At 55.4% G+C, this 56397-nt stretch carries 60 protein-coding genes (2 of these 60 only partly in view); 51 read left to right on the top strand and 9 right to left on the bottom strand.

The features are described from left to right. The 21 genes from ACCD02_RS12395 to ACCD02_RS12295 form a co-directional block, all read left to right on the top strand. Positions 1-828 carry the 3' portion of a hypothetical protein gene (locus ACCD02_RS12395; protein WP_413301745.1) on the top strand. Its footprint begins 477 nt before the window's first position, so only the last 828 of its 1305 coding nucleotides appear in the window; the start codon falls outside the window, past its left edge; its stop codon occupies positions 826-828. Next, on the top strand, positions 794-1345 hold the full coding sequence (locus tag ACCD02_RS12390) for a hypothetical protein (RefSeq protein ID WP_413301743.1): 552 nt from the start codon (positions 794-796) through the stop codon (positions 1343-1345). Before ACCD02_RS12395 ends, ACCD02_RS12390 begins: the two co-directional genes overlap by 35 nt. 3 nt (positions 1346-1348) lie before the next feature. Beyond that, entirely contained in the window at positions 1349-3121 is a 1773-nt protein-coding gene (locus tag ACCD02_RS12385) for a GspE/PulE family protein (protein ID WP_413301741.1), read from the top strand. Beyond that, positions 3118-4257 carry a hypothetical protein gene (locus tag ACCD02_RS12380; protein ID WP_413301739.1) on the top strand — a complete coding sequence of 380 codons (1140 nt, stop codon included), beginning with the start codon at positions 3118-3120 and terminating at the stop codon, positions 4255-4257. The genes ACCD02_RS12385 and ACCD02_RS12380 overlap by 4 nt, the downstream gene beginning before the upstream one ends. 19 nt (positions 4258-4276) lie before the next feature. Then, complete coding sequence (locus ACCD02_RS12375; protein WP_413301737.1) at positions 4277-4801, top strand: type 4 pilus major pilin; 525 nt, start codon at positions 4277-4279, stop codon at positions 4799-4801. A gap of 149 nt (positions 4802-4950) precedes the next feature. Then, positions 4951-6084 carry a hypothetical protein gene (locus ACCD02_RS12370; RefSeq protein WP_413301735.1) on the top strand — a complete coding sequence of 378 codons (1134 nt, stop codon included), beginning with the start codon at positions 4951-4953 and terminating at the stop codon, positions 6082-6084. Then, positions 6081-6422, top strand: a complete 342-nt coding sequence (locus ACCD02_RS12365; protein WP_413301733.1) for a hypothetical protein — start codon at positions 6081-6083, stop codon at positions 6420-6422. The genes ACCD02_RS12370 and ACCD02_RS12365 overlap by 4 nt, the downstream gene beginning before the upstream one ends. 62 nt (positions 6423-6484) lie before the next feature. Next, complete coding sequence (locus ACCD02_RS12360; RefSeq protein ID WP_413301731.1) at positions 6485-7393, top strand: hypothetical protein; 909 nt, start codon at positions 6485-6487, stop codon at positions 7391-7393. A 48-nt stretch (positions 7394-7441) separates the two neighbouring features. After that, a complete protein-coding gene (locus tag ACCD02_RS12355; protein WP_413301729.1) occupies positions 7442-8629 on the top strand; it encodes a DUF4214 domain-containing protein in 1188 nt (395 codons plus the stop codon). Positions 8630-8837: 208 nt separating this feature from the next. After that, complete coding sequence (locus ACCD02_RS12350) at positions 8838-10844, top strand: DNA topoisomerase III (RefSeq protein ID WP_413301727.1); 2007 nt, start codon at positions 8838-8840, stop codon at positions 10842-10844. A 936-nt stretch (positions 10845-11780) separates the two neighbouring features. Next, positions 11781-12152: a hypothetical protein gene (locus ACCD02_RS12345; RefSeq protein WP_413301725.1), complete on the top strand. Its 372-nt coding sequence runs from the start codon at positions 11781-11783 to the stop codon at positions 12150-12152. Positions 12153-12235: 83 nt separating this feature from the next. Continuing rightward, positions 12236-12412 carry a hypothetical protein gene (locus ACCD02_RS12340; protein ID WP_413301723.1) on the top strand — a complete coding sequence of 59 codons (177 nt, stop codon included), beginning with the start codon at positions 12236-12238 and terminating at the stop codon, positions 12410-12412. 257 nt (positions 12413-12669) lie between these two features. Further along, on the top strand, positions 12670-12981 hold the full coding sequence (locus ACCD02_RS12335) for a hypothetical protein (RefSeq protein WP_413301721.1): 312 nt from the start codon (positions 12670-12672) through the stop codon (positions 12979-12981). 352 nt (positions 12982-13333) lie between these two features. Further along, a complete protein-coding gene (locus tag ACCD02_RS12330; RefSeq protein WP_413301719.1) occupies positions 13334-13891 on the top strand; it encodes an STY4534 family ICE replication protein in 558 nt (185 codons plus the stop codon). A 108-nt stretch (positions 13892-13999) separates the two neighbouring features. Next, positions 14000-14344 carry a hypothetical protein gene (locus ACCD02_RS12325; RefSeq protein WP_413301717.1) on the top strand — a complete coding sequence of 115 codons (345 nt, stop codon included), beginning with the start codon at positions 14000-14002 and terminating at the stop codon, positions 14342-14344. A 15-nt stretch (positions 14345-14359) separates the two neighbouring features. Further along, on the top strand, positions 14360-14545 hold the full coding sequence (locus tag ACCD02_RS12320) for a hypothetical protein (RefSeq protein ID WP_413301715.1): 186 nt from the start codon (positions 14360-14362) through the stop codon (positions 14543-14545). Positions 14546-14617: 72 nt separating this feature from the next. After that, complete coding sequence (locus tag ACCD02_RS12315) at positions 14618-15382, top strand: ABC transporter substrate-binding protein (protein WP_413301713.1); 765 nt, start codon at positions 14618-14620, stop codon at positions 15380-15382. Positions 15383-15444: 62 nt separating this feature from the next. Then, entirely contained in the window at positions 15445-16056 is a 612-nt protein-coding gene (locus ACCD02_RS12310; protein WP_413301711.1) for a DUF3275 family protein, read from the top strand. A 70-nt stretch (positions 16057-16126) separates the two neighbouring features. Beyond that, positions 16127-16717, top strand: coding sequence for a hypothetical protein (locus ACCD02_RS12305; protein WP_413301709.1), 591 nt, complete (start codon positions 16127-16129; stop codon positions 16715-16717). Positions 16718-16779: 62 nt separating this feature from the next. Continuing rightward, on the top strand, positions 16780-18237 hold the full coding sequence (locus tag ACCD02_RS12300; protein WP_413301707.1) for a DUF6094 domain-containing protein: 1458 nt from the start codon (positions 16780-16782) through the stop codon (positions 18235-18237). Positions 18238-18345: 108 nt separating this feature from the next. Continuing rightward, complete coding sequence (locus tag ACCD02_RS12295) at positions 18346-20601, top strand: SNF2-related protein (RefSeq protein ID WP_413301706.1); 2256 nt, start codon at positions 18346-18348, stop codon at positions 20599-20601. A 195-nt stretch (positions 20602-20796) separates the two neighbouring features. On the opposite strand, the gene ACCD02_RS12290 is transcribed toward ACCD02_RS12295, so the two are convergent. The 3 genes from ACCD02_RS12290 to ACCD02_RS12280 all read right to left on the bottom strand — a co-directional run bounded on the left by ACCD02_RS12290 (position 20797) and on the right by ACCD02_RS12280 (position 27553). Beyond that, entirely contained in the window at positions 20797-24645 is a 3849-nt protein-coding gene (locus tag ACCD02_RS12290; RefSeq protein WP_413301704.1) for a tetratricopeptide repeat protein, read from the bottom strand. Positions 24646-25145: 500 nt separating this feature from the next. After that, complete coding sequence (locus ACCD02_RS12285) at positions 25146-26519, bottom strand: IS1182 family transposase (RefSeq protein ID WP_413301702.1); 1374 nt, start codon at positions 26517-26519, stop codon at positions 25146-25148. Between the two features lie 257 nt (positions 26520-26776). After that, positions 26777-27553, bottom strand: coding sequence for an MBL fold metallo-hydrolase (locus tag ACCD02_RS12280; protein WP_413301875.1), 777 nt, complete (start codon positions 27551-27553; stop codon positions 26777-26779). 91 nt (positions 27554-27644) lie between these two features. Between ACCD02_RS12280 and ACCD02_RS12275 the strand changes: the two genes are divergently transcribed. Continuing rightward, positions 27645-28613, top strand: coding sequence for a GlxA family transcriptional regulator (locus tag ACCD02_RS12275; protein ID WP_413301700.1), 969 nt, complete (start codon positions 27645-27647; stop codon positions 28611-28613). A gap of 601 nt (positions 28614-29214) precedes the next feature. Here ACCD02_RS12275 and ACCD02_RS12270 read toward each other — a convergent pair. Next, complete coding sequence (locus tag ACCD02_RS12270; protein WP_413301699.1) at positions 29215-29490, bottom strand: hypothetical protein; 276 nt, start codon at positions 29488-29490, stop codon at positions 29215-29217. Between the two features lie 34 nt (positions 29491-29524). On the opposite strand from ACCD02_RS12270, the gene ACCD02_RS12265 reads away from it, so the two are divergent. From ACCD02_RS12265 to ACCD02_RS12140, 26 genes are all read left to right on the top strand, one after another. Then, entirely contained in the window at positions 29525-29836 is a 312-nt protein-coding gene (locus tag ACCD02_RS12265) for a hypothetical protein (protein WP_413301697.1), read from the top strand. Between the two features lie 245 nt (positions 29837-30081). Then, on the top strand, positions 30082-30801 hold the full coding sequence (locus tag ACCD02_RS12260) for a hypothetical protein (protein WP_413301695.1): 720 nt from the start codon (positions 30082-30084) through the stop codon (positions 30799-30801). A gap of 8 nt (positions 30802-30809) precedes the next feature. Next, positions 30810-31535, top strand: a complete 726-nt coding sequence (locus ACCD02_RS12255; RefSeq protein ID WP_413301693.1) for a TIGR03759 family integrating conjugative element protein — start codon at positions 30810-30812, stop codon at positions 31533-31535. Then, the gene (locus ACCD02_RS12250) at positions 31520-32098 is read left to right on the top strand and encodes a lytic transglycosylase domain-containing protein (protein ID WP_413301691.1); all 579 of its coding nucleotides are present in this window, start codon (positions 31520-31522) and stop codon (positions 32096-32098) included. Before ACCD02_RS12255 ends, ACCD02_RS12250 begins: the two co-directional genes overlap by 16 nt. Further along, on the top strand, positions 32095-32607 hold the full coding sequence (locus ACCD02_RS12245; protein ID WP_413301689.1) for an integrating conjugative element protein: 513 nt from the start codon (positions 32095-32097) through the stop codon (positions 32605-32607). Before ACCD02_RS12250 ends, ACCD02_RS12245 begins: the two co-directional genes overlap by 4 nt. Before the next feature lie 8 nt (positions 32608-32615). Further along, positions 32616-34775, top strand: coding sequence for a type IV conjugative transfer system coupling protein TraD (gene traD, locus ACCD02_RS12240; RefSeq protein WP_413301687.1), 2160 nt, complete (start codon positions 32616-32618; stop codon positions 34773-34775). Between the two features lie 16 nt (positions 34776-34791). Then, entirely contained in the window at positions 34792-35541 is a 750-nt protein-coding gene (locus ACCD02_RS12235; RefSeq protein WP_413301685.1) for a TIGR03747 family integrating conjugative element membrane protein, read from the top strand. A 69-nt stretch (positions 35542-35610) separates the two neighbouring features. After that, positions 35611-37074, top strand: a complete 1464-nt coding sequence (locus ACCD02_RS12230) for a UvrD-helicase domain-containing protein (protein WP_413301683.1) — start codon at positions 35611-35613, stop codon at positions 37072-37074. A gap of 118 nt (positions 37075-37192) precedes the next feature. Continuing rightward, positions 37193-37687: a hypothetical protein gene (locus ACCD02_RS12225; RefSeq protein WP_413301681.1), complete on the top strand. Its 495-nt coding sequence runs from the start codon at positions 37193-37195 to the stop codon at positions 37685-37687. A gap of 408 nt (positions 37688-38095) precedes the next feature. Next, positions 38096-38395 carry a DUF4177 domain-containing protein gene (locus ACCD02_RS12220; protein WP_413301679.1) on the top strand — a complete coding sequence of 100 codons (300 nt, stop codon included), beginning with the start codon at positions 38096-38098 and terminating at the stop codon, positions 38393-38395. A 123-nt stretch (positions 38396-38518) separates the two neighbouring features. Continuing rightward, positions 38519-38878: an RAQPRD family integrative conjugative element protein gene (locus ACCD02_RS12215; protein ID WP_413301677.1), complete on the top strand. Its 360-nt coding sequence runs from the start codon at positions 38519-38521 to the stop codon at positions 38876-38878. Beyond that, positions 38875-39114, top strand: a complete 240-nt coding sequence (locus ACCD02_RS12210) for a TIGR03758 family integrating conjugative element protein (protein ID WP_259111261.1) — start codon at positions 38875-38877, stop codon at positions 39112-39114. Before ACCD02_RS12215 ends, ACCD02_RS12210 begins: the two co-directional genes overlap by 4 nt. 16 nt (positions 39115-39130) lie before the next feature. Then, complete coding sequence (locus tag ACCD02_RS12205) at positions 39131-39505, top strand: TIGR03745 family integrating conjugative element membrane protein (RefSeq protein WP_413301675.1); 375 nt, start codon at positions 39131-39133, stop codon at positions 39503-39505. 16 nt (positions 39506-39521) lie between these two features. Next, positions 39522-39902, top strand: coding sequence for a TIGR03750 family conjugal transfer protein (locus tag ACCD02_RS12200; protein ID WP_413301673.1), 381 nt, complete (start codon positions 39522-39524; stop codon positions 39900-39902). Next, positions 39899-40555 (top strand): PFL_4703 family integrating conjugative element protein, encoded by a 657-nt coding sequence (locus ACCD02_RS12195; RefSeq protein ID WP_413301671.1) that lies wholly within the window; start codon positions 39899-39901, stop codon positions 40553-40555. Before ACCD02_RS12200 ends, ACCD02_RS12195 begins: the two co-directional genes overlap by 4 nt. Positions 40556-40602: 47 nt before the next feature. Beyond that, a complete protein-coding gene (locus tag ACCD02_RS12190) occupies positions 40603-41475 on the top strand; it encodes a TIGR03749 family integrating conjugative element protein (RefSeq protein WP_413301873.1) in 873 nt (290 codons plus the stop codon). Further along, positions 41465-42961 carry a TIGR03752 family integrating conjugative element protein gene (locus tag ACCD02_RS12185; protein WP_413301669.1) on the top strand — a complete coding sequence of 499 codons (1497 nt, stop codon included), beginning with the start codon at positions 41465-41467 and terminating at the stop codon, positions 42959-42961. The genes ACCD02_RS12190 and ACCD02_RS12185 overlap by 11 nt, the downstream gene beginning before the upstream one ends. Next, positions 42939-43394 (top strand): TIGR03751 family conjugal transfer lipoprotein, encoded by a 456-nt coding sequence (locus tag ACCD02_RS12180; protein ID WP_413301667.1) that lies wholly within the window; start codon positions 42939-42941, stop codon positions 43392-43394. Before ACCD02_RS12185 ends, ACCD02_RS12180 begins: the two co-directional genes overlap by 23 nt. A gap of 149 nt (positions 43395-43543) precedes the next feature. Beyond that, entirely contained in the window at positions 43544-46402 is a 2859-nt protein-coding gene (locus tag ACCD02_RS12175; protein WP_413301870.1) for a conjugative transfer ATPase, read from the top strand. Further along, entirely contained in the window at positions 46399-46713 is a 315-nt protein-coding gene (locus ACCD02_RS12170; protein WP_413301665.1) for a hypothetical protein, read from the top strand. Before ACCD02_RS12175 ends, ACCD02_RS12170 begins: the two co-directional genes overlap by 4 nt. Continuing rightward, on the top strand, positions 46713-47417 hold the full coding sequence (locus ACCD02_RS12165; protein ID WP_413301867.1) for a DsbA family protein: 705 nt from the start codon (positions 46713-46715) through the stop codon (positions 47415-47417). Before ACCD02_RS12170 ends, ACCD02_RS12165 begins: the two co-directional genes overlap by 1 nt. A gap of 112 nt (positions 47418-47529) precedes the next feature. Beyond that, on the top strand, positions 47530-47970 hold the full coding sequence (locus ACCD02_RS12160; protein ID WP_413301663.1) for a TIGR03757 family integrating conjugative element protein: 441 nt from the start codon (positions 47530-47532) through the stop codon (positions 47968-47970). Then, positions 47967-48908, top strand: coding sequence for a TIGR03756 family integrating conjugative element protein (locus ACCD02_RS12155; RefSeq protein WP_413301661.1), 942 nt, complete (start codon positions 47967-47969; stop codon positions 48906-48908). The genes ACCD02_RS12160 and ACCD02_RS12155 overlap by 4 nt, the downstream gene beginning before the upstream one ends. Positions 48909-48927: 19 nt before the next feature. Further along, positions 48928-50298, top strand: coding sequence for an integrating conjugative element protein (locus tag ACCD02_RS12150; RefSeq protein WP_413301659.1), 1371 nt, complete (start codon positions 48928-48930; stop codon positions 50296-50298). Between the two features lie 2 nt (positions 50299-50300). Next, positions 50301-50642 carry a hypothetical protein gene (locus tag ACCD02_RS12145; protein ID WP_413301657.1) on the top strand — a complete coding sequence of 114 codons (342 nt, stop codon included), beginning with the start codon at positions 50301-50303 and terminating at the stop codon, positions 50640-50642. Between the two features lie 11 nt (positions 50643-50653). Beyond that, entirely contained in the window at positions 50654-52192 is a 1539-nt protein-coding gene (locus ACCD02_RS12140; protein WP_413301655.1) for a conjugal transfer protein TraG N-terminal domain-containing protein, read from the top strand. Between the two features lie 56 nt (positions 52193-52248). On the opposite strand, the gene ACCD02_RS12135 is transcribed toward ACCD02_RS12140, so the two are convergent. The 4 genes from ACCD02_RS12135 to ACCD02_RS12120 all read right to left on the bottom strand — a co-directional run bounded on the left by ACCD02_RS12135 (position 52249) and on the right by ACCD02_RS12120 (position 54175). Then, positions 52249-52638 (bottom strand): DUF3742 family protein, encoded by a 390-nt coding sequence (locus tag ACCD02_RS12135; protein ID WP_413301653.1) that lies wholly within the window; start codon positions 52636-52638, stop codon positions 52249-52251. A gap of 129 nt (positions 52639-52767) precedes the next feature. Further along, on the bottom strand, positions 52768-53166 hold the full coding sequence (locus tag ACCD02_RS12130) for a type II toxin-antitoxin system VapC family toxin (protein WP_413301651.1): 399 nt from the start codon (positions 53164-53166) through the stop codon (positions 52768-52770). Further along, the gene (locus ACCD02_RS12125) at positions 53163-53426 is read right to left on the bottom strand and encodes an antitoxin (protein ID WP_413301649.1); all 264 of its coding nucleotides are present in this window, start codon (positions 53424-53426) and stop codon (positions 53163-53165) included. Before ACCD02_RS12125 ends, ACCD02_RS12130 begins: the two co-directional genes overlap by 4 nt. 473 nt (positions 53427-53899) lie before the next feature. Further along, positions 53900-54175: a hypothetical protein gene (locus ACCD02_RS12120; protein WP_413301647.1), complete on the bottom strand. Its 276-nt coding sequence runs from the start codon at positions 54173-54175 to the stop codon at positions 53900-53902. 354 nt (positions 54176-54529) lie between these two features. Between ACCD02_RS12120 and ACCD02_RS12115 the strand changes: the two genes are divergently transcribed. Then, a complete protein-coding gene (locus ACCD02_RS12115; protein ID WP_413301645.1) occupies positions 54530-54763 on the top strand; it encodes a carbon storage regulator in 234 nt (77 codons plus the stop codon). 73 nt (positions 54764-54836) lie between these two features. On the opposite strand, the gene ACCD02_RS12110 is transcribed toward ACCD02_RS12115, so the two are convergent. Further along, complete coding sequence (locus ACCD02_RS12110; RefSeq protein ID WP_413301643.1) at positions 54837-55061, bottom strand: DUF6555 family protein; 225 nt, start codon at positions 55059-55061, stop codon at positions 54837-54839. 538 nt (positions 55062-55599) lie between these two features. Between ACCD02_RS12110 and ACCD02_RS12105 the strand changes: the two genes are divergently transcribed. Next, on the top strand, positions 55600-55962 hold the full coding sequence (locus ACCD02_RS12105; RefSeq protein ID WP_413301641.1) for a hypothetical protein: 363 nt from the start codon (positions 55600-55602) through the stop codon (positions 55960-55962). A 434-nt stretch (positions 55963-56396) separates the two neighbouring features. Next, position 56397, top strand: a 1-nt sliver of a protein-coding gene (locus ACCD02_RS12100) for a hypothetical protein (protein WP_413301639.1). The gene runs 284 nt beyond the window's last position; just 1 of its 285 coding nucleotides falls inside the window; only part of the start codon is in view: it crosses the right edge, with 1 base visible at position 56397; its stop codon lies off the right edge, out of view.

Raw genomic sequence — 56397 nt, 5'->3', positions numbered from 1 at the left:
CCCACGCCTTTGAAGATGCTCGGCATCATTGCACTGGCTCTGGTCGTCGGAAATCTGGCCTGGGATCAGGGCAGCCGTTTTGTACGCGACTATGCCCGGGCTCATTCGACTGCACCTCAGGTTGATGCTGTCCAAGAATGGTCCGACGCTCTCAACAGCTGGGCTGCGCAGACGCTGGTGGACGGCACCCAAGGTTACGCAGCCTTGTTCAGAGCTGTTTTGCCGATTCCAAGTGATGTAGGCGGATGGAAGCTTTCCGGGTCAGGAAAGAACCCGGCGGTGCAGTGTGACGCTCCCTCTCAGCGCAACTGGAAGTGCAGCGTGATGTTCCGGCGAGGAATTCTGGCAACCAACGAGTCCTTTTTGACATGGACATTGCACAACCACCCGGATTGGCAAATCCAGTGGATTGATCTCGACACCGTGCTGGCCTCCTGGCAGGCCCCGGGTGCGCGACACACGATCTCATTGGGCTCGGTCCCCAAGCAGGCCACGTTCAGCATCGACTACGTCAGCCGACTCCAGAAGGTTAAAAGGGCCTTCACGCTGATTGAAGTCAAACCCTCAGCCCAGGCCTCGATCTCACAACCCACTTTGCGGGACGGAAGCGGCAACCAAACCGCCATTGAGTTGCCGGCAGGTATGGCCCTACCCAAGGTCATGGGTTTCACGATGAAGGGACCGTTGCGGTCACTGGCAGCGTTTCCCCTCAACGAACACACCCGAATCACACGCCTGAAGTTCGATGTGGACCTCAACGAGTCTCATCCGGACCTGCGTAGCAGCGCCTTCTATGGCGAAATTACTGGTGAATACTATGTGCAGTAGAGCCCTATACGTACTTATCTGCGGCCTGGCTTTAAGCCTGAATGCGACAGCACAGGACGCTGAAACGGATGGTCAGGCGCTGGCCATTTCTACCGTTGATGAACTGCTGCGCCTCGATGCTGAATCTGCGGAGAACAATGAACGTCAGCGGTATTTGCTCTCGCTGGTGAAGCCGCACGCAACGTCGACGACTAAAACAGCTCCATCCCCGCAACCGTCCATGGCGCCTATATCAGCCACGCCGGCGCCTTCGCCTACCCCTGAAAACCCGGCGCCTGAAACGCCGCCTGAGGATCAGCTCGCCCTTCTAGGGATCTTTGGGTTCGGTCAGCAGTTACGGGCAGATGTTTCCATCAATGGTCATCGCGTTCGCTTCCAGGCCGGCCTTTCGGCACCGATCAGCGGCCCAGTGGTGGATGGATACACCTTGGTGTCGCTCAAGACACCCTGCGCTGTCCTGGCTAATGCCAAGAACAGCAAGACCATCTGCATCAAGCGCATGGCCAGCGAGGGTTAATCGATGAGCATTACGTCCCTGACGCTCGGCAATCTGTTGAATATTGAGACACGAGCAAAACCCCGAGAAGCTGACATTCACGTCGGCCCCGAGGAGTTTTCCAATGCGCTGCAATTGCACACGGCATTGGGCACGAAAGTGTTGCGGCCATTCCCGCACATTGTTGGCCCTCAACATGCGGCCAACCTCTGCCCGTTTCAGCTTGAAGGGGGCCGCTGGGTCATCCTCGCCACTCGCCAGTTCGTGGAGAGTGACATCTGTGAGGCCTGTAAGGTCGAGCTGCTTAAACGAAGCTCAGCTGCAAAAGTGCAGATTTATACCGTCACGCACTCACTGCTGATGACCATCGTCGAAGAGGATGCCTCCGGCCGGGAAGCTGACAGCATTCCTGAGAAAGAGATGACCGCTTATCGCGCGGCGTTTCAGGAATTGATCGAGTGGGCTTTTTCCAACAAGGCATCAGATGTCCATCTAAACCTGAGCAACAAGGAAACCGAATCGCAGATCAGCTTCCACATCGACGGCCTGTACGTATCTCCGCCTCGCTGGAAAATGCCTACCGCTCGGATGTTCGAGCTCCTCTCTGTTGCCTGGCAATGGGGGAACGGCGGTAAGGGCGCAACCTTTTCAAAAACCGCCGCACAACAGTGCTCGTTGGAGATGGTTGTCAATAATCATCTCATCTCCGCGCGCTGGGCATCGCTGGCCTCAGATGCCGGGCCGTCAGTGACGCTTCGAATTCTCGATACGCATAAATCCATTGCGGATACGTCACTTGAGGACATGGGTTGCCTGCCCTCACACATCGAAATGTTGGACCGAGCGATGCGGGCTGAAGGAGGCGCAATTCTTCTTTCAGGCGTGATGGGATCCGGTAAGACCACACTCCTGGCCAAGCTGATGTCTCTGCTGCCCCGTACCAGGAAGATCATCACCGTCGAAGATCCGGTGGAATATCGCATTCCCAACGCACTGCAGATCACTATCCGCCGTAGCCTGACCGAAGACGACAGCAAGAACTTCACCGCAATCCTGAGAACGATCCGCCGGTCTGCACCCAACGATGTGATGCTCGGCGAGATTCGCGACACTCAAACCGGCGATGCGATGCAGGACTTGGCGAATAGCGGGACCAACCTGTACTCAACGGTCCACGCCCAGTCGCCCTGGCAGATCCCGGAACGCCTCTACTCCAAATCGATTGGGGTTCCTAACGATTTGCTGGCTTCGCCAGGTGTACTGAAGCTACTGGTATTTATGGCGCTGCTCCCCAGGCTCTGTGAACACTGTGCTCTGCCTCTGCACTCGCTGGCCGAGAACGGCGGTGTCGATGCCATTGGTAAACACCGCGACAAGGACTACTGGGTGCGCTACATCGAGCGTATCCACCGGATCTACGATGGCATCGATACCAGCCTGATCAAGGTGAGGAAACAGGCCGGATGCGCACACTGCCAGAACAAGGAAATTCCCGAACTCAACGGTTATCAAGGCCGGGAAGTCGTAATGGAAATGCTCGAGCCGAGCCTTGACCGGTACATCCTGCGCTGCGTGATGAACAAGGACATGATCGGCCTCCAAGAGCACCTGGAAGACCTGGACCGGTCCCCCATCAACGACCCTGACATGACCAACAAGACAGTCCAGGAATGCGCCATGTACAAGGCGCTTCAAGGCTTGCTCGATCCTCGCGACATTGAGGTCAAGACGAGCTCATTTGAGTCAGTTGAGCGCCTTCGGATGAACGCGAGTGCCAGACAGAGGCACAGCCGATGAGCCTTGATACCCTGGCCTTGAAAGCACGAAGCGTTTGGACACGCTTTGAAAAGCTTGATCTGCAACTGAGATGGGACGCGATTCGCTTCTCATTTTTTCGGGCCGACTACTATCGGTTCCTGGCGGACATGATAGAGGGAACCCAAGGCGCAAAATCGCTCCTGAGGATATTTCAGGACGATGCCAATCGCTTCCCCGGCACGCCCTTGGGCAGACTGTCAGAGCGCTGGGCGCACCAGTTCGCTCGAGGGGGGAATCTAGGCCGCACTTTCAACAAGACGCTTCCTGCACAGGACGTCTCGGTCATTGCAACAGCGCAGGAACAAGGTGACGAAGAGGCCCTGATTGAGTCTCTGCGCGAGCTGGCTGCGAACACTGACCTGCAGCGCAAAGCGCTGGGCATTGTGATTGCCACCATGCTGGCGTCAACGATTGGATTGGCGATCCTGATGGCCATGGTCTTGTGCACACCGGGATTCATTATTCCCAAGCTCAAAGACTCATTTTCTTTAGTGCCCTCCGAAGACTGGCCGATTACAGCAGCCAGGCTATTCAGCTTTTCGGACTTCGTGGCGGCGGGCTGGCCGTGGATCGTTCTCTGCACATTAATCCTGGTGGGTATCTGTTACTGGTCATTGGGAAACTTGACGGGGCCCATACGTCTCAAGCTGGACAAGTACGGCCTTATTTGGGGCATGTACCGCGACTTCCAGAGCATTCGGACCCTGTCGAGCCTGGCTACGGCGATCAATCAAAAAACTGCCGCCAAGGGGTTACGCGAAAGCGTCGCGATGCAGCTGCCCGGCGCATCGCGCTGGAAACGCTACCACCTTGAAAAAATGCTCGCTTATGTCGACACCGGCGCCGACAACGCTCTGCTCTTCACAACCGGCACTCTCGACAGCAAAAACGAGTGGTATCTGCAGGTCCTTATCGATTCACGGGGTCTGCAGGACGCACTGATGGTCGTTAAGACCAGGTTGGAGGAACGGATCATCAAGAAGCTGACGCTGCAGAGCCTGGCACTCAGTTGGGTACTCATCGTCGTTGTGATCGGTGCTGCAGTAGGACTGATGCTGTGGGTTTACGCAGCCCTCGACGGACTGTCAGCCGCACAACAAAACCTCTTTTACTAACGAACCCTGGAGCTCATTCATGTCATTAACCAATATTGTTTTTGCGATTCTGATCAGTACCCTTATCGCGGTGATCGGGATCCCTGCCTACAACCGCTACATCGTGCAGTCATCCATCAGCCCTGTTGCCGAAGAGATGCAGCGCTACATGGGCGGCGTGAAAATTCATGCTCAAACCGAAGGTGTTACGCCTTATGAGGGTTTGACCCAAAAGAGCTTCGCTCGGGATATCAAAGACGGCGCCTTGAAGGCAAACACTTCGACTGGCGTGGTCCTTCACGGTCTCGGCGGTGGCAACAATGGGACCGTCACCGTCAGCGAAACCGGCGATACCGCCTCTTGGACCTTTGCTGATATGAGCTCTTACGCATGCCCTGGTTTCCCTTCGACCATGCAGAAAGCCGCGCAGACGATCAAGATCAATGGCAAAACGGTGAAGGACGTTGACGCAAGCAACAACTCAACGACGGACTACACCTCTGCCAAGGCCGGTGATGCCTGCACGGATGGCGACACCAACGAAATTGTTTTAACCATCCGTTGATGAGGTCGGTGTCCATGGCCTTCTCACCGGGAAGACGCTCCCAACAGGGATTTGGGCTGCTATCAGTGCTCGTCGCTGTGTTGATATCGACATTGCTGGCCACAGCATTGGCAGGCCGACTCGCTCGCGACATTGAGAGTGCCGGGGCCGTGTCGACCGGCAAATACATGATCGCCGTGCGCAGCGCAGTCATTGTGTCCCTGGAACGGTACGAAGCGGCGTTTAGCCTGACTGATATCAGCAAGGCGCCACCTAATACTTACCCCACGGCGCCGGCGTGGGTTGCGTTCACAGGTGACTCCGTCACGATCTCGGTCAAGGACTTGAAAGACGCAGGCTTACTGGGCGCCGACTTCCCAGGCACACCACCGCTTGGACGGTCAGTGCATATCAAGTTTTTTAGGAACACCGCCGACTGCCCTGGTTTTGGCTGTGAAACTAAAGCGTTCGTTTACACCTGTTGGCCGATCAGCGCGGCCAGGCCAGTCGGTGTGGTCGATACCCAAACGTGCCCTGCTGCACCTGCGGGCCTGGTGGTCGACGGAACCCTGGCCGGCGACGTTGTCATGGCAGCCGGGGGCTATGGTGGCAGCAACACGATGTCAGCCGACAAGATCCGGGGCAACCTGTTCAACCGCCCGACCTCAGATCTGGATCTCCCAGCCAACAGTCCTGGACATGCAGTCGTCATTGCATCGCTGAACGATGTCGATCATTACGGCTATGTGCGCATGGGTGACATTCGACCGGTCAATCTCAATAACACCCTGTCGGTTGAAGGGCAAATCTCCTCCAACACAGGTTTGTTGCTCAACACCAATGTTCAGCCCAATAGCGCATGTACCGTCGAAGGCCAGTACGCAACCAGCAATCGCAGTTCACCAGTGATGTGCATGGATGGAAGCTGGTTTGAATACACCAACCATACCGTGCTAGGTACTCAGGTCCTGGCCAATGGTGCAGCTGTAGCGGCGCCGGTTTGCCCAGGAACGAATATGGAGCCGTTCAGTTACGCATCGCTGGTCAAGCTCGACGCGACAATGACAGGTACTGATATCAATGTTCGGGGCAACCTGGCTGGCAGTGTCGCCGGTAGCGGCTATGTGAACCAGTCAGGGGCCGTCAACGTCACTGGAAGCTTCAACGGCACCGTCACCTCGATGCCGGATAGCTCGATCCGAACCGCGCAGGGCGTGTCGGTCGACTCAGGGATTGTGAACATCACACCTGCTGATCCAAATGCTCGTGCGCTGGTGATCGTTGGTTGCAGGTATCGCTCGTGAAACGCCATCATGGCGAGTCATTAGTGAGTGCGAGCGCAACAATGAAGTACGCGGATTACGAAAAAAACGAACACGGCGTGCCACAGCTTCCAAAGGGGCACGCCGGTAGATTATTGGTGACCTTGGCCGCGATCGACTACCTGGAGCGTCCCACCGTTACATCTATCTCTCAGCTCACGGGGCTTCATCGAGCTCTTATAGATGACTATGTGAAGGCGCTTAACTCTCAGTTCCTGACCCAGATCGAAAGAGACGATTCTGTTTTTAGGATCGACTCTTGGGGACCACTACTGAAAACTGAAGGTATCGTGAACCTATTGACAAGTCACTTTATCTGACTTATCTTGAAGCCAAGCAAGCCAATCATGTGTCTATAACTCATGTTGGAGTATCAACACTCATGGTATGGCTTCGCTCTTTTTCAAATTTATTACGTTTTCTTGCTGTAATGCTGTTCGTCGCGGCATGCCAATCTGCATTTGCGCTGGATGCGAACAAGGCGGACATCCACTTGGACTCCGACTTGAAAAACATCAACATTATTGTTGGTTCATCCAGTAGTACCGGTGGATGCCCGTCAGGGCAGTATTGGGACACGGGGCAAGGGCGCTGCACCACTGAAGTGCTGCTCAGGACTGTGAACGTGAGCGAGAGCTGCAACTGCTCGTGCGGCTCAGGGACCTCGGGGTCCTGTACCTCCAGCCGTGACGGTAGTTATGGTGTGTATGGCTGGACGATACCGCCGTCTGGTCAGGAAAAAATTAGCTACAACGGCCCTACTAACTGGGGAGGATGCTATAGCACGTCTAACAGCTGCGTTGCTGACCCGCCGCCTGATAGCGGTGGCGGTGGTGGGACTGGCGGTGGCTCTGCGCCAGTGGGTACGACGTACCGAATCATTACAGCGATGATTTGTGATGGGAGTTCGCCAGACTACTACACAGCCCCCGCTGATACGCCTATTGCGATCAGAAACCAGATTATTAGTCAATATCGCTCTTGGGAAGGCGGACGCTGCCCCGAGGCAAGCGGGTACAAAAATTGGGTTAGCTACGTAAATACCTATGCCTATCAATATTGGGCACCGAACCCAGGGGTTCCGGACTTGGCCACTTATGTGAAAGCTTATAACGAGGCTACATCCCCAGCTATTAATGATGCTGCGGACTCTGACGGTGAAAAAACTGCTGCGGGTATTGCAGCAGCCAACCATCTTTGTCAGTTGGCTGCGAATGAAAGGTTTGGTCCGACATCTCAAGCAGAATATGTCCTATATTCGGGCAATCAATGCGTTGTAACCGTTGAATAACCTAGTTACAATCCATCCATTTTCTCATGCGCTAAAAGGATTTCGATGATGAGCACCCTGACCCTTGACCAAGCTAAAGCTATTGTGGCGGCGGCAACTACTAAGTATTACGCTGCCAGCGACAGCTATAATACCGGCAACCATTCATTCCTTTACTCTACAATGGATTTGAATGCGCAAATTGGTGACACACCAGAACAAAACGTTAAAGAAATGACAGCCGATATACTGTTCTTTGCGGCTTATTCCAACCCCTCATTGTTTCCTGGCTACACAGCAACTTTAGGGGTAGGCCAAGCAACCAAGTTTGTGGAAAGCCTTCCATCGAGCATGGTGGTCAACTTCCTGTACCCGAATGGTTCGGCGGCAGATAAGACCGCAATGATTGCCGCGCTTGATGCTGGGCAAATCAGCAAAGAAAACTTCACATTCGGCTTGGCCAAGCTGGGCACCACCAACACCGCCCCAACACTGGCCGACGTAATCAAAGCTGCAACAACAGAAGGCCTGACTGCTACCTACCCTGATTCCGGCCTTCACGTTCCTGGCGTCACCTCAGCGCAGCAAGACTTCGTCGTGGCCCTATATGATTCTTCCTTCAGCCGGGCACCTGAGTACAACGGCCTCGTATATTGGGCGAACAAGCTGAACGTTGAACTGGGCTATGGCACAGATCAAACCACCGCATACGCTGTTATCAGCAAACAGATGTACATTGATGGCAAGGGCAACGGCGAAGCCGGTACTTCTTTGGGTGACAGCGCATACGTCAACTTTGCCTACCAGAACATTCTCGGGCGCACTGGCGATGCAGCTGGCGTCTCGTACTGGAACGACAAGCTGGCTACAGGCGCGGTCGACCGTGGCACCTTCGTTGCGAAGTTCGTCGGCGACGCTATCAACAACGCGGGTGACAGCGATTTCCTGCAAGCACGTATCGCAGTGTCGAAGTACGCAGCCCAGGCGCATGTGTCTGGACCAGGCGCACCAGGTATCGATCTGCATGCAGTCATCCAGAACGTATCTGACGCTGCTTCAGCAACTGCTGCAATCAATGCGATCATTCAAAAATATGGCACTGCTGCTTCACCGCATGCACTTGACGCAGTGATGGCCAGTTGGACCGATGCCCCGGTAACCGCGTCAGCCCAGGACGCGACTGTTTCAACGGCTGTCGAACTAACAGGTACTGCAAGTCACTCAACAGCCTATGACGCATTCGGACTCGCAGCCTGAAGACTTATGCTTCATCCTCCAGCCGCGTCAATGTCAGGGTTTCTCTTCGAATGTGTTCGAGAGAAGCCCTTTTCATTTTTGGCTTAACAAGTCAGCCCTCCTCCAAGCATAACCCTACCGTATCTCAGTAACGGTTAACTGAGGCACGTTCCAGATCGCCATGCGACGGTTCTCCCAACAGCTCACTGTTGAATCATTGGAGAATCGAATGCGCCTCTTCTTGTGCGAAAAGCCCAGTCAGGGCAAAGACATTGCAAAAGTCTTAGGAGCCACGCAGCGCGGCGATGGCTGTTTCATCGGAAGTGGCGTTACCGTCACTTGGGGCATTGGCCACCTCCTCGAAACTGCGCCTCCAGAAGCCTATGGCGATCACTTCAAAACGTGGACCTTGGAAACACTGCCCATCCTGCCGGTATCTTGGCAGGTGGTGGTAAAACCTAAAACTTCCAGTCAGTTCAAGGTCGTGAAAAAGTTGCTCAAAGAGGCCAAGCATCTGGTGATCGCCACAGACGCAGACCGCGAAGGTGAAATGATCGCGCGTGAGCTGGTCGAGTTCTGCGGATACCGTGGCCCGATTGAGCGCCTCTGGCTGTCAGCCCTGAACGACGCATCCATACGCCAGGCTCTGTCCAGCCTGAAGACCGATGCCGAGACTCGGCCGCTCTATCACTCAGCCCTGGCTCGCTCCCGTGCCGATTGGCTGATCGGCATGAACTTCACCCGCCTGTTCACGCTGCTGGCCCGCCAAGTTGGTTTCAGTGGCGTGCTTTCAGTGGGCCGTGTCCAGACTCCGACGCTGTGGCTCGTGGTGCAGCGTGACCGGTCAATAGCGTCATTCGTGCCTGCCCCCTTCTGGAACGTATCTGTTCAGTTGCATGCAAACGGACAGGTCTTCAGCGCTGACTGGATACCAGATCAAACCGTCGTGGACGATGAAGGTCGCTGCGTCGACCAGCGCCAAGCTGTGGCAGCTCAGCAGCGGCTCACGGCTGGCAAAACCGCCATCGCAATCACAGTAGAAACCGAGCGAAAACGTGAACCCCCTCCCCTGCCATTTGCACTCAGCTCGCTTCAGGAAGCATGCTCGAGCAAATTCGGATTCGGGGTTCAGGAAACGTTGAACATCGCCCAGGCGCTCTATGAGACGCACAAAGCTACGACCTATCCACGCACCGACACCGGCTATTTGCCTGAAAACATGTTTTCCGACGTTCCCGCGGTGCTCGCCGCGCTGCGCCGAAGTGACCCGGCACTTGGACCAGTACTGCAGTCGCTAAATCCTGCGCTGCGCTCCAGAGCCTGGAATGACAAAGAAGTTGTTGCTCACCACGGCATCATACCGACGACTGAAACGCCGAATCTCTCTGCAATGTCGGACAAAGAGCGAGCCGTTTACGAGCTAATCAGAATGCATTATCTGGCACAGTTCCTCCCCAATCATGAGTACGACAGGACATCTGCTGAATTCGATTGTGAGGGGCTGACCCTGCAAGCCGTCGGCAAAAGCATCGCTGTGATTGGCTGGCGATCCCTGATCACAAGCTCGGATGATGAAGAGGGCAAAGAGGGTAAGTCACGCTCTCAAGTACTGCCTCCGCTGCAAAATGCTTCCCGGTGCCAGGTGCAGGGTTCGGAACTCAAGGCGCTGAAAACCCAACCTCCAAAGCCTTACACCGAGGGCGACCTGGTCAAGGCTATGAAGCAGGTTGCCAAGTACGTGACAGATCCGCGACTGGCACAAAAGCTCAAAGAGACCACCGGCATCGGCACTGAAGCAACCCGGGCAAGTATCATTCAGGGATTGATCGACCGAGGTCATCTGGAAAAGAAAGGCAAGTCACTGCGCGCCTCCGAAAGCGGCACATCATTGATCGACGCCGTGCCGTCGGCACTGGCCGATCCGGGTACAACCGCGATCTGGGAACAGGCGTTGAGTATGATCGAGGCCGGCACACTGACCGTCGATGGATTCATCGAAAAGCAGTCAACCTGGATCACGAAGCTTATCCAGCAGTACCGTGGCACGACGCTGGCCATCAGAGTGCCCGAAGGCCCTCTGTGTCCGCTGTGCTCCTCGAAGACGACACATCGTCATGGCAAGAGCGGAGACTTCTGGGCTTGCAGTATCTACCCTGCGTGCAAGGGATCGGTGAACATCGAGGCGCTAAAGAAAAACACTTCCAAGACGTCCAAAGCTCGAACAACCCGGACATGAAACTGTTCTGAGAGCCCATCTGGCAGGGAGTTACGCGATATGCCACAATGCCGCCAACATCAGTTACACCCCGCTGGTTACTGACGGTCATCAGTGACGCCCTGGAGTCGTAGGCCTTGCTTACAGACGCCAAACCCAGAACACGCTTAGCATCGGGAAGGGCGTGTGGATTTTTGCGTGAATTCTCCCTGTGTCTCCCTGTCCTTCGCAGACACGCAGCCGTCTAACTCGTGAAAACGGGTTCAAAGGCACACAGAGTTCACAGAAGGTTCGGTGCATACTTGTCATAGGACCGCACAGGTGCTGCGGTCCGCTTTCTTCTGAAAAAACCTTCGAGCGGTAGCCTGGTCATTTAGTCCTCTGAATGACCAGGCTACCCTTCGGGGTTTGTTTTTCATTGCCGGAGCCCGCCGGTGAAAAAACGGGTGCCTTTTGTGCGCGAATGCGTGCCTTTTGATTACTGGCCCCAGCCACGACAACGGGCCAGGTGAAGTCGGTGAACCGTAGCGTATGGTCAATGCCCAGGGACCCACGCAACGCGAGCTCTCGCTCACAGGTGGCATCTTTCTCAGTTTCGCTGTATCACGTCGGCCGGGTGCGATTGAGGTTAATCGCCCTCGGCAGACTTCTCCTACCCTCCCCGCAACATGCCCCGCCTGCACCAGCCCTTCTGCTTGACAAAAAAATCTCTGTTTCACATTCTTAGGCCATGTTCCGCTGACGTTGTCAGCCACATGCCCGGGCAATCTGGATCTCATGATTGCGGTGCGTTTTCGCACAGATCCGACCCATAGTTCGCCACAGCATTCGGAGGCGCGAACGGTTGATCGGCTAATCCCGATTAATGAATGCACACTCATCGCTTCAACTCACCCAGCGGGGATCACTCCCCGTCCCGGGCTGTGTTTCTCCGCATTTCATTCCAGGAGAAACACCATGAGCGCATCTAGCTTCCGCTTCGGCTATTCCGTCGGCACTGCTGTACGTGAAATCTTCCGTGCAACTCGCACTACTGGACGGCCAACCCTGCCAATCAAGGCAAATACCGTTCGAGCCTTCCCTACACAGTCGTCGGCCTCCAGCGCTGCTGAACTCGAGGAAATGTGCCAGGTCCCTGCGATCGTTCGCTTTGATAAAGTCAATCTCAACGACTGGTTCAATCAAAACGTTCGTGAGTGCCAACCAGAACCTCAACCTGCTGCGAAAAAGCGTAAGCCGCGCAAAGTCTCTGCCCCTAAACCGGACGAGTCGAATCACGCGGTGATCGAGCAGCCCTCCCTTGGTTCGCTCGATGAGCTGATCGCCTAACCCCTGCGGTTTCACTCCATCTACCTGTCGGGAACCCTCCTGACAGGAAGGTTTCCCGACGTCGAACGCTAGCAGGGGATCCTATGAACACAGTCCAACATGCAGCAATCGCTGAAGATCTACGCAAAATTGGTACAACAGCGATTGCCGCCGCCATGGTCGGTATTTTTCTCAGTGACCACCGGTTGCTGACCGGTTGTGCCTTTGTCCTGGGTGTATTAACTTGGGCTATCGGCGTCTATCTCACACGCGAGGAATGATATGAGCCAGAACACTTTCGGTCTGATCATCCTGGGAGGAGTCCTTGTGGCCTGCTCCAGTATGGCAATCTGGGCTGAATGGCCCAACGTCAAACGTTGGTGCTCCAAGCATGGATTGATCCGTTAACACAGCGTAGCCATTCGGTCCGATTTCTTAGACCAGCGTATGAAACTCTTCCTACTCAACCACCCACGGGGAATACCTTCCCCCTGGGGTCGGTGTCTCCGTTCATCACTATTCGAACTGGAGATTCATCATGTCGCTCAGCAACCCATCACACATCGAAGCACGCGCCAATGCGCGTTTCACATGCGCGCTCGCAAAAATCAGCCAGATTCTCGATGTCCGAGTCGCCTTTGAAAAAGCGCAAATCGTCGGTGACGAGATCAATGGATTTGAATCTGAAATTCTGGCCCACATCGCTGGTAAAGCCGCTCAGCTCGCCAATCAACCGGGCGTTCCGGCGCTCTTCCAAAACGTTCCGGCCCTCAATCTGGCTTGGAATGAGGGCTGGAGTGCATCCATCAATGGCGGTGGCTGGTACGAAACTACCGACGATGAGGATTGAGCTCACCTTTCACACTAGCCCCTGACAGGGGCTTTTTTCTTTCTCACGGGGATTGACAAACCCTACCTGCCTTTCTCATTCTTAAGCCATGTTCCGCTGACGTTGTCAGCCACATGCCCGAGGTAGTCTGGATCTCATGACTACGATGCGTTCCCACGCATAGATCCCTTCCCGAAGTTCGCCACAGCATTCGGAGGCGCGAACAGTCAGTCGGTTTTTCCGATTGATGAATGCACAGTTCAACATTCGTGCTTTTGCACAACCTTTCGCTCTACCACCCACGCGGGGAATACTTTCCCCCACGGGCGAAGTTTTTCTCCGCTTTCTGTTTTTTCGAAACTGGAGAATCACTATGAGCAATTCTACTGAAGCCAAATACTTTGACCTGCACACCACTGGTATCGGTTATCTCAACCGCATCCGTGAGGTGACGCCCAAAGGTAAAAAAAGCATTCCTTTCATGGCCGTCACCATTGCCGCGTTGAAAGGCAAATCTGACGATGTCGAATACCAATACATCGACTGCAATGTCGTCGGCGCTGAGGCTGAAATGCTGATTCGCCGCTGCAAAGAAGCTGTCGACAACGAAAAGAAGGTCCTCGTGTCCTTCCGTATCGGTGACGTTTGGCCCGACATCTTCACTTACACCAAAGGCGATAAAGCAGGTCAATCAGGCGTGAGTCTGAAAGGTCGTTTGCTGTTCATCAGCTGGATCAAAGTAGACGGTGTCACTGTCTATGAAGCCAAACCGCGTGAAGAAGCCCCTACTTCCATCGTCGGTGAAAGCCAGCCAGTACCGCCTGCTGATGCTGAACCAGTCAACGAATCTGAAGCTGTTGCGGATTCGAAGCCTGAACCAGTTGATGATTCTGCAAAAGCAAAGCGCGCCGCTCGGCGTCAAGCTGCTTAAGTAATCAACTCAAGGCGCCCTCCCGGCGCCTTTTTTCTATCGCGAAACCCATACGGGGAATCATTCCCCCGCGGGAAATGGTGCCCCTGACTCTTTGAGGCAACCACCATGAATGCTCCTGCTTACACCGTGACTATCCACGGCCAAGCGCAGTACGAACATGCGGCTCCTGACTTTGGCGTTCATTGCGAAAGCGCTGAAGGGTCTATATCCAACCAGCCCTTCAGCTTGCTTTCAGATGCAGTTGCTGCAGCCGAAGCAGCCATCGCTACCGGCATCTTTCACTACAACCAAATGGCATTAGGGTTCTGCTGCCAGGGGGTATCCGTGCATGACGCATCGGGAGCGCTGATTTTCTCAGGCCTAGTCGCTGCATCCAGAGTGCAGTGGATCCCGCCTCGCGCCCAGCCACTTTTCAATCCAAGTCTCCAACTACTCAAACCTGCCCACTGATTAGGTACATATCACATGAAACTTTTTACCCTCTATGTTGGTTTTTTTGTCCTGTCGATCACGCTCTACGAGATTGGCAGCGGTACTTCGAACCACGTGATTTACCACGCCGGCATGGTTGCAACTTTCGCTTCCATCGTCGTAGCTACCCGTATCGTGATCAATTTGATGCGCGAATTGCGCAACTACACCTTCAGATAATCTGAACCATCCACTTCCTACTCGGGGGCAACGCCCCCGAGGGCTTGTCCCCTCTCTGAAACCGGAGAGATCATGAAAGCCAGCACAAACCCATTCACCCGCGGCTACACCCAATTGAGCTACCGGCGCGTCCTGCTGGTCACTTACGCCGACGACTGCCCACCCAGCTATCAAACCTTGCATGCATCGCAAGAGCATCTGCAAGATCACGAAATCCAGTTGTTCCCCTGCGTGTTCTGCGACAACTTCACTCTGATCCTTGAAGGGCAATCGGTTCCCGAGGAACTGAGTGAACAGTGCCAGAGCAATGGCCAGGTCAGAGACGTGCTGTATGAAGTTCGAGCCGTTGACGACGGCAAGCTCATTCATGTTGGTGACACTCCGACCGCAGCAGGCGCTCAAGCCTTGATAGATCTGTTGTCGTTCCAGACTGGCCACTACAGCCGCTCTTGGGAGATCAGTACTTCTCACCTCACACCCAGGGCATTTGAGCGCCTTCAACGCTTTGCTGAGTCAAGTACCCAAATCGGACTGGACTTCGAGTGCTTCCTGCTGACCGACAGCGACAGTGTCGGATGCAAGCTCTACAACACGCCGTGGACTGATGAAAATCTTCTGCCGACTGAAAACATCACAGCAGCTGAACTTCGACAGCAACAGCTCAACCTCGGACTCCCAGAGTCTTTGGTGAACGTCCTGTTTCTGGCGAGCCAGGCTGATGTTCGCTTCTTGGTATTCGATCCCAGCGCGCCGGTACTGGAAAACCTGCCACTGCTGCACACGGCTACAACACTCTCAATCGTAGGTCCCGTATCTCCGCACTCTTCAGCCCTTTGATCACTGCCTGTAAGGCCTCGACCTTACGAGGCAACGTGCGCCTTACAGCCTCAGGAGCACGCATGATCACCCTGCCCGGCCACCTGGCCATTCGTACAATCACCGGCCGCAACGGAGACTTCAATGTCGGCCGACTATCAACCTCAATCGGCGAGTTCGTCATCAAGGACGCTCTCCTGGAGCAATACACCGAAGGGAAGTACCGAGGTGATTTTGCAATCATCGAGATACGGCCTTCTTACTACACAACTGGCGGTCGTTTGGTCGTTGAGATTCGAGCAAGGCTGGACAGCATGACGCTGGAGGATGTGGAGAAGTTGTCCTTTGAAGACAACGCAGCCATCGATCATCAGATGCCAGATCCTGTCGACGAACCTGCGGCGACTACTCGCGCGCCCTCAAGGCCCAAAGCCCCTAAACCAGCCAGCGCTTTGGACTCGGACGCCCCCTTCGGCATGTCACCGGCAAAGCCGGCGGCGCATCAACAACCTGCTGTAGACGCAGATACCGAACTCTTCGGCGCAGTTTGGCCATTAGGCGATCAAGTGAAACTGGACTTCACCGTCGACCGGCAAAAACTGCGTCTGCAGTGCTTGCGTCTTGGCGAGCTCGGCTACGAGCTGGACTTCCGAAATCAGGTCTGGAATCAGCCTGGATCTAAACCTGCAGCATAACTCTCATCCACGTCGGGGCGACCAGCGCCTCGGCACTGGTCGTCTCTCTTCATCAGCACTGGAGGCGGCCATGGCCGAACTATTTACCCTGGAAGAGTTTCCAGACCTGTACCTGGACGCATGCGTTTATGACGAACAGCACAACCTGGTCTTTCTATCGGCTTGGGGTCGCGACACCGTACTGCAGGAGTTCCTTGCTCGGTTGACGCTGGGTAAATCTGAAGGCGGGATCGACCAATTCCACATTTCCATTGCAGGCCATCGCCTCACGATTTTTCCCAACACCGACCTGCTTGAAAAGCGGACTACACGGCAATACCCCGGCACGCTCTTTGGCAGCCTGTTGCATGTCTGGCTATTCGACAAGCGTTGCACCCAACCTGACGTAGCGAACTACTTCGCCTTTGCCCTGATGGGACAGGACGGTGATGTTCACCACAAGCTTTGGCCGCTGGTCATCGCCACCTGCCCCCTACCCCTGCTGACGCATTGGCAGAGGCCGGTGATGGACCTTCTTATCTCGCTGCAGATGCTTCAACCCCTCTCCGGGGTATTGGGCAACGTCTGCGCATGGCGACTCGCTATCGATATCGACGCACTGGAACCCGCTCTGGGCAACTTGATCCGCGACGACAGCCTGACGACTGCATCACTGACATAAACCATCCCCACCACCGCGGGCAGCATCGCTGCCCGTCATCCGTCTTCCTGGAGATTCACATAATGGCCCTGATGTTTTCGCGCCTGGCGCACAACTTTGCCAAAAATGGCTACTACCCTACCGATGAACAGACCCTGGAGAGGACATTGCAGGCCCTGACGCCTTCAACGTCTGGGACCATGCGTATTCTTGACCCTTGCTCGGGCGAAGGCACTGCCCTGGCAGAAGTCGCTCACGCGCTTGGTCGCGAGCACGTCCAGTCATACGCAGTCGAATATGACCGGGATCGTGCGCAACACTCACGAACGCTGCTGGACCAGGTACTACACAGCGACCTCATGGACACGATGATCTCCCGCCAGTCCTTTGGTTTGCTCTGGTTGAATCCACCCTATGGCGACCTGGTGGCCGACCATAGCGGAGCATCTCAGTACCAGGGAACCGGTCGGCGGCGACTGGAGAAACTTTTCTATCAGCGCTGTATTCCATTGCTGCAATACGGCGGCGTGCTCGTGCTTCTGGTGCCAAGTTATGTACTGGACGATGAGCTCTGCGGCTGGCTCTGCAACCACTTCACACACCTGCAGATATTTGCGGCTGTTGATCACCAGTTCAAACAAATGGTGATCTTCGGCATTCGCATACGCCGACAGGATCTAGGCCGCTCGAGCGAAGTCACGCACATGCGTAACCACTTGCGCGCAATTGGCAGTGGTGCTGTTGCAGCGCCAGACATTCCCGAGACATGGATGGGAGAGCCATATGCGGTTCTACCAGCCGGCAACGAGATTCAGCACTTTTACCGGGTAACGCTTGAACCAGAGCAATTTGCGATGGAGATCGGCAGGTTGAGTGGCTTGTGGTCGGAGTTTTCGTTGCACTTCGGCCGCAACGGCGTTGCTCAGCGCCCCCCCGTCAAAGCGCTGTCTCAATGGCACCTGGCCCTTGCTCTGGCGGCGGGGGCTATCTCAGGCGTCGTGACCTCGAAATCAGGGCGTGTTCTGGTCCTCAAAGGCAACACTTACAAAGAGAAAGCGCACAAAACCGAGTTCACTGAAGATGAACAGGGCAATGTCGTTGAGGTGCGGATCCTGACTGATCGTTTTGTGCCGGTGATCCGGGCATGGGACATGACGCCAGGTTCGGCAACCCGGGGAAGCGTTTTGACAATCAGCTCAGCGCCTGCACAGACGGCTGCGCCCAATGTCCCTGACGCGCCAGAACCACCTCCACCCGTCATATCGCCACGATTCGCTCTTGGCCAACTCGTTTCCACATCTTCCGTTCACCAGCTGGTGGAGGAAGGTCTTCTCAATCCGATGCCCTTTATCCGTCGGCACGCCCAGGGTGACTGGGGGGAACTGCCCGACGAAGACCGGCAAAGCAACGAACAGGCGCTGCAGTATGGCGACCGCTTGTTCTCCGCCTACGACACACACCTCGACGACGAGCCCAGGCTCTGGATCATCACCGAAGCGGATCGCAGCGTGACCACACTGTTGCTGCCTTCCGAATACTGACCTGCTTGCGCCCGGTCCGGGCGGCTCCGATTCACCACTCCCCAGGGTATGTCACGTACCCCGTCGGGTCTCGTGCATGCCCTGTTTCCCGACTAATGGAGAAACATCATGAACGACCTCGTAAACAACCTTCCTGGCGCGCAAGGCGCGCAACTGAACATCAGTCTGACCGACTTCATCGACGAATTCGGCGATGAACTGCTGGGCTCTCTCAACCGCTCGAACCCGCCTGTCTACACCGGCATCGCCAATCCGAATCGGGCTGCGGTGATGGGCTCACTCAAGCGTAACCCTTTCCCCGCCCAGGCCGATGTCGTCCAGGCTATCACCGCCCTGTTGCTCGACCGTAACGAGCAGGCCGGCGTCATCAATGCCGAAATGGGCACGGGTAAAACGATGATGGCCATCGCCACGGCAGCGGTGATGTTCGCCGAAGGCTATCGCCGCACCCTGGTCATCTGCCCTCCGCACCTGGTGTACAAGTGGCGGCGGGAGATCCTCGAAACGGTACCAGACGCCAGGGTCTGGGTCCTCAACGGGCCTGACACCCTGACAAAGCTGCTCAAACTCAGGGACAGTCTTGGCATCACTCATGACGGGCGCCAGGAGTTCTTTATTCTGGGACGTGTGCGCATGCGCATGGGGTTTCACTGGAGGCTCGCGTGCTGGCCCAGGAGAGCACTTGGGAGGCAGGTTTTTGCTGCATGCCCAGGCTGCGGCAAGATCCTGACTGACATCGAGGGCAATCGGATCACCACAGAGGAGTTTTACCGCGAGGAGCGCCGCCGGCGCTGCGAGCACTGCGCAAGCCCTCTGTGGACACTGATGCGCCCAGGACGAACCGATGCAGGCGAACGCCGCAATGTCATTCTTAAGTCGATGTGCCGAATACCGACCATTGGGCCGGTGCGCGCAGAACGACTGATGACCGACTTTGGCGAGGACTTCCTGGCCTCGATGCTGATCGACAACGTCCATGAGTTCATCAACCTGATGGACGCCCAGGGCAACTTTGTCTTCAGCGATCGGCAGGCCAAGCGGATGGAGCGCGCGATGGCCAACCTTGAGTTTGGGTTTGGCGAGGGCGGCTATCAACCGACCGAGTTCATCAAACGCTATCTGCCTCAGGGCTACTTCGATTTGTTAGTCGTGGATGAAGGTCATGAGTACAAAAACAATGGCTCTGCCCAGGGACAAGCCATGGGGGTTTTGGCAGCAAAAACACGCAAGTGTTTGGTGCTGACCGGAACACTGATGGGCGGGTATGCCGATGATTTGTTCTACCTGCTGTTCAGGATCCTGCCACAGCGCATGATCGAGGACGGCTATCGACCCAACCATCGCGGCAGCATGGCTCCCAGTGCAATGTCGTTCATGCGCGATCACGGTGTGCTGAAGGACATTTACACGGAGCGCGACGGCCAGTCCCACAAGACGGCCAAGGGCAAGAAACTGTCGGTACGCACGGTGAAAGCCCCAGGCTTCGGTCCGAAGGGCATTCATCGATTCGTTCTTCCATTCACCGTGTTCCTGAAGCTCAAGGACATTGGTGCCAATGTTCTTCCGACCTACCAAGAGGAGTTCGTGGATCTCCTCATGACTGACGAACAAGGCGCGGCTTACACCAAACTTGCCAGCAATCTCACAGCCCAGTTGCGACAAGCCCTTGCTCGTCGTGACACTACATTGCTGGGAGTAGTCCTCAATGTCCTGCTGGCCTGGCCAGATTGCAGTTTTCGACCGGAGACCGTGAAACACCCCCGCACCAAGGAGCTGCTCGCCTTCGTGCCAACGGTCTTCAGCGATGATGAGCTCATGCCCAAGGAACAGGCGTTGATCGATCTGTGCCGGCAGGAAAAGGCATTGGGCCGCAAGGTTCTGGCCTATACCGTTTACACAGGGACTCGCGACACCACGGCCAGGCTCAAACGTGCGCTGGAACAGGCAGGATTGAAAGTGGCCGTGCTGCGAGCAACAGTGGATACCACGCGGCGCGAGGACTGGATTCTCGACCAGGTAGACCGAGGCATTGACGTGCTGATTACCAACCCCGAGCTGGTGAAGACGGGATTGGATTTGCTGGACTTCCCGACCATCGTCTTCCTGCAGACGGGATACAACGTCTACACCCTGCAGCAGGCGGCACGGCGGTCATGGCGGATTGGGCAAAAGCATGCGGTGCGGGTGCTGTTCTTCGGTTACATCGGCAGCTCGCAGATTACCTGCTTGCAACTAATGGCAAAGAAGATTGCGGTCGCTCAAAGCACTTCTGGCGACGTGCCTGATTCAGGTCTCGACTCGCTGAACCAGGATGGGGATTCGGTTGAAATGGCGCTGGCCAGACAACTGGTGGGGGCTCAGTGAGGTAAAAGAGTCACTAAACAATGCCCGGTTCGCCGGGCATTTACTCTCCACATATATGTCAGTTGCATCCGACTTGAGCAGATCACTGCACATTTATGACGGGCAGGAGTCGGCCATAAGCAGACGCTCACAAGCGATCGTTAATGGCGAAAAGCAGACCATAAACGAGGCTACTCATTGTGGTTATCAAAAAAATTATAATTCAATATCTTTTCTTCGAAAAATCTCAACCATCCATATAGGAAACCGCCCTTGATTTAGAGTACGGTGGTGCTCAAGCTTTTCACGCCATTTAACAGTTGCAACGTTGGAGTCAGCGTTTCTGTCGGATAATGCTGCCAGTATTAAAAAAGCCCATTTAAAGGAGTGCTGCTGAGGAACATCTAACGTCACCCAGTGATTCAGTGCAACTTTCACCGAGTCTGGATTGTCCGTTATGCAGGATATCAAGAAATATTTATTAAAGTCTAAGCTGCGCTGATGGCGCTCATTGTCAACAATAGGCGTAATATCTTCCGGAAGAATAGCTAAATTTAGATCAGAAGCCAGCCAACTCCAGAGCGACAAGGCTAATCTAGCGTTTTCTAGCTCAAATTTATAGCGTGAAAGCTTAAATTCGGCGAGCTCCTCATAAATGGCCAAAGCTTTTTTTTCTTGAAGCGCAGCTTCAGCTAGTTCTCCACGTTCTGCCAAATGCAATGCGTAATTGTTTATTGAGTTACCAAGGTGAGGCTTGTATCTCTCAGGCTTATCTTCCGCCAGTTCGCACATTATATCTAAAGCCTTTCTTGAAGCCTCAAGCCCCTCTTCGAGCCGGCCTAAAACAGTCAAGTATGCGGCGTAATTATTTAGCGAGGAGGCCATGTCATATTTATATTTTTCAGATTTGGCTAGCGGGAGTTCTTGATAAATAAGCAATGCCTGCTTTGCCGCCTCCAATGCCTCTTCAGTACGACCGAGATCGTCAGAAAAGTTTGCAAAATTATCGAGAGCAGTTGCCATTCTAGGCTTAATAGTTTCCGGATCAGATAGCATTAGTTCTTTGTAAATAGTCAAAGTGCTCACTATCACCGGCAACGCGTCTTCCGTTCTCCCCAACATAGCCAGACGAATCGAATGATTGTTGAGTGCCATCCCTAGCCCTTGTTTGAAGCGCGCAGGTTTAGTTAAAACAAGTTCATTAAAAATATTTAGGCACTTCTCAGAAGCTAATAATGCATCGTCATGGTTACCTTTACGCTTTAAAGCAAGCGACAAAACGGACAAAGCTTCAGCATGCTTCTCAGAATTATCTAGCGATGGTTTTTTTAGACATAATTCTGCTACCTTATTTACGTTACTATCAGCTATGAGAGCAGCTAAATCAGCCAAAGGAAAATTTTCATACCTGAAACGCGGGCCAAGAACACCAGCCACCTGCCACTGATGAGTCTTAGGGAGACGTAAAAATGCTCTCTCGATAGTTAGCGGCAACTCACTTGGCGTTTCGATACATACTGTTACTAGGTCGTCAGCACAATTCATGAAGTTTTTTACAAGTACATCTTCAAGCACAGTTGAAATGTCTGTACGGTTGCGTAACAGTCTCGCGAGCACAGTAAGACATGCTTGACGCACACGCGACCCTCCTTTGCTTAAAACTGTATCGAGCAAATCTGCTCCGCCGAATCCTAGCAAAGTCCCTGCAACCAGCGCCTCACCTATTAAGTCTGGACGTAAACCTTGTAGACCTTGGCGGTCGGGATAAAGTGGGCATAAAATTATAAATATATCTTTCAGATAACGTTTGTCCCCGCCCAGATGCTTCCATATTTCCTCTATTGAGCGCACGGTAGCGATACCATTGCTCAACGTAGCAAGCGTCATTAGAAGAGCCGCCTCTCGCTCAAGATTCCTGCCTTCGGGGCCCAAAACATCCAATGCCCTTCCCCAATATCGTCTTTCATGATTAATAAGAGCTCGGGGAAGTGCTTCGGCCGATTTTGGGCGTTCTCCACGCAAGGCCATCAACGCAGCCATTTGAATATAAAGCGGGAGTGAAAAATGCGCATCATTAAGATTGGGAAGATGCTCGGGTGGGTTAATCATTAGAACCCTAGCGAAAGTGCATAATGCTAGTTGGTAAGCTTCTCTACGCTCAATCTCGCTATTATGTAATTGAGGCATGAGGAACGGACCGCTACTGGCAGGCCCATCCAGCAGAGACTCACAAATTGAATCTTTTGCTGGCAGTGCACCCCACCACTCTCCACCATCACGCGCGAGTAAAAGCACCCTAACTATTACTTTGCTTTTGCGCTCCAATAGCGATTTAAGTAATGCAAGCAACAGTGACTGACGGGTTTCAGCATAGTCAATCACAATGCAGCAAGGCTTATTAGCAGATTCTATCGAACTCAAAATTTTCGATGTCTCACTGGTTGTGCACTCGCCAGTTAAGAAACCCGCATACCAGCCCAGCTCCACTACTCGTCTACAGAGTTCCAATGCAAGCCTCGTTTTACCTACACCACCAGCTCCAGTTAAAAGACGAACCGATAGGGGTTCTTGGCTAGATAGTGCCCAGTCGATTTGCGCTTCCAAGAAAGGTTCTGCGCTGGAGTCAAAGGGCACGATCGCTTCTTCAGCACGCAGTAATCTGCTATCACTCAGGCCGCTACCCGGTCGCCAGCTAGGAGTAGGGAGTTCAATTAATTTATTATTTTGGCCTTGAGACAGTGGTGCTATATTTTTTATATCAATTGAGCCAGCAACAACTTCCAGCTTTTCCTCTACAGTCCAACCTAATGCGTGAAAAACCTGTCTTGCACAATTAGCCCATGTAAAGTTATTGCTCATAACCTCGCGTAAGCGAGCCGCTTTTTGCCGCGCCTCTAAAGGATTCTTAGCAACACCAATGACTGCTTGGGCTAAGGATTCGACGTCTTTTTCTAAAAAAAATGGCTCGCTACTGCTACCTTTCACATCGATTTGTATTACACAAGAAGTATAGACGCCGTCGTCGAACTCCTTAAGCATCCTGAATGCACCGCTTTTTGTACTAATAATGAGTGGTACACCAGCAGCAATTGCTTCCCACGCAACTAATCCAAAACCTTCATGCCAAGAAGGCATCATAGCAACGCTAGAGCTCCTTAAGTCATCAAATAATGATTGTCGATCTGTAGTGAAAGGTAATGCGTGTAAGTTAAAAGCACGACCTGCGTACTCTTCTGAAAAGCTCCTGAGATTCGCCTCGGCTTCAGCATGCTGGCCACTGTGACTTTTTTCAAAGTCAATGCCGCGCAACGTAAGCATTGGTTCGTTCTCTCCCCGTAGTGCATCAGGTAGCCCCGGGATTTCATCAGCTTGGCGGATTGCATCTGCAAACGCTGCAACACCTAAATGTGCCTGCTTAATTCGTTTCGCATCGTCGCTGAGCCTGCCGCTTATAAAACCTCTAAAATTTCGCGGGGCGGGTTTTGCTATGATGTCCGGCAATCCGGGAATTAGCACGGTTACAGTTGGATCATCCCTTATGTCAGTGAGTGCATCACCTAAAAGAGGTCCGACAGCCATTACTATGTCTGCACCTTGGAATAACTGTTTTTGTTCGGTTTCTTTCCTTTTGGCAGTATCACTATTTTCAGCAAAGGCTTCGTAACGACTGTAGCTCATATGATGAATTACAGCTGATTGCCCTCCGCGCTTTTTGCTGGCAGCGCAAGCAACTGCGCCGGTGATGCGATCGTGTCCCAACCATATCGTCTGTCCAGGGAAAAGTGGTATTTGATTCGTTTCAAGTGCGTGCCAAGAATCATCTTCTAAATCAGACGAAAATGTATCTTGGTCGGGGCGACCCAGCGAGATTAAAGTCACCTGCTCAGCGTGGGCGCTTCTCTGCTCTGCCTCAGTTGCACTTAAAACCACACAAACCGTTACGACTTGCTGATAAAAAGCAGCTGCGAAGGCACTGACTAGATCCTGATTAAAACTATTGATGCCTCCAAACTGGGTGCCCCAGCGAGTGGCGAAAGCTATCATCGTTTTTTTAGGAGAACTCATGTCGCACCGTGGAAAAGCTGCTTAGGAACGCCTAGATTACATGGATTTTCTCTACGCATAAAAGTACCAGCTCGCTTTTGACACCTCTGAATGTAAAAAGCCGTTCTGGACGTATGTGAAAAATGACGATCAGCCGTGAGCATGATATTGCTTTCACCTTGATCGTTCTGAAACACCTCAAGTAATTAAACATCAAACAAGATGATTCTTTACCACGGTCCAACTGATCGCTTTTTGACCAATTATGGTGGATCACGAATGGGGGTGTGAATGGCCAGACGCTGACCATAGCAGGCTGCTTCTGGCCGGCAGCGGTCGCTTGCCGATGTCCGCTTCTGGCCGATTCTGTTGAAAAAGTCGGATTTTCAAACTGGAAGATTTCGAGATTGATCGTCTCTTCAGAACCTGTTCACCACGTTGCGTGGCTTTTCGGTTCTGCGTTGATCGATGCAGCTTGGTCGATGGGTTGATTTGAAGGTTTTTGCTGATTCCAGGCGTACCTATCCCGTAGTCGGTGGCCCTTGAGAGGTCAGTTTCGCCAGTCGTCTTAAATTCTGTACTGCAGCGGCCAAGGTAAATTCGTCGTTCGCACCGGTCATTCCTCGTAGTCGCAACCGGTCCAGTTTCAGGATTCGTTTGAGGTGAGCGAACAACATTTCGACCTTCTTGCGTTCATGGCGAGAGCACACGTATTGAGGTGTCTTGGCGATTCTCCGCGCTACATCGCGGGCTGCTTCATGGACGCTGCGTGCGATTTTTCTAAATGAAGTGTTCGGGCAGCAGCGCTCTTTCATTGAGCATGTAGCACAGTCGATTTGCCGGGATCGGAAGATGATGGTGTCGGCTTTCGTGACATGTGAGCGCTGGTTCTTGAAGGCTCGCCATTCGCTACGCAGCGGGTGTCCGGTGGGGCAACGATATTCCTGCGCTTCATCATGCCATTGAAAATCGCTGATCGAGAGGCTCTCGTTCTTACGCTCGGTTTTGTCCCATACCGGTACATGTGGCTCGATGTCTTTTTCGTCGACCATCCAGACCAGCATCGGTGCGATTCCATAAGCGGTATCGCCGATGAGCCGATCCGGCTTGATATCGAAGTGTTCTTCGACCCGCTCGATCATGGTCTTGGTGCTCTCGACCTCGGCGGTTCGATGAGCCGGGGTCGGCTCCACATCCATGATCACGCCATGCTCGACATCAATCAGATAGTTCGTCGAGTAAGCGAAAAACGCCGGGCCTCCTGGCGCTGCGGTCCAACGGGAAAGTGGATCAGTCAATGACAGGCGCTTGGGCCGTGCTTCGGCCAAAGCTTCTTTATCCAGCGCTTCAAGGTACTCACGCACGGCGCGAGTACTCAGCGACGGATCGCGCCAGTTGGCCTCTTCGTTGCCGGGTACGCCACGTTGCCGACTGGCATCTGCCTTGATGATGCTGGCATCGACAGCAAACCCTTCACCCTTGACCAGACCTGCGTCCATGCAGCGACGCAGTACCTCATTAAATAGCCAGCGAAACAGCGAGCTGTCACGAAAACGACCGTGGCGGTTCTTGGAAAACGTAGAGTGATTGGGGACTTCGTCTTCGAGGCTCAAACGACAGAACCAGCGATACGCCAGATTCAAATGAGCCTCTTCGCACAACCGACGTTCGGAACGAATGCCGTAGCAGTAGCCCACCACCAACAGGCGAATCATCAGTTCGGGATCAATCGATGGACGCCCGATTGGGCTATAAAAATCGGCGAGATAATGGCGCAGATCGCTTAGATCGAGGCATCGATCAATACTGCGCAGGAGGTGATTGGCTGGGATGTGATCTTCAATGTTGAACGAGTAAAACAGTCTCTCTTGTCCGTTCGACAATTGTCCCATCATGCTGCGAATCCTCCCGCTGGCCGATGACCTGATTTTGCCGCGAGCCAGGCAGGAGATCTACTTTTTCAACAGAATCGGCCGTTCTCTGCCGGTCGTCACTAGGCGTGTGCTGGTCAAGTCGAATGCAAACGGTTGGTCAGCACGGATGCCATTGACTGGTCAGGTCCAATGAAGATGGGTGCTCAAATCCATGCAATTACGCACTCGGTGAGTGATTCGGAGAAGCACGTTACGGAGGATTGAGAGCTTGGCTTTTTCTAACTCAAATCCAGCACCTGCCCATCGACTGGAATAAGTAACCGGCGCGCGACACCCGCTTCGGTCGCCGCATTAGCCAGCCCCTCACGGGTGACGGGACAATGACTGATGGCCTCCAAGTGGTTCGCGACAACGGTCCCCAGGCTGAGCCTAGTGAACTCGAGCACATCATTCACCCCCATGATGACGTCGTTGCCAATGTCGAAGCGCGCCCCTCCGGCAGGAACAACACTGACCCGAGGCTGATGCTGCAGCACGAAGTCGCGAACGGTGGGCGTCAGCACAGTGTCGCCAGCCAAATAGAGACTGGGCTCACCGGGTATTTCGATCAGATAGCCAACGCCATGCTCCATCAGCCTGCCGATCATGCCCACTCCATGGGTGCAGCGGACAGTGCGAATCCAACCGCCCAGGAACGGGCTCGGCGCCGCGTGATCATCCGGTAGCGGCTGCACGTTCAAGCCCCGCTCCGCCAGATATGGCGCGTCATGCGCAGTGCAGATGATCGGAATATGCCGCTCCTTCAGCCAGCGCTTGGCCGCCCGGTCCAGGTGATCAAAGTGCCCTTTCTGACAGTGCGTGATCAAGCAGTGGGTCACAGACTCCAGCGCTTGTGCCGCTGAATCCGGCAGCTCGACCAGCGGATTTCTCTGCCGTGCGGAAAAAACCCGCAACGGCGGAAGCGCGCCTTTGCGTGCGAGCATCGGGTCGACCAGGATGCGATGGGGACCCAGTTCAAGAATGATGGTTGCGTTGCGGATCTGCTGAATCTTCATCATGAAGCCCTCCTCAGGCATGGCTTCATGGTGCCAATTCGCAGCGTCGGCCATAATGGCAGAATAAGACACAATCAATTCATTTACTGCCATGCCCAAAACTCTTCAGATCGGCCTTCTCCTCTTCCCCGGCTGTATGCCAGCAGGGCTGCTCGCCTTTTCCGACATGCTGCATGCCAGCAATCGACGGGCCGGACTCGCCCTCTTTGAAACTCACTTTATTGGGGCGCACAGGGGCCCTGTTGAATGTGCGCACAGCCTGGTCCTGCAAGCCACACATAGCCATTCCGAGCGTGCGCTCGATGCCATCCTGATACCAGGCTTCTGGGCTGAGTCCGTGCAACATGTCGAGGCAACCCTGGCGGCCAATGCCGACCTCATTACCGCCCTGGCAAGGCTCGGCAAGCGCTGCAAAGTTTGGAGCTACTGCGTGGGTGTCTGTTTGGCAGCCGCCAGCGGCTGCCTTAATGGTCAACCGGCGACCGTGACCTGGTGGCTGGCGGACAGCCTGCGCAAGCGCTATCCCAAAATCGGCTGGCAGAACGAGCAGAGCAACATCTTTAACGAACGCAATGCCACGGCGAGTGGGGTCAACGGCTACCTGCCGATCGCCCAGTCGCTGATCGAGCGCTATGTCAGCGCCGAAGTATTCCGCGACCTCACCAAGCTGATGGTTCTTCCGCGCCCCGCGCAGTCACATGACGCTTTCCAAGCCATCAGCCTCATTGAACAACCCAGTCCGCTGCTGCGACGAATGCACGCCCAAGTGGAAAGGCTGCCCGCCGAGCAGATCACCCTTGTGAAGTTGGCGCACGAGTTAGGCATATCCGAACGGACACTGGCACGCAAGGTCAGGGACGAAACAGGAGTCGCCGCGGGTAGCTACGCCCGTCGTATCAAACTGGGCCAGGTCGGCGAACGCTTAACCCTGACCTCAGCCCCTGTTAGTACAATCAGTGCTGAGCTCGGCTTCAGCAGCGACTCCAACATGCGCAGGATGTTCAAGGAACTGACCGGTTTCACTCCCGCGCAGTATCGACAGCGTTTTGCTCGCTATTAGTGCAAGTCGCAGGCCTTGATACACACATTCTTCCGCTCAGGAACAGGCATACGAAACGGCTTCCCGAGAAATGGGGCGATTGCCGGGATGTCCCATTTCGGCCGGAACCGTACAGTCATTAATGTCCGTTTTGGGTTGATTCTGTTGAAAAAGTCGGCTTCGGTTTCCCCGGCAGTAAAGTACGTGCCTGAGATTGAAATCTGTGTTTTGCGCAAAAGGTTCAGGACGTGGATTTCACGTAGCAACGTGCAAAAGAGGTGTTTTCACCCATCAGTATTCGAACGTTTCGGGCAAACCGACTTTTTCAACACAATCGGTTGGAAGCGGTCGTTCATGAATGACTGCTTTTGGCCGATTGTGTTGAAAAAGTCGGTCCTTCCAGATTGCTCACATACTGGCTGCTGAGAACGCCTTTTTTGCGCGCATCTATGCGAAATCTGAGCCCGGAATCCTCTGCTAAAAGTAAAGATTTCAATCTCAAGCGCGTACTTTTCTGCCGTTGAAAACATGGCCGACTTTTTCAACAGAATCGGCCGTTAGCGGCCCTCCGCCAACGGTTGCTTTGGGTCGACTGCCGCCCGGTGCGAAGGGGCACACGGTGTCATTTTGGTCGTCGAACTGGTCCAATGTCTGCGACTTTACTGTTTAAACCGTCCTTGACAAAAACAGTGATTTTTCCGACCCTGCCAGGGTGATTTTCTGTCGTTGACAGCATCATCCCAGGCAGTTCGGATTTCATGACTGCGGCGCCTTGAGGCGCTAATCCATCCCCAAGTTCGCCCAAGCATTCGGAGGCGCGAACGGTCGTATGGCAGTGCCAGACGATGAATGCATCTTGTTCAAAGCCATTTTCAACCCAGCGGGGATCACTCCCCATGGGTGGTGTTTTCCCGCGTATCTGGAGAAACACCATGCACACCACCTACAAGCTCGACTCCTACACCGAAACACTATCGTCATATCGGCGCCTCCTTGAAGCCAATCCTGGCTCAGCCCTGGTCATCAGCAGTGACTGCGTGGCCCTCCTTCATGATGGCCATCTCTGCGCAGCCATACTCAATGCTCAGCCTCATGGCTTCAGCGTCGGTGTCATTTTCGAGTTCTGCGAAAGTGGCTGGGATAGGGAGAACGACTGCTGGGAAAATGCTGGATCGCCCAGCGAAACGACGTCCTGCATCAGGCATCCCCGGTTCATATCGATTGAATCAGGGCAACTGCTCTAACGCCCAGTGACACGCCTTCATTTCACCCGACGGGAAAACACTTCCCGTTGGGTGGTGTTTTCCTCAAGCAAAGCACTGCAATGCCCCATCGACCGTACATACCCTAGGCCTGACCCCAGCGCTCCGCTTCCAAAACCCGCAATAGGCGCAGCGGTAATAAAACCCCTTTCGACCTGATATGGGTTTCCTGCTGAATTGTCTGAACGCTTTTGCGAAGGTGCCTCACATCGTGAGTGAGGCCATCCATGAAGCTGCCACTGCAAATTTCGCTAAGCAATCCCATCGTTCTGAAAGCCCTCTGCCTGGTCGGTTTGACGTGCTGGTGTGGGTATCAGCAATACCAGATTTACCACCTGACCACTGCGCTTGCGGGTACGGTGAACCAGGACAGCATCGGTTCGCTGATCCAGCGCATCAATAGTGTGGATGATCGGCTTGAGCAAAGCGCGAAGACGCCATTCGTCACGATGGAAGACTTCCGGGCCGGGCAACAGGCCTTGTCCAATCGCATCGATACACTCCAAACGCAGGTCAGACAGATTCGAGAGTCCACACAGCCCACCTCGCCCTCGGCTGCCTCGATGCTGGACATCGTTGCCCTGGAGGCGAAGTTTGAAGGACTGCAGGCCACTTTTCAGGACTTTGTGAAAACAAGGCCAAAGCCGACGCCAGCGCCCGTTCCCAGCAAGCCCGTTAAATCCAAAGCCCCTCCTGCGCGCAAAACCGAAGCCATCGCAAAACCTGTAGAAACCCCGCCACCGTTCACCGTTGTCGGTGTCGAGTATCGCGGCGGCGAACGTTTCCTTTCCGTGGCGCCACCTGGCAGTACACAGCTCAGCCAACTTTACCTGGTGCGACCCGGCGACACGGTTGCTGGCAGCAACTGGCGTCTGAACGGCCTGGATGACGGGCGCGCCCAGTTCAGCATCAACGGCACATCCCGAACCGTATCTCTCAAGCCCTAGAGGTCTCTATGCATCGTGTTTCCCTACGCATTTTAATCTTGGCCGGGTTGACGGGCCTCTGGTGGAACCAGGCGCTGGCTGACTCTGGAACAGCCTCCGTTCGCAATTCGCCCAACTCGACCATCAACTTTATCGAAGGACCCGCCGAAGCACGCGCCCAAGAGTGGAATCTGGATAAGCAGGAATGGCAGCGTTACCAGGGCCTGATGCAAGGATCCCGAGGGATTTACTCGCCAGGCCTCGATCCGTTGACCGCCTTGGGCATCGAGGCCAGGAATGATGAAGAGCGCCGGCATTACGCCGAACTCCAGGTACAAGCCGAAGCCCAGCGCACCGCCAAAGAACTGGCCTACCAACAGGCCTACGATGAAGCGTGGAAACGCCTTTACCCGAACCTGCTGCCCATCCAGCCTTCCGGATCAGGCTCTGCGGGCACTGCCCCTCGGGCAAGCGGACGCCTGGCTGTGTTCGTCAAAGCCGACTGCGTGGACTGCGCGCAGCGGGTCAAGGCATTGCAGGCCCGGGGGCAAGAATTCGATGTCTACATGGTCGGCAGCCAGGGCGATGACGCGCGGATCCGCGCCTGGGCAATTCAGGCGAACATTGACCCAACCAGCGTGCGCAAACGTCAGATAACCCTGAACCACGACGCGGGCCGCTGGCTGAGCCTTGGCCTGGGCGGCGAGTTGCCTGCTGTTGTACGTGAAGTGAACGGGCAATGGCTGCGTCAATGACCGCAGCATGGCTGTCCCGCCTGGCGGGCGCGGCGGTCCTGTCGTTTCTGCTAACTGCTCAGGGTAATGAGCTCCCGCCGCCTGCCTATCAGCTCGCCGCATACTCGGCGGGCATCCCCTCCGAGGTGCTGTACTCCGTGGCGCTACAGGAGAGCGGCACCTACTTACGGGGCCGTAAGAGAATCTTGGTGCCGTGGCCCTGGACGCTGAACGTTGCCGGTGCGGGCTACCGCTTTGCGACGCGGGATGACGCCTGCAGAGCATTGCTGATCGCCGTCGCCACTGTGGGTCCGAAGAAAGTGGACTCAGGGCTTGGCCAAGTGAACATCGGCTGGAACGGGCAACGTTTCTCTGAACCCTGCGAATCCTTGAATCCCTACACCAATCTGAGAGTGGCCTCCCAGCTCCTGGCCGAGCATTACGCAGCCACTGGTAACTGGATCGCAGCTGCCGGTCGTTACCACCATCCAGCGGGAGGTCCAGCGGCCGCGCGCTACCGCAAATTATTCGCCGAACACCTCAGTCGGGTGACCGGCATCACTCAACTGGCGGGCAACCCATGAACAAACTTCTCAAGCTGACCCTGATCACATTGATGGGCATGACGACGCTACCGCTGTATGCATCACCGCTGATCGTGGTCGACGACCGAGGCGGTGACTCAGCATTACCCTATTACCGGGAGCTAAACCCACAGCCATCCGCCCCCGTCACAACTTCGCCCATCGGCAAACTGGACGTTTCGAGGGCTCAAGGCCTGCCGGTGAGTTCGACACGCTTATCGCCAGGCCTAGTTCAGGGCCGTGTCATTAATGCGCCTGGCCTGACGCCATTTTTCCTGGTCGGGGACGACGAACAATCACGGCTCTGGCTGACTCAGCACGCAGACGCGCTCCGGCAAATGCAGGCAATGGGCCTAGTGGTCAACGTTACGTCCAGCCAGCGCCTGGCGGTCATTCAGAGCTGGATCACCGGAGTTCGTATAGCACCAACACCGGGGGACGATCTTGCTCAGCGTCTGGGCCTGGAGCACTACCCGGTTCTCATCACCGCCACTGCGATTGAGCAATAGGAGGTCTGATGGCCACCGACTATGCGATTGACTCCCTCCTTCGACCGGCAGTAGAGCTCTACACCGTTGCGGTGTGCGCCGCTGGAGCATTTCTCTGTGTTTTCGCACCCTGGGCATTTGCACTCACCCCTCTGTTTGGAGCCGTAAGCGCGGCAGGTTTTCTGGTCCTGGGCATCGTGCGATTGAAGCAAGCCTCGCGAGTGTTGCGGTACCGAAGAAACATTCGCCGGCTACCTCACTACACCATGACCAGTAAGGAAGTGCCGGTCAGCAATGAGCGGCTTTTCATTGGCCTGGGCTTTCGCTGGCAACAGCGACATACCCAGCGGCTCATGGACACCTATCTCCCTCAGTACGCAAGCTATGTGGAGGCCACGCCACTGTTTCGAATGGCCCGTCGCTTCGAGCAGCGAGCGGAGTTTGCGCCCTGGCCGATCAAGGTGCTGGCCAGGGCGACGTCGTGGGATGTGCCGATCAATCCCATGCGGCCGCTGCCACCGGTCGGTGGGTTGCCGCGCTTGCATGGCATCGAGCCCTACGAGGAGAACGTCTCTCTGCCCCTGAGCGAGCGGGTAGGCCATTCAATTGTACTGGGCACCACCCGGGTTGGAAAAACCCGTCTGGCTGAGCTGTTCATCACCCAGGATATTCGCCGTAAACGCAATGGCCAGCACGAGGTTGTTATCGTGTTTGACCCTAAAGGCGATGCCGACCTCCTCAAACGAATGTACGTCGAGGCCAAGCGGGCTGGCCGTTTGAGTGAGTTCTATGTTTTCCACCTGGGCTGGCCGGATCATTCGGCACGCTACAACGCCGTGGGCCGATTTGGTCGAATCTCTGAGGTGGCCACCCGTATCGCGGGTCAACTGTCCGGTGAAGGCAACTCTGCGGCGTTCCGCGAGTTCGCCTGGCGATTCGTCAACATCATCGCTCGGGCGCTGGTGGCGCTCGGCCGTCGACCTGACTACCTGCAGATCCAGCAGCACGTGATCAACATCGAAGGCATATTCGTCGAGTACGCGACCAAGTACTTCGCGGAGAACGATCCCAAGGCCTGGGACAGCATCGTAGCGATTGAAGGCAAGCTCAACGATAAGAACATTCCGTTCAACATGAAAGGCCGCCCGTTCCGAGTGGTTGCGATAGACCAATATCTCTCGCAGACCCGGGTATCAGATCCAGTCATGGACGGCCTGCGCAGCGCGGTCCGTTACGACAAGACCTACTTTGACAAGATTGTGGCATCCCTGCTGCCGCTTCTGGAAAAGCTGACCACCGGACGCATGGCTGAGCTGATTTCGCCCGACTACCAGGACGTCAACGACCCGCGCCCGATCTTCGACTGGATGCAGGTCGTCCGCAAACGCGCCGTGGTGTACGTCGGCCTCGATGCGCTGTCCGATACCGAGGTGGCCGCTGCAGTGGGCAACTCCATGTTCTCCGACCTGGTCTCGGTGGCCGGCCACATCTACAAGTTCGGTATCGACGACGGATTACCAGGTGCCATCGCGGGCTCGAAGGTGCCGATCAACCTGCACGCCGATGAATTCAACGAACTGATGGGCGAAGAGTTCATCCCCATGATCAACAAGGGCGGCGGCGCTGGCATGCAAGTGACGGCCTACACCCAAACCATGAGCGACATCGAGGCGAAGATCGGCAACAAGGCCAAGGCCGGTCAGGTGATCGGTAACTTCAACAACGTGTTCATGTTGCGCGTTCGTGAAACGTCCACGGCAGAGCTGCTGACCAATCAGTTGCCCAAGGTGCAGGTATTCACCACAACACCGGCCAGCTCGGCCAGCGATGCCGCGTCGGGCGAAACGGCATTCACCTCCAACACTCATGACCAGGTCAGCTCGGTCAGCGTGCCGATGATCGAGCCTGCCCACGTCGTCGGACTGCCCAAAGGTCAGTGTTTCGCGCTGATCGAGGGCGGCAACCTGTGGAAAGTCCGCATGCCTCTGCCGGCGAACGATCCGGATGAAGTCATGCCGCCGGATTTAAAAGCCCTGGCCGAAAGCATGCGGCAGACCTACCAGGTGGGCAAAGTGGGAGACAGTGGCTGGTGGGAAGCCCCAGGGTATCGATCTCTCACTGAAGCGCTGCCCCAGGACCTGATTGAGGACTTCCAGCAAATCGCCAAGCCCGATGACGCGGCCGCTTGAGTAGGAGACGTAACTCATGGCTGACGTGGCCGAAAAAGCGCAGCAACAGCAGGTCAGGGAACAGACCTGGTTTGGCTCCCTGCTAAGCCTGCCCTTCCGTTTCATCGGTGTGATGTTCCTCTCACTCGGCGGCGCGATCATCGTCGAGTGGCTGTGTCTCTATTTCTTTTGGCCGGAGGCTGGTTGGCATCACTCCCAGGGCATGCTCGATCACGAGCTTGGGTGGCTGTCTCAGGGGTTTCTGCAAAGTGTAATCGTCCAAGAACCCGGGCACACCGCCAAGTGGCTGGTCCAGTTTACCTATGACTGGCTGGTAGTGAAGACGGGCCTACTCGACTGGCTGACCAAAATGACCGCCTATGCCCAGCACGGGCGTCCTGGCGGTGGATTTGACTTCACCTATGAGCTGGCATGGGTGGTCACCAAGGTCCAGGACTATGGCCTGGCCGCACTCTACACCGCACTGGTGTTTTGCGTGCGCCTGGTCATTCTCACCCTGGCGATCCCACTGTTCGTGATGGCGGCATTTGTCGGGCTCGTCGACGGGCTGGTACGGCGGGATCTGCGGCGCTTCGGTGCTGGCCGAGAATCCAGTTATCTGTACCACAAAGCGCGCTCGACCATGATGCCCCTGGTGATCATGCCCTGGTCGCTCTATCTGGCTCTGCCTTTCAGTGTCAGCCCATTACTGGTGCTGCTGCCATGCGCTGCGCTTCTGGGGCTCTCGGTGAGCATTACCGCTTCCAGTTTCAAGAAGTACCTGTAATCCCATTCTCCAGCAGCTGCAGGGGTCTATTGATCGCCTGTTAGTGCGCAAAAATTTGTGGTGATGAGCATGAAATGGACCGATGAACAGACTCCGGCAATTCAGTCACAGGCCAAGAAGCTTCTGGTGCAGGCCTATGCCGGTACCGGGAAAACCACGATGCTGGTCGGCTATGCCGAGGAGAAGTCCTCAATGCGCATGCTTTACCTCTGCTACAACAAAGCGGTAGAGATGGCGGCGAAAAACCGCTTCCCGCGCAATGTCACCTGCAAAACCGCCCACGGCTTGGCTCACGCCGTCTATGGCACTCAGTACAAGCACAAACTGGCAGGTAATCTGCGGCTGACCGATATCGCGCGCACGCTAAAGATCCAGGATTGGGAGTTGGCCAAGGACGTTGTGTCGATCTTGAACGTGTTCATGGCCAGCAAAGACATGTCATTGAACAGCGCTCACCTGCTTCGTTTCCAGAACAATCGAATGCTCACTTCCGCTCAGCAGGACTATCAGACCAAGGCCGTCAATGCAGCGAAAAGCATCTGGGCACGTATGGTGGATCTGCAGGATCGCAGCGTATCGATGACCCACGATGGCTATTTGAAGCTCTACCAGTTGAGTAAGCCGGATCTAAGTCAGCGCTTCGATGCCGTGCTACTCGATGAGGGGCAGGATGTTAACCCGGTCATTGCGGACCTGGTCCAGTCTCAGAAAATTACCCAGGTCACAGTGGGTGACCGGCATCAGCAGCTCTATCGCTTCCGCGGCGCAGTGGATGCTTTGAGCGGTCCCTGGATGCGAGATGCTGAACACCATTACCTGACCAAGAGCTTTCGCTTTGGCCCAGCGGTGGCCCACGTGGCCAACATCATCCTTTCTTTCAAAGGTGAAACGATCCCTTTGCAGGGCCTTGGCCAGCCTACCCAGGTAAAGCGAAAGTTGCCGGAGGATCTGCCTCACCAAACGTTTCTGCACCGCACTGTCAGTGGCGTAATCGAAAATGCACTGAGCCTGGTGAGCAAAAATCATCGGATGCACTGGGTCGGAGGCATCGACAGTTACTCATTGCGCGACCTCGAGGACCTGTTCTACTTCAGCCGTGATATCAGGGACAACGTGCAGAACCGCAAACTGCTGACGGACTACCGTGACTACGACCAATACGTCGTGATTGCCAAGGCGACCCAGGATCCTGAAATGCTGCGGTCAATCAGGATCATTGAGGCGTATCCGGATCTGCCGGCGCGCATCGATGGATTGCGACAAAGCTCCGTCACCAACGAGCTGGACGCCACGGTCACGCTGACTACCGCGCATCGAGCCAAAGGCCTTGAATGGGACTTTGTGTGTCTGTACGAGGACTTCAGCGCAGACCCTCTGTCACCCGACATCGATGCGGCAAAGCGCGACGATGAACTGAATCTGCTGTACGTGTCGGTTACGCGGGCGATGAAGATCCTGGCGGTCAACTCTCTGGTCATCGACATTATGCAGCGGTTCAAGGACAACAAAGCCCTCATGGCTGCGGCAAGGTAAATGGCTGAGTGTTTAACTTTGTCCCAGAACTGTACGTGACTGTTCGTCGCGTCTGGTTTTAGACGTGTCACAATCATGACGGTCAGTGTCTATCGTCCACCATGGTCTGGATTCGGTTTTGTCTGAACTGCTCAAACTCAAAGAAAACACACTTGTAGCCCATCCTGACGGCGGGTTTAGCTTTGGAACAATTCCTGACATGCCGAAATTCGGCTTGCCGGGCGGTGAGGTCTATTTGCGCGTGGGTGTTCACCGCCGCGTAAACAGCGGTTTTGGTGTAATTCACATCTGGGAGGCTCATCAACCGGATTTGCTCAAGCAAGGGTGTGCCGCCATCGACGCAGTGGCCGGATTCATCGCAAAAATGATTGTTCCAGGAGCGCAAATCTACTGTGAGTTCAAAGAACAACGTGGTGGGAACCGCATTGCGGTGTTGAGGACATCGGCAGGAACACTGATCCTTGAACCTCGTCACGAGCGTACTACCGGGTTTGGCTATTACGTAGTGACCTGGTATCCCCAACGTCGAGCGCATGGCACGTTGGTAGGTCAGATTCCGCGACCGATCAAACCTGATCTCACAGCACCTGAACCAAAACCAACAGACAAATGAAAAAGGCGCCCATAGGGCGCCTTTTCAATGTTCTAGAGGAGTAGTCGCAGCGATTCTTTAGCTCCCAGTCTTGCGACCTTGGGTTCAGAATCCGACCGGCTATGCCCGTCGTCACTACTTCAGAGAAACCAGCTTTCTCTGCTGCCAGAAATGCGGGGGGGCTTTTGCTGGTGCCCAGTCCCGACGAATGCGCAGTTGCAGTCCTCAATAACAAGGATATACAAGGTGACACTTGTGTCAACCAGATTTGAGGACGGCCACGAATTCCGCAGCCCCCAGTGCCCCCAACATGGTCCGAGTGGATCCATCTGTCCCTGAAACCCTAAACAACACAAAAAAGGGTTTCGCCTTGCTGTAGCAGGCCATCGACTGCAAGCCTGCCTCAACCCAACTTGCAGCCGGTGCCACATGACCTCATTCGAATACACCCACGCTTTCGTACCCCTCCCTTACAAGACCGTCACAAGCGGTCTGCTCTTCAAATCAACCAACGAAACCACTGAGCCGGACATTCAGGCCTACCTGAACAGTCCTGAATCCCTGGCCGTGCTCAATCGTCATGGCCTGGAAGGATGGGAGCTGGTGAGCGCTCAACCGATCAACCGTGGCCACGACCAGGTAGGCAATCAAAACGCTCAAGGTTGGGCATTTGGCTATGCGCTAACCATCGGCTTTTTGCTGCTCTTCAAGCGCTCACAGGCCCGCTGATTGTTCGTGTATACAGGCGCAATTAAACCCTCTTGGACCTGATAAGGGTTTCCTGCTGATTCAAATCTGGCCTCTGGTCATGCTGTGGACATTGCCCCGCAGCAGGATACAGAGGCCCCCAAATTGAAAATCACTTCCCCGAAGAAAACCGGCTCGTTGCTATGCAACGTGTGCATGGCCACCTTGATCGTCGCCAGCCTTTTCTGCGTGAGTCAGGCCCAAGCCGCAGGCACTGCCTCCGAGCAAGCGAACGTCGAAGTCATGATTCGCGAGCTCAATGCGCTCGAAGCTGTTGCGCGGCGCAGCGGAGAACTGCCAAACGATGGGTCCCAGCGTTATCACTTTGACTACCAGCGCCTGGCAGGCGATGTAGCGCGTATGCGCCAAGGCCTGCAGGACTACCTCTCGCCGTCACGGGCACAGCCCAGAGACACCACCGAGCTGTCGGGGCACTACACCACCAACAGCGAACGTCAGCCATGACGATGTCCTCTGCCCAATCCAGCGCGTTCCAGACCGCAGGCGGGTTCTCCGCTGCCGACAGCAACGTCTTGTGGGTGGGGTTGGCCGTCGTCGTTACCACGCTGTGGGGAGTGTGGGTGTTCCAGAGCATCTACCGCGGATGGTCGACACGCAACCTCGATCAAGCTGCGGCAACCGCCGGAGTCATCCGCTGGACCCTGATGTTCATGATCATGAGTTTCATGCTTTTGCACTGACCTTTAGGAGATTTAAATGCCGTTCCTTCCTCGCTTATCTGCACGCGCAAAACGCATCAGAACCGCTTCGGCCATTCAGGCAGCAGTTTTGTTGGCCGCGCTACCGCAGATGTCATTTGCGGCCCTGCCGCAGGCCCAGGCCCCTACCCGGGGCGAGGGCACAAGCATTATGCAAACGGTCCAGAACTACATGTTCGACGGGTTCACGCTCCTTGGACTGGTGATGTGTGCCGCTGCTTTGATCATCGTCGGGCGTCATGCAATCGGCGTTTACCATTCCATCCACGAAGGAAAGGCAAAGTGGGCCGACCTCGGCGCGACGGCAACGGTGGGGGTCTGCCTGATCGGTATCACGATCTTCCTGGTCACCAAAGCCACTTCCGTACTCTGACGATTAAGGTGCACTGATGAGTGATCAGCATGATGACGGAACGTTGCTTTTTCTTCCGAGCAGACTGAATAACCAGCCCGTCGTCATTGGTGGGCTGACCGCTGACGAGATGTGGGTGACCGTGTTTGGCAGTGCCGGCGCCGGTTTTGTCATCGGCATTCCGCTGGCATTTTTTGTCACGCCCGCGATGCCAATAGTCACCGCACTCGCCGGCGGCACAGCCGGACTTCTGATCGCCGCGCGTGTATTGCGCAGGCTCAAGCGTGGCAGACCTGAAACCTGGCTGTATCGCCGTGCCCAGTGGCTGATTGCCGAACAAGGCCCGACCTTCATGAACAGCGCGCGCCTGGTGATCCGCTCGGGCGCTTGGACCTGTAAACGCCGAGGGCAACTATGAGTCGTTTCTGGAAGCTCGCAGACGCGCAGCGCGCGCACATCATGAGCCTGCGTATTGCATTGGTCGTGATTGCTGTTATTTGCTCCGGCCTGGGCTACGGCTGGTGGTCCGCACCGCGCGAATTAACTGTTCATGTGCCTCCCGATCTGCGCTCGGGCAGTACACGTAAGTGGTGGGATGTCCCTCCTGAGTCGGTTTACACCTTCGGCTTTTATATCTTCCAGCAGCTCAATCGCTGGCCCACCAATGGTGAAGCGGACTACGAGCGCAATCTCGTCCAGCTCACCGCCTACCTGACGCCGACCTGCCGAACCTACCTGCAGAGTGATTTCGAACTGCGGCGCAACAGCGGTGAGCTGCGCAAGCGCGTGCGAGGCGTGTATGAGATTCCGGGTCGAGGCTATGGCGACGAGCCGACGTTGCACGTCAAGCAGCTCTCGATCAACGAGTGGACCGTTAACCTGGACATATCCGCTGATGAATACCTCGGTGGTGAACTGGTCAAACGTGCGTTCGCTCGTTACCCGTTGCACATCATTCGCCAGGATGTTGACCCGGAAAAGAACCCCTTTGGCATGGCATGGGATTGCTACAGCGGCACGCCTCAGCGAATCGACGCCACCCCGCTTCCTTCTGCCGGGGGTGCCAAATGACAGTATTTCGCCTCGCAGCACGATTTAGCACCGTCGCTTGCCTGCTCATGGCGACCTGGTCGGCCCAGGCGGTAGAGATCATGCGCTGGGAACGGCTGCCATTGGCGGTCCCGCTGGTCGTCGGACAAGAACGCATCGTTTTTCTGGATCAAAATGTTCGGGTAGGCATCCCTCGATCATTGACCGACAAATTGCGGGTTCAGAGCATTGGTGGTGCTATCTATCTGCTCGCCAAGGAGACCATCGAACCCACACGCCTGCAGCTGCAAAATGTTCAAACCGGCGAAATCATGCTGGTGGATATCGCCGCAATGACAGCGCCAAAAGACCAGGCCGCCCTTGAGCCGGTCAAAATCATCGCCGGCGACACGACTCCTACCCGTTACGGGACCAGCAAACCGGCGCAGAAAGCCACCAGTCGCACCGCCTCAGCAGCCGTTAATACCAGCGATGAGGAAGAGGCCGAGGAAGACGACACACCGCCCAAACGTGAAACACCCGTACCGGTAGTTCTCACTCGCTATGCATCGCAAATGCTGTACGCCCCCCTTCGAACCGTGGAGCCCGTGGAGGGCATCATCCAGGTGAAGCTGGATCGACGCGCTGACCTTTCAACCCTGCTGCCAACCCTGCCGGTGGTCGCCTCCGCACTAGGCTCATGGCAACTGGACGACTACTGGGTTACTGCGGTCAAGCTGCGCAATCAGACCACGCAACGTCTCTCACTTGATCCACGGGAGTTGATGGGCGACCTGGTGACGGCGACCTTTCAACACAATTACCTGGGAGCCAAGGGCGACGCGACGGACACGACCACGCTGTATGTCGTCACCCGCGGGCATGGAATCGGTCAGTCGGTGCTCCCGTCAATTGGTCAAGCCGACCCGCGCGTGAAACAGGAGGCCGATCATGAAAGGTAATCCGCTCCTCAAAATACTGGTTATCCCCATTATCGTCCTTGCAGTGATTCTGGGGAACAAGGCGTTCAGCAACAAACCGGCTACAAACGGCGGTGACGCAGGCGGCCCAACACTGACCGCCGAGCAAGCTAAGGCAATGGGCGTCGACGGCGATACGCCAAGCGACACCCTGCGCACGATGGTTGCAGAAGGTCGTCAGCTCAAGGACCAAGTCAACCAGGTGCTCTCGGATAACCAGGCTGTTAAGCAGGAAAACGAAACACTCAAGCTCAAGCTGGGAAACATCGATCAGGTAGTCACTCAGCGCGTTCAAGCTGCAACAGAACAAATGAAATCGGACAGCGTGCAGCGGCAGCAGAGTCTGACTGAAATGATTCAAAAGCAGTTCGACAATTTGGGTAAACCTGCCGCCTCGAACAACGACATGCCCATTGGCCTGGGAATCGCGGCTGGGGAAGGCGTGGATGTCAAAAAGCCAAGTGATAGCTCGGAAATCATCTGGATCAATCCGCAAGACGCTACTGCCGTGGACTCCACAGGCAAGCCCATCGCTGCTGGATCAAGCCTGCAGCCGAGCAGCTTCAGCTTCCCGTCGTCATTCGGTGACTCGGTGGATCGGGGACAGAAAGCGCTCAACAGCGGTGCGGAGCGTGTGAGCGACAGCATGAGCCCAACCGGTCAGCAGGAGTCACGCAAAAAAGTCCGTAAGGTCTACACGCTGCCACAGAACTCTACATTGATGGGCTCGGTGGCCATGTCTGCACTGATTGGCCGCGTCCCTGTCGATGGTACTGTGAACGACCCCTACCCTTTTAAAGTGCTTATCGGTCCGGACAACCTGACAGCCAACGGTATCGACCTGCCGGACGTGGCCGGTGCCGTGGCCAGCGGCACGGCGTCCGGTGACTGGACGCTGTCGTGTGTGCGTGGGCAGATCCGCAGCATGACCTTCGTCTTCACCGACGGCACCATCCGCACACTGCCGGCGCCGAGCAAGGATGGCCAGCAGAACAACAGCAACCAAAATCAGAACCAGGCCAGCGCTGGTCAGCCGCAGCCCGTCCAGGGTGGCATGGGCTGGATCAGTGATCCCTATGGCATTCCCTGCATCAGCGGTGAACGGCGCAGCAACGCCGCTCAATACATCGGTTCCCAGGCCTTGATCACGGCCGCCGGTGCCGGCGCTGCGTCACTGATCAAGACCGATAACACCACCTCATCCTACGTATCAAGCTCCGGCAGCACCCTCGGCACCACCGGTGTGTCCGGCAACCAGGCCATGGGCCAGATCCTCAACTCGGGCGTCAGCGATATCTCTGCCTGGGTGAACAAGCTCTACGGCCAGGCGTTCGCGGCAGTGTACGTAGAGCCTGGCGCCAAGGTCGTCCTGCACCTGGACCAGGAGCTGGACATCGATTACGAAATCAAGGGCCGCAAGGTCAACTACGGCACAGGAGCACGCCATGCCGCTGCCAATCTGGACTAAATCATCCAGCCTCTTTCGCCAGCCAGCATGCCTCTGCGCTCTCTTGGCCATTGTGCTGCTGGGCGGTTGCTCGACGGACAAGGAGCAAATGCTGCCTCATGGCAAGAACACCATGATGGACGTCTGGGATGGCGGCACTGCAGGCTCAGGAACAAGCTCCAGCAACCGACAGATGCTCGATGCCCGCGCGCAGTTGCGCCGCCCCCTCGAAGCGGGCCAAGGAGGCCTGCAGGAAAACGCAGCCTACACCCGCACCTCTCAAAACGAGATCTACAGCCAGTTCAAGCGACTGCCCAACCCTGACCTGGTCATGTACGTGTTCCCGCACCTGGCGGGTTCTGACCCAGCGCCAGTACCTGGGTATACGACCGTTTTCCCACTATATCAGCGCGTGCAGTACGCGATGCCCGGTGAACGGGTGGAGGATTATTGATGGGACTTCTGGAAAGCCTGAGGCACTCGAAGCCTGCAAATGACGCCGTGGTTACGTCCCTGGAACAGGTCACTGAAGAGCTGATCACCGCCGACGAGCCCATATCTCAGCCACCACAGAAGGAAACACCATCAGCCGCATCGGCATCCATGGATGAGGCGATGGAGCGTTACCTTGGACGCCTCAGTGCCCAGGGCGTACCAACGCCCGGCAACTGGCAGGATTCGAAAAGCAAACCGGCCACTGTGGCCGATGTTTCTGCCTTGTATGACGTGAAGCCCAGCTTTGTGGATCTATTACCTTGGGCTGAGTACCTGCCTGATGAGCAGGCCATGCTCCTCGAGGATGGCAAATCGCTGGCAGCCTTCTTTGAGATCACGCCCATTGGCACCGAGGGCCGGGATCCGGAGTGGCTGCGCAAAGCTCGTGATGCTCTGGAAAATGCACTGCAGGACAGCTTTGACGAACTGGATGAGTCGCCCTGGGTTGTGCAGTTTTATGCTAAGGACGAAACCAGCTGGGATGATTACCTGCAGCAACTGCGCGAGTACATACAACCGCGCGCCCAGGGCACTGCCTTCACGGAAATGTACCTGCAGTTGTTCAAACATCACCTGGCGGCGATTTCCAAGCCGGGCGGGCTGTTTGAGGACACCAAGGTCTCGCAACTGCCATGGCGCGGCCAGCAGCGACGTGTGCGCATGGTTGTCTATCGCCGCAGTACCAGTACCGGCGATGGAAAGATACGTGGCCAGACTCCGGCCATGTACCTGCGCAACATTTGTGAGCGCCTTGTCGGCGGCCTGGCCAATGCCGGCATCAAGACAAAACGCATGGATGGCCACGATATCCGACACTGGCTTCTGCACTGGTTCAACCCTCACGCCGATCACTTGGGCTCAGCCCGCCGCGATATTGATCGATTCTTCGAGCTGGTAAATACCCGCACCGGCAAACCCGAAGAGGACGAATTGCCGCTGGCCAGCGGCGGCGACTTCGCCCAGAGCCTGTTTTACAGAGAGCCACGGTCGGACGTTGCCAAAGGGTTGTGGTACTTCGACGGCCTTCCCCACCGCGTGGTCGTCCTCGATCGCCTACGCGAGGCCCCCAAAACGGGGCATTTGACCGGTGAAACCCGCAAGGGCGGCGATGCCCTGCATGCTTTGTTCGACAAGTTGCCAGAGGACACCGTCCTCAACATCACGCTCGTGATTACCCCTCAGGATGTGCTCGAGGCGCACCTGGAGAAGTTGGCTCGTAAATCGGTCGGAGACAACCAGGCGTCTGCCCTGACCCGCGAGGCTGTGGACGATGCGCGCAAACTCATCGGCAGGAAGCACAAACTCTATCGCGGAAGTGTGGCGTTCTATCTCAGCGGCCGCGACGAGGAACAATTGAATGATCGAAGCATGGCTCTAACGAACGCCCTGCTCGGTGCTGGGATGGAGCCTGTTTCGCCAGCCGATGAAGTGGCGCCTTTGAATAGCTATCTTCGCTGGCTGCCGGCCAACTTCGATGTCACTCAAAGCCGTGCCCTGGACTGGTACGTGCAGATGATGCTAGCCCAACACATTGCAAATCTGTGCCCTGTCTGGGGCCGGGCAAGCGGCACCGGCCACCCTGGGCTGACACTGTTCAACCGAGGTGGTGCGCCCTTGACGGTGGACCCGCTGAACAAGCTGGACCGGCAGATGAACGCGCACATGTTCATCTTCGGCCCGACCGGTGCGGGTAAGTCGGCCACCCTGAACTATCTGATCAACCAGTTGATCGCCGTGTATCGACCTCGCCTGTTCATTGTCGAGGCGGGGAACAGCTTTGGTCTGCTGGGGGACTTTGCCAAGAAGCTTGGGCTGACCGTCAACCGCCTGAAGCTCGCTCCAGGCTCAGGCGTCAGCCTGGCCCCATTCGCCGATGCTATTCGCCTGGTCGAATCGCCGCATAAGGTCAAAACGCTGGACGCCGATGATATCGATGGATCTGACGATCACTCGGCTACCACCTCCCCAGCGGATGACGAGGATGAGCGTGATGTCCTGGGCGAGATGGAAATCGTCGCCAGGTTGATGATTACCGGTGGTGAGGAGAAGGAAGACGCTCGTCTCACCAGGGCTGATCGAAGTGCCATTCGCCATTGCATCCTCTTGGCCGCCAAGACTTGTGCAAAAGAATCACGCACCGTTCGAACTCAGGATGTTCGGGATGCCCTCACCGCTGCCGGCAAAGATACTTCCATTCCCGAGGCTCGCCGGGAGCGCATGCTGGAAATGGCCGAGGCCATGGACATGTTCTGTATGGGCGCCGATGGCGACATGTTCAACCGTGACGGTACACCGTGGCCGGAAGCGGACATCACGATTGTGGACTTGGCCACCTATGCGCGAGAGGGCTACAACGCCCAGCTGTCGATCGCCTATATCTCGCTGATCAACACGGTCAATAACATTGCCGAGCGTGACCAGTTCAAAGGTCGACCCATCGTCAACGTGACGGATGAGGGCCACATCGTCACCAAGAACCCGCTGCTCTCGCCCTACATCATCAAGATCACCAAGATGTGGCGAAAACTCGGCGCCTGGTTCTGGCTCGCCACTCAGAACATCGATGACTTGCCGCCCGCTGCGGCACCGATGCTCAACATGATCGAGTGGTGGATCTGTCTGAACATGCCGCCTGACGAGGTTGAGAAAATCGCGAAATTCCGCGAGCTATCCCCTGCGCAAAAATCGCTGATGCTCTCGGCCCGCAAGGAAAGCGGCAAGTTCACCGAAGGCGTCATCATGTCCAAATCGATGGAAGTGCTGTTCCGTGCAGTCCCTCCGAGCCTTTATCTGGCACTGGCGATGACTGAGCCAGAAGAGAAAAAGCAACGTTACGACCTGATGCAGTCCTTGGGCGTAGACGAACTCGGCGCCGCCCTGGGCGTAGCGCAAGACCTGGACCGCAAACGGGGGATCGAACCACCCACCATTACATTCCCTACACAAGCCCCGGAGAACCTGGCATGAGAGCCATGGACACCTTGACTCAAAACCTAATTGATTCGCTGACCCAGCTGCTGCAGGTTCCCCAGGAAGATTCGTTGGCGGCATTGCACGTTTGTGCCCCGGTACTGATCGAGCACCTGCAGACGGTCAAACACAACGCCGTGGATCGCAGGGATATCGAAGCGCAGCTGCGCAAAGCCTTGGACAGATGGCTGACCCAACACCCTCAGCCGGACAGCGCGCAGCGCTTGCTCCTGGAGACGCTGGAAAAGGAACTGTTTGGCAAGACGTCTGCGCTCAGGCTGGTTGAATCAGGAGGCGCATCAGCGTGATGAGAAACCTGTGGTCTGCCAATAAGTGGAGCGTCACCGGTATCCTGATAGCGCTCGTGACCGTCTGCACAGCTCTGATGCTCTTGACCGTATGCGCCGCTCTGATCGGCACCAGCGTCAAGGCGACACCGGTGCAGAACGGTCCCTGGATCTATGGCGCCCCCGGCGCCAGATTCACCGTCACCGAGTACGCAGATCTGGAATGCCCTTACTGCAAGGATTACTTCCCGCAGCTGAAGTCCTGGATTGATACGCAAGCTGACGTCAATCTTCAATGGCACCACCTGCCACTGTCCATTCATGAGCCCGTGGCCGGTCGTGAGGCCCGCCTGGCCGAATGCGTGGGTATGAGCAGTGGCAATCAGGCTTTCTGGACGGTCGTGGAATTGATCTATCGGCAGACACGCTCCAATGGTGCAGGTCTGCCAACGAACCTTGATGTCTCATCGTCCCAAGCTGCAGATCTGGCCATAGCGGTCGAGGGCTGTTCAGCGCCGACACAGGCTGTTGGCCAACGTGTCCAACAGCAAGTCAAAGAAGCCGCAATGAAGAAAATAGATGCCACTCCCACCCTCATCATTACTGACAACCTGACCCAGCGATCAATCAAGCTCTTAGGCGCGGCCACCGAGGATTCACTGCTGTCTGCAATCGACTGGCTTGCCACGCCTCCCGAGGCGGCACCATCGTCCAGCAGTCTGTGAGACCTTGTACGAGCAGCCGATCAACCCCTTAGCCACCTGATAATGGTTTCCTACTGACGCCCTCCTCCTGATCGATTCTTCTGTACCTGAAACCCCTATCAGGTACTGCCTCATGGACCTCTATCAACGTATTAAACCCCGCCCCCCGCATGTGCGAGGGCTGGGGACGATGCTGCTCACTGCGCTGCTGTGCGCCACGGCCAACGCCGAAACTTGGGTTGTTACAGACAGCCACCATCCCACGCAGTCTGGACCCGGTGTGCGCGTCATCTTGCTGGACGACGTCGACCGGCTGCAGGAGAAACTCTCGCAGGGACTGCCGGCAGATCCTCAACAGGCCATGGTCATCGTTCGTCAACGCATGCAATCGCCCGATGGCCAGCGCCTGCAGAAAGACCTGGCGCTCGCTCAACAAGGTACTGCCGATGCCTGGGCGCTGGGCATCAGCAAAATTCCGGCTGTCGTGGTCGACCGCCAGTTTGTCGTCTACGGAGAACCCAGCGTTCCTGTGGCGGTTCGGCAGATCGCTCGGTACCGGGAGAGCAGGCCATGAATCATTTTGGCCCAAGAGCTCGGCGCTTGGTTGCCGTCACGGTACTCGCTGTCGGAACACCGGCATTCGGAGCAATCAATACCGCGGCAATCGTGGCTTCGACCCTCTCCCCGGATTGCCTTGAATACAAGGTGGTCGGCATCTGCTACTGGCTGCTTTGCACGCCCTTCGGTTGCTCAGTAAAAACGTCAACCAAGGTTCGTCACTTCGTCCCCGACGCAGTGGTCTCCAGCTATTCGAATACAGGTGAGAACCCGTGGACCGAGGTCTCGATGTTCAGCTCACCCTCCGGCCTGGCGCAGGACGGTGGTGACGGCACCACCAGCCACAACAATCAGAACGAAATGGCGAAGTTCAAAAACGCGGACGTCATCGGCCACCCTGGCGGCGCAACGTTCAGCCAGTTCGCCAGTGGATCAGGGTATGTGTGCAAAGGAGCAACCACAGCGTTTGAGCCCTATCTGCTGAGCACACTGGACACTATCGCCTGGCGCTACACCGTCCCAGAGATGGTGTATCCCGAGGCGTTGATACCCGGGCGCCGCGAGGTGGGCGGCATGACAAGCGGCGACCTCTGGGGGGCCGTCTACCCGCGCGGGGGCTTTTTGCACCAATCGGACGACTTCAAGGCTGGAGCAGTGGTGGCTCAGCGCGCCGGGGACATCGTCACTCGACCCGGCCAGATTCATGTGTATCTCTCGATGGTCGCGCAACCGCAGGACGGTTACTGGCCGGCTGGAGAGCTGCTCGAGGGCGATGCCACGACCGGCAAGTGGCAGGAGTTGACACCCACACTCAGTCAGAGCTGCGCCGTTTTCCCTCACAGCAACGCACAAGTACAGGCAGTTGATGGCGGCTACGCCTGGGCTTTGTGGCGCCCGTACTCCTGCTGCCAGCGCGAAGGCCAGACCTTCCTGGGCAGCACCGACTTCCAATAAGCACATAAGGATCTCGAACATGCACATACGCCCCATTACAGCCCTGACACTGTCAGGTCTCTTGTTAGCCGGTTCAGCGGTGGCAGCGGTTACCCCGATCAACACGTCATCCTCTGGCAGCGTCATTGGTGACGACCTGCTGTACAGCGTTGGCGGCGGCAACGCGGTCAGCATGGGCAGCGCCGGCAACATGGACAGCATCGGTATTGGGGGTGGCTGGAACACCAACCCCATCTGCGGAAACATGAACCTGACCAATACACTGCAGAACCAGCTCAACGGCGCCACCCAAGGCTTCCAGCAAATCATGGGCTCGGTGCTGACCAATGCCACCCAGGCGGTGTCATCGCTCCCGGGTTTGATCCTGCAACGATCCAATCCGGCGCTATACAACCTGTTGACCAATGGTGTGCTGCAGGGCCGTCTGGACTTTGATCGTTCCAAAGGCACTTGTCGGGCTATTGCCGACAAGATGGTCGACGTGGCCGGCGGGCAAATGGGCTGGAACAAGATTGCCGAAGGCCAGGCAATGACTCAGGCCGTTGCCAGTGGCACCGATGCCGTCGCAGCTGTTTCAGATGTCGAAGCAAAGAGTGGCAACGATGGTCTGACTTGGGTCGGTGGCAATAAAGCCGGTGGTTCTGGCCAGCAGCCGATCAAAGTGGTCAGCGACGTTACCCGGGCTGGTTACAACCTGATGAACGGACGCGGCCCTACCGACACCTCCTCGATCCCCGCCTCCACATGCGGCAACGGCTTAGTGTGTAACACCTGGTCCTCGCCCAAGCAGGCAACCGACTTCGCCAATCGCGTGCTGGGCGAACAGCAACAACAAACCTGTGATAGCTGCACCAAGACCACCACAACCGCTGGTGCCGGGCTCACGCCGGTGATTCAGGAGTCCTACGACGCCAAATTGAAGGCGCTGAACGAACTGATCTCCGGCAGCAAGCCGTTGACCTCCGACAACCTGGCCTTGGCCAGTAGCGACTCGTTGCCCGTCACTCGCGGAGTCGTTGAAGCGCTGCGCACAGAACACGACCAGGACGTGCTCGCCAAACGCCTTGCCTCAGAAGTCGCGCTTTCAGATGTCCTGGGTAAAGCCCTGCTGCTCCAGCGCACCATGATGGCCGGCAGCAAAGAGCCCAACGTCGCGGCCAACGACGTGGCCACCAAAGCGATCGATCAACAGAACAATGCGCTGCAACAGGAAATCGACAACCTGAAGACTGAACTGGATTTGCGTCGCAGCCTGGCCAGCAACTCGCCCTCGGCCATCTTGGGCCGCGCGCAGATCCGTTCTGAAGGTTCCAAAGGTGTATTTCAGGGTGATGCCGTGCCGAACCGACTTGATCGCCTGCAGAACACTGGCTCAGGCCAAGGGAAGTGACTATGGCAGCTCTTCGGTCGGCAGCCCGCTACGTACGTAAAGGTCTTGGCGCAGCCTGGTCATTGATTTGGATGTTCACTGCAACATTCGGCCTGGCAATCGCATTGACACTCCTGGTGAAAGGCGTGTTTGGGGACTTCGACCAGTACAAGGCCTGGCAGGCATCGCACTTCATTTACCTGCTGCTCTGGCGGTTGCTGATTTACGGTGCGCTGGCTTGGGGCTGGTTCAAAATTCGCCGGCGGATTGCCCGGGAAGCTGAGTCAAATAAGCTGATTCGCTGCGAGGTACTGCTGGTGTTTCTGGCGTGTGTTTTCGAAGCCAATCACGCAGGCCTGCTATAGAGGGTAAGACCATGATATTGCACACCAACGATTACCTTGAGTATTACCTCACCCTCGTGGGTTGGCTCATCAATAGCGGCATATGGGACGTTATTTCAAGCAGCGGCCTGTTCGCCGCACCCTTCGCCGCCATGGTCATTCAGGAATGGCTCAGGGCTCGTGGTGAGGGTGCCGATGAAGGCAACAAAGGCGTTTTGGCGTTAGCCCGGATTGAAAACCGGTTTTATGTGGCGATTATTGTGATCATGCTGGGCTGCATGCCGATGATCAATGTCAGTTTCGACACTCTGACATTCGATACGACCAGGTCCGAGCAATGCCAATACTCTTTACCGAAACCCTCCGAAACAGGCTGGAACACGTCCTTCAGCACGCTGAATGGTAAGAGTGCAACAGTTCCGATCTGGTGGTTGTTCATTCACGCAATGTCGAAGGCTGTAACAGCCGCCTCGGTTGCCTCCATCCCATGCGGCGTGGATCTGCAACAGGTTCGTATGGACGTTAACAGCACACGCATCAACAACCCGCTGCTCGCCCAGGAGGTCGCCGACTTCACGAACGACTGCTATGGCCGTGCCCGGGCAAAACTGTTCATGACACAGCCAACTTTGACCTCAGACCAGCTGAATGACGTGAGCTGGATCGGCTCACACTTCTTTCTGCAGACCTCGGGTTACTACGCAGACGGAATCAGCGGGTTTCGCTCTCACACGCCCAGGGCAGCCTGGCCTTACGACTCGACCCGAGACGCAGGCCTGGCTCAGACCACCGGCGGTGGTGGCTACCCCACCTGCACCCAGTGGTGGTCTGACGGCAGTATTGGTCTCCGGCCTCGGCTGCTCGAGCAGGTGGATGCAGATCTGCTTAGCAAGATCGCCGCGTGGGCAAAGTTCGTGTCGCAGGACGAGGTGAATGATGCCGTCATCCGAGACCTGGTCTCTCCCCGAAAGCAAAGCCTTACCCAAGGAGCAGTCTATTCCGACTACGGTGGCCAGGTCGGCGGCTCAGTCGCCAATGACATCACGCGCATTGCGGCAACCGCGGGTCAGGCGTTTGGTGCCGTAGCCATGTACCCCGCGATAGACAGCGTGAGACAGGCTGCGCCGATGGTGATGTCGTTTCTAAAGATGGCGCTGATCATCTGCATTCCATTTGTGCTCACCATCGGGACATTTGATCTGAAGGTCGCGATGACAATCACGTTCGCCCAGTTCGCGCTGATCTTCGTAGACTTCTGGTTCCAACTGGCGCGATGGGTGGACAGTACGATTCTCGATGCACTCTACGGGAATGGACTTGGACTAAATCCAAACATCCCTCATAACAACTTCGACCCCATACTCGGAGCAAGTAACACGCAAGGAGACTTGTTATTAGATTTCGTAATAGGTTCAATGTTCATCGCGCTGCCAAGCTTTTGGGTGGTAGCACTTGGCTGGACAGGAATGAAAGTTGGCTCGTTGATGGAAGGACTGAGTTCAGGAGTTAAATCAGCTCAACAAGCTGGCTCTCAAGGAACAAACAAAATCCTTGGCCATATGAAGAAATAACTTCAACCACATTCGAACTTCAAAGGTATGGTTCGAATGTGGCGATTTAGTTTAGATTATTGGTACTTGTTGTCAGACTCAAACCAACCCTTGGTGCGGCCAAATACATCTGATTCGGTACCATAGGGAAGTTCAACATCAGGCATTAGAGCGTTCTGGGCTATGCGATCCGTTGCAGGATTAGTCATCATCCCAACCACAATTGCAACCATGGCCACCACAGCCAGGACGTAAAGAAGGCCCCAGGCTGCCAACACAGTGCCGCCGACGACAACCACAGCGCGAGCGAGCCATTTCACAGGAGCCACGATTAAGCTGGGAGCGCCGGCACGGGAGATGGCCGACCATACTGCCCGCTCAGCGCGCAGCACGCCGCCAACACCGCGCCCAAGGGATTGCCCCAGTCGCATTGCGAAATTTTCGCTGCTGACAGTGTGAGTAGCCATGCTTTTTCTCCCCCATCTCTAAAGATGCCGTTCTGCCATCATTTATAGACCCAAACGCTGACACATACAATATTTTTTTATGACCTCACACTAATCCCGACGAATAGCACGCATACCAAACATTGAAACTTAAACAGTCCAATCTTCGAGACTTATATCTCCAATTAAAGAGAATGCTTGATCGCTAGTTACTATAATTGCCTCAACACTCATGCCATGTGCCGCGATCAATAAGTCCAACGCACCTGGTGTTTTACCCCCCGCCTCTGCCTCAGCCCGAATTCGCCCATATACTTCCGCAGCTTGGCTGTCCCAGGGCAAGGTATCTACCCGTTTAAGGAACTCCTCCACCAAAGCTCGCAGCCTGTGGGCTTGCGGCCGCTTTGCCAGGCCATATTTCAGCTCTGCCTCAGTGATTGCAGAAATGCACAGCGCAGACATCGGGACACTCTTCACTTTACTGACGACCGCAGGGTTCCCACGCAGCAGCTGGCTCACCGTATTGGTATCGAGCATGTAATGGCTCATTCATCCATCCCTTCGAAAGGGTCCTTGGATGCCGCTAGAGCGTGATCGCGCTCTTGCTCGCCCAGGAAATCATCAGGGATAGCCTCGCCCTCTAATAGGCTCAGGAAGCCGTCCCAGGATTCAGGCTTACGCGACAGGATGACGTCACCTGTCACAGGGTCTCGGCGAATGAATACTTCATCGCTGTCAAACCTGAATGCCGCTGGCAAGCGGACAGCCTGGCTGCGGCCATTCAGAAAAACTTTGGCGGTCTGGCTCATGCATGAATGCTCCCTACACAAATGATACATACCAGAGTATATATCATGTCTGCTTCGGTGCAAATCGCCTCCGGGTCGGCCTGGCGCAAAGGGAAATGGCTGAGGCAAAGGGTTTGGAAGGGTTTGAATGGAATGGGTCAGAAGGGTAAGTGCCTTACCTGAAAGGGGCCTGCGGCGGCAGGAGCAAAAGGAGTGCGGGAAGAAGCCTCCTCCAAGCAATTAAAGTTTTCGTCCCCTATCCCATTTGTCCAGGAGAGCCTCAAACAGTACTGCGAGAGTCATTTCATCATTGGCAGATTGACCGGTGATAACGCCGCCATTTGGCCCTACTGCCATGGAGTTGTAGGGCATCTGCCAGTAGACCTTCGCGGTGATGATACGAGTGTATTGCCGAGTTGGCTCGATAACACGCTTGCCCCAGTAGCCCGACTGGGCCACTGGGGAATAGCTGAAAGCGGTTTTGATGGATGCTATCACCGAGTTAATGTTGCCCTTCCGCATTTAGGATCAATAGAATTCAAAATCCTTGTAAGGCGAAGCCATTCCAGGCGCGCCGTAGCATGCTTAAGTTTGGCCACAGCTTTCAAGGCCGCGAACCTCTTCCATACATCTTGATCTGCTTCGTCAGACATGAGAATCAGATAGGCTTCTTCGTCTAGTTTAGTCGCTTCAAAAAATAGTCTATTACAATAAGTTGCGGCTTCTTCCCACGACATTCCGGTTAGATTTTTGAATTTATCGTCGAACATCTTGAGCTCCATGTAACGATCCTAATTCTTGCTCCTAGGCAACTGCGGTTCATGACCTTGATCAGAACGGGATCATGTTTCAGTTAGGACGACGGCTCGCTCGGTGCGACGTCCGGTGATGTGGGTATTGTTGCACCTAATGAACGCTATTTTGACCGTATGCGATAGACGGTCTTTGCGGCTCTAAATTGGCCGTGTCGAACCGGTGGTGGTGAAAGTGCCATCATTCTTGGACTTGCTTTCTCGCCTAACTGCCCATTCTCAAAGCTCCAGGTACCCTGTCGTGAAAGGTGACTGGGCTATCCTACTAAGCGGTGTCGAGGTTCAAGTGACAGGTAATGTCGGAGAACGACCATGCTTATTCTTCTGCGTAAAAAATTTGAAAGGATCATAGTTGGCGATGATGTCGTAATCACCGTTATGGAGATCGGAAAGGAACGCATCAGCATAGGAATTTCGGCCCCTAAATGGATGCCGATTGACGGAGCGGGGATCTACCTCCGTAACTGCCAACAACGACCAAAATTACGGGCACCAGATCGGCCGCGAAAATCAAGGGCCGACTTCGAATCGAGCAGGAATAGGTAACACGATTAGCGTCCGTCACCGAGTTATGCTCGGGGCGGCAACGGCGTACGGACGGGAGAGATCGCTATTTCATTCAGGCTTTACTCCACTCTACGTTTGTCACCCCTAGTTGCTCCGCCGTAGGTTTTGAAATCTTTTGGACTCGGTGGTTTCGGTACTTGGGGATCTGCGCCAGTCCCGCATCAACTGCCGCCCAATGCCAGGCTTCGGCGTTGGTCATCTTGGCGGCTCGGATGTAGAAGGTCTTATAGGCGCCATTCAGAAGGTAATCGATTCTGTAATGTGTTTCTTGCGGCATGATCTTTTACCGTTACCTATTTGATAAGCGGAGGATTCTTAAACTAGAGAATAATTCCGCATCGGCGGATGAGATGCTTGTATCGCTCATCCAAGGCTCATCACGATGGCGGATCTTTTTCGCATTGGCGCAGTAATGGATCCAACCGACGTCGGACTGGGAACGGCCATTGGCTTGGCAGAACCCACACTTCCCACTATTCCGCTTCACCCGCAAGCGACTACTTCGCTGTTCACAAAGGTCTACTCCTAGCCGTTTTCAGTCGGCTCGGTCGGTCCCTACCCATGCCAAGCGCTCACAACGTTAGAGGTATTCTTATTCGAACGTCCATACGCATAAATGTAAAAATGATTCCCGATGCCCGAACGCTATCATATGTTTTTGACACTCATTTGTAATCAATGCAATCTTGCTCTCCTTCAATTGGATGCCACTTGTAAGAACAGCTTTACACATTCAGAAAAAGGATAAGCGGTAATTTACGCAATGAATTTATTCGTTAGGATATTGATAGGTATCTGTCACGCGTGGCCCCAAAATGGAATCTCTCGATATTGATCAGATTACAACCATCCTAAAAAATAAGCTTCCAGGCTTTGACGTCCGCTGCACATCAAAAAAAAAGGATGTCATTTCGCTAGTGGTGAAGAGTTTTGACTCCCCCCAGGCCTATGAAATGACCGGTATCAGACTGTCGCATTACAGAGGAAAATATGGTGCAACTGCTCTAGCCCATCAACTGCTTGAATGGGTTGCACGAGGTCGTACACAACCTGATGTAAGAAAATCACCTAATCCCGCATCGCCAGTGTCATTTGAATTCAACAAAACGCACAGCCCTAAAAGCCGAGCGATCTTAGTGATGGCAGGCAAGTCAACGCACAACTCAGAGCCCAAGTGAGGTTACGCGGAGCGACTATGATCTCTAAACAGTCCTGCTATCTAAGCCAGCTACAAACACCGTACATTCCGGTCACGTTTCCGTGGCTATATAGTTATAGTTTAAGATACAAGGCGTTCACCTCAAGAGATCTCCAGCCCTGGGTAAACTTCACTCTATTCATAGAGAGCTGTAGTGACTGAGGGGCATTTATGAATGCGGTGGCGAAAAATTACTGAAGTGCGCAAAACTTTTTTATGGTGGTTACGTGATCTGAAGCCAACCGTATAAACATATATCACTATTGAGAAAATTACAGAGAACATGGCTAGCATACTGTTAGAGGAACGCATTCGACAATATATACGGTGATTACTCGGAGAGTGACATCCTGTTGTAACTGAGGCGCTGTGTACGTGTGATCGTCGATCATTGATTCACAAGCGGAGGGAGGTA

The organism is Pseudomonas sp. Pseusp88, from assembly GCF_047303955.1.
Taxonomy (GTDB): Bacteria; Pseudomonadota; Gammaproteobacteria; order Pseudomonadales; family Pseudomonadaceae; genus Aquipseudomonas.
This window is presented reverse-complemented; position numbering and strand designations above follow the sequence as displayed.

What these genes read in the sequence shown, in the direction of transcription:
- ACCD02_RS12390 (WP_413301743.1), top strand. Translation starts at nt 794, where the DNA reads ATGGCGAAATTACTGGTGAATACTATGTGCAGTAGAGCCCTATACGTA.
- ACCD02_RS12385 (WP_413301741.1), top strand. Translation starts at nt 1,349, where the DNA reads ATGAGCATTACGTCCCTGACGCTCGGCAATCTGTTGAATATTGAGACA.
- ACCD02_RS12380 (WP_413301739.1), top strand. Translation starts at nt 3,118, where the DNA reads ATGAGCCTTGATACCCTGGCCTTGAAAGCACGAAGCGTTTGGACACGC.
- ACCD02_RS12375 (WP_413301737.1), top strand. Translation starts at nt 4,277, where the DNA reads ATGTCATTAACCAATATTGTTTTTGCGATTCTGATCAGTACCCTTATC.
- ACCD02_RS12360 (WP_413301731.1), top strand. Translation starts at nt 6,485, where the DNA reads ATGGTATGGCTTCGCTCTTTTTCAAATTTATTACGTTTTCTTGCTGTA.
- ACCD02_RS12355 (WP_413301729.1), top strand. Translation starts at nt 7,442, where the DNA reads ATGAGCACCCTGACCCTTGACCAAGCTAAAGCTATTGTGGCGGCGGCA.
- ACCD02_RS12350 (WP_413301727.1), top strand. Translation starts at nt 8,838, where the DNA reads ATGCGCCTCTTCTTGTGCGAAAAGCCCAGTCAGGGCAAAGACATTGCA.
- ACCD02_RS12345 (WP_413301725.1), top strand. Translation starts at nt 11,781, where the DNA reads ATGAGCGCATCTAGCTTCCGCTTCGGCTATTCCGTCGGCACTGCTGTA.
- ACCD02_RS12340 (WP_413301723.1), top strand. Translation starts at nt 12,236, where the DNA reads ATGAACACAGTCCAACATGCAGCAATCGCTGAAGATCTACGCAAAATT.
- ACCD02_RS12335 (WP_413301721.1), top strand. Translation starts at nt 12,670, where the DNA reads ATGTCGCTCAGCAACCCATCACACATCGAAGCACGCGCCAATGCGCGT.
- ACCD02_RS12330 (WP_413301719.1), top strand. Translation starts at nt 13,334, where the DNA reads ATGAGCAATTCTACTGAAGCCAAATACTTTGACCTGCACACCACTGGT.
- ACCD02_RS12325 (WP_413301717.1), top strand. Translation starts at nt 14,000, where the DNA reads ATGAATGCTCCTGCTTACACCGTGACTATCCACGGCCAAGCGCAGTAC.
- ACCD02_RS12320 (WP_413301715.1), top strand. Translation starts at nt 14,360, where the DNA reads ATGAAACTTTTTACCCTCTATGTTGGTTTTTTTGTCCTGTCGATCACG.
- ACCD02_RS12315 (WP_413301713.1), top strand. Translation starts at nt 14,618, where the DNA reads ATGAAAGCCAGCACAAACCCATTCACCCGCGGCTACACCCAATTGAGC.
- ACCD02_RS12310 (WP_413301711.1), top strand. Translation starts at nt 15,445, where the DNA reads ATGATCACCCTGCCCGGCCACCTGGCCATTCGTACAATCACCGGCCGC.
- ACCD02_RS12305 (WP_413301709.1), top strand. Translation starts at nt 16,127, where the DNA reads ATGGCCGAACTATTTACCCTGGAAGAGTTTCCAGACCTGTACCTGGAC.
- ACCD02_RS12300 (WP_413301707.1), top strand. Translation starts at nt 16,780, where the DNA reads ATGGCCCTGATGTTTTCGCGCCTGGCGCACAACTTTGCCAAAAATGGC.
- ACCD02_RS12295 (WP_413301706.1), top strand. Translation starts at nt 18,346, where the DNA reads ATGAACGACCTCGTAAACAACCTTCCTGGCGCGCAAGGCGCGCAACTG.
- ACCD02_RS12290 (WP_413301704.1), bottom strand. Translation starts at nt 24,645, where the DNA reads ATGAGTTCTCCTAAAAAAACGATGATAGCTTTCGCCACTCGCTGGGGC.
- ACCD02_RS12285 (WP_413301702.1), bottom strand. Translation starts at nt 26,519, where the DNA reads ATGATGGGACAATTGTCGAACGGACAAGAGAGACTGTTTTACTCGTTC.
- ACCD02_RS12280 (WP_413301875.1), bottom strand. Translation starts at nt 27,553, where the DNA reads ATGAAGATTCAGCAGATCCGCAACGCAACCATCATTCTTGAACTGGGT.
- ACCD02_RS12275 (WP_413301700.1), top strand. Translation starts at nt 27,645, where the DNA reads ATGCCCAAAACTCTTCAGATCGGCCTTCTCCTCTTCCCCGGCTGTATG.
- ACCD02_RS12270 (WP_413301699.1), bottom strand. Translation starts at nt 29,490, where the DNA reads ATGGGGAGTGATCCCCGCTGGGTTGAAAATGGCTTTGAACAAGATGCA.
- ACCD02_RS12265 (WP_413301697.1), top strand. Translation starts at nt 29,525, where the DNA reads ATGCACACCACCTACAAGCTCGACTCCTACACCGAAACACTATCGTCA.
- ACCD02_RS12260 (WP_413301695.1), top strand. Translation starts at nt 30,082, where the DNA reads ATGAAGCTGCCACTGCAAATTTCGCTAAGCAATCCCATCGTTCTGAAA.
- ACCD02_RS12255 (WP_413301693.1), top strand. Translation starts at nt 30,810, where the DNA reads ATGCATCGTGTTTCCCTACGCATTTTAATCTTGGCCGGGTTGACGGGC.
- ACCD02_RS12250 (WP_413301691.1), top strand. Translation starts at nt 31,520, where the DNA reads ATGGCTGCGTCAATGACCGCAGCATGGCTGTCCCGCCTGGCGGGCGCG.
- ACCD02_RS12245 (WP_413301689.1), top strand. Translation starts at nt 32,095, where the DNA reads ATGAACAAACTTCTCAAGCTGACCCTGATCACATTGATGGGCATGACG.
- traD (WP_413301687.1), top strand. Translation starts at nt 32,616, where the DNA reads ATGGCCACCGACTATGCGATTGACTCCCTCCTTCGACCGGCAGTAGAG.
- ACCD02_RS12235 (WP_413301685.1), top strand. Translation starts at nt 34,792, where the DNA reads ATGGCTGACGTGGCCGAAAAAGCGCAGCAACAGCAGGTCAGGGAACAG.
- ACCD02_RS12230 (WP_413301683.1), top strand. Translation starts at nt 35,611, where the DNA reads ATGAAATGGACCGATGAACAGACTCCGGCAATTCAGTCACAGGCCAAG.
- ACCD02_RS12220 (WP_413301679.1), top strand. Translation starts at nt 38,096, where the DNA reads ATGACCTCATTCGAATACACCCACGCTTTCGTACCCCTCCCTTACAAG.
- ACCD02_RS12210 (WP_259111261.1), top strand. Translation starts at nt 38,875, where the DNA reads ATGACGATGTCCTCTGCCCAATCCAGCGCGTTCCAGACCGCAGGCGGG.
- ACCD02_RS12205 (WP_413301675.1), top strand. Translation starts at nt 39,131, where the DNA reads ATGCCGTTCCTTCCTCGCTTATCTGCACGCGCAAAACGCATCAGAACC.
- ACCD02_RS12200 (WP_413301673.1), top strand. Translation starts at nt 39,522, where the DNA reads ATGAGTGATCAGCATGATGACGGAACGTTGCTTTTTCTTCCGAGCAGA.
- ACCD02_RS12195 (WP_413301671.1), top strand. Translation starts at nt 39,899, where the DNA reads ATGAGTCGTTTCTGGAAGCTCGCAGACGCGCAGCGCGCGCACATCATG.
- ACCD02_RS12190 (WP_413301873.1), top strand. Translation starts at nt 40,603, where the DNA reads ATGGCGACCTGGTCGGCCCAGGCGGTAGAGATCATGCGCTGGGAACGG.
- ACCD02_RS12185 (WP_413301669.1), top strand. Translation starts at nt 41,465, where the DNA reads ATGAAAGGTAATCCGCTCCTCAAAATACTGGTTATCCCCATTATCGTC.
- ACCD02_RS12180 (WP_413301667.1), top strand. Translation starts at nt 42,939, where the DNA reads ATGCCGCTGCCAATCTGGACTAAATCATCCAGCCTCTTTCGCCAGCCA.
- ACCD02_RS12175 (WP_413301870.1), top strand. Translation starts at nt 43,544, where the DNA reads ATGGATGAGGCGATGGAGCGTTACCTTGGACGCCTCAGTGCCCAGGGC.
- ACCD02_RS12170 (WP_413301665.1), top strand. Translation starts at nt 46,399, where the DNA reads ATGAGAGCCATGGACACCTTGACTCAAAACCTAATTGATTCGCTGACC.
- ACCD02_RS12165 (WP_413301867.1), top strand. Translation starts at nt 46,713, where the DNA reads ATGAGAAACCTGTGGTCTGCCAATAAGTGGAGCGTCACCGGTATCCTG.
- ACCD02_RS12160 (WP_413301663.1), top strand. Translation starts at nt 47,530, where the DNA reads ATGGACCTCTATCAACGTATTAAACCCCGCCCCCCGCATGTGCGAGGG.
- ACCD02_RS12155 (WP_413301661.1), top strand. Translation starts at nt 47,967, where the DNA reads ATGAATCATTTTGGCCCAAGAGCTCGGCGCTTGGTTGCCGTCACGGTA.
- ACCD02_RS12150 (WP_413301659.1), top strand. Translation starts at nt 48,928, where the DNA reads ATGCACATACGCCCCATTACAGCCCTGACACTGTCAGGTCTCTTGTTA.
- ACCD02_RS12145 (WP_413301657.1), top strand. Translation starts at nt 50,301, where the DNA reads ATGGCAGCTCTTCGGTCGGCAGCCCGCTACGTACGTAAAGGTCTTGGC.
- ACCD02_RS12140 (WP_413301655.1), top strand. Translation starts at nt 50,654, where the DNA reads ATGATATTGCACACCAACGATTACCTTGAGTATTACCTCACCCTCGTG.
- ACCD02_RS12135 (WP_413301653.1), bottom strand. Translation starts at nt 52,638, where the DNA reads ATGGCTACTCACACTGTCAGCAGCGAAAATTTCGCAATGCGACTGGGG.
- ACCD02_RS12130 (WP_413301651.1), bottom strand. Translation starts at nt 53,166, where the DNA reads ATGAGCCATTACATGCTCGATACCAATACGGTGAGCCAGCTGCTGCGT.
- ACCD02_RS12125 (WP_413301649.1), bottom strand. Translation starts at nt 53,426, where the DNA reads ATGAGCCAGACCGCCAAAGTTTTTCTGAATGGCCGCAGCCAGGCTGTC.
- ACCD02_RS12120 (WP_413301647.1), bottom strand. Translation starts at nt 54,175, where the DNA reads ATGTTCGACGATAAATTCAAAAATCTAACCGGAATGTCGTGGGAAGAA.
- ACCD02_RS12115 (WP_413301645.1), top strand. Translation starts at nt 54,530, where the DNA reads ATGCTTATTCTTCTGCGTAAAAAATTTGAAAGGATCATAGTTGGCGAT.
- ACCD02_RS12110 (WP_413301643.1), bottom strand. Translation starts at nt 55,061, where the DNA reads ATGCCGCAAGAAACACATTACAGAATCGATTACCTTCTGAATGGCGCC.
- ACCD02_RS12105 (WP_413301641.1), top strand. Translation starts at nt 55,600, where the DNA reads ATGGAATCTCTCGATATTGATCAGATTACAACCATCCTAAAAAATAAG.